The following is a 56,518-nucleotide window of genomic DNA, read 5'->3' on the forward strand; positions in this document are numbered from 1 at the left end:
GATGTAAGCAACTACACGCCGTCCCTCTCGTCGAGACGAGAAAAGACGGCAATGAAGTTGGATTTCTATAAGCGCTTAAGGCCAAACTTTTCCAGTATCTCAAGCAGTTCACCTCCAGCGCGCTCCCGATGTGCTCTCAAAAGTTCTCGCGCCGCGGCAGGATCGCGTTGACGAATGGCCTTTACCATCGCCCTGTGCTCCCGAGTCGACTTGATGGGCTTGCTTCGCAGGCGAAGCGTGACCATGCGCGCTCGATGAGCACGGTCCCACGTGTTAGATACGAGCTGCTTGATTAATCTGTTTCCACATAAGTCCAACAACTGAGCATGGAAGTCCTCGTCTGCCTTCGCCCATGCGTCCAGGTCATCTTTCTTAAGTGCATCGTCCATTGCATCCAATGCAATGTCTAGGACGTGCAGTTCCTCGTCGGATAATTCTTTAGAAGCTGCGAGTTCAGCCGCGGTCCCCTCAAGCGACGTAAGAACTTCATAAATCTCCTTCATGTCCGACGGAGAAATGGGAAGGACGCGCATACCATGACGCGGCACCACCGCAATGAGGCCCTCTTGCTGTAGGCGGAGCATCGCCTCACGTACGGGAGTACGGCTCATCCCAAACTCTGTAGCGATTTCTTGCTCAGTCATTTGGAATCCCGGAGACCACCGATTATCGAGAATATGCCCGCGAATCGCCTGATATGCTGCCTCCGGCAGTGTGACCGCCTCCTCGGGCGTTTGTGCCCCCCCTCCCGCCCGATTAGTGCTGCCGCCCACGCTCACTTTACCTGTCGGGGCCTTCTTAACAACATGGCGTTTGCCGTCATTTGCGAAATGCATAAGAGTTGAAAACAATGGATACGATAGCGAATAAGAAAGTATAGCAAATCTCGCCTCCGCCAGAGGCGGTCAGTAACTCCGGCACCGAAGTATCACGCCCGCCTCAAATTCAGTTTTACTTTCGTGCTACCCAGTCGGCGGGAAGCTTCACCACGAGGAGCCCCCCCACGACCCATAGCGCAGCAAGGACATACATCGCCGCATTAGTGCTTCCCGTGACGTCTCGCAGCACTCCGACCATGTAGGGAGCGACAAAACCGGCCGTAACGCCAAGCGAGTTAATCATAGCAATGCCGGCTGCCGCGGAAACCCCCTGAAAAACCGCAGTCGGCACGGTCCAGAAAAGCGGTAAAACTGCCCAGACAGACATGGTCGCCAGCGTCATGGCACAGAGCAGCAACATGGTGGAGTGCTGCCATTGAATACTCAGAAGAAAACCCACCATACCAACAATGCACAAGGCAAACATATGCCAGCGGCGCTCATTAGTCTTGTCGGAGTGCCGTCCAATGAGAAGCATTGCGGGAACGGTAGCCAGGTATGGGACAGCGCTGAGCAGCCCAACCATTAGCGGATCCTTAATTCCGGATTCAGTGATTAAGGTTGGCATCCAGAAGAACACTCCGTTCATAGCCATTACGATAGTAAAAAGAAGTGCGCTGAGGTGCCAGACATGTTTATTTCCAAACACTCGCCGAAGTGGAATGTGAACTTTCTCACCATCTTCTAACGAGAGTTGTGAACGCACAAAGCGCTTTTCGTCCTCTTGAAGCCACGAAGCATCCTCGATGCGGTCCTTAAGGACGCAGAGCACAACGATGCCGAGAACAATCGCAGGAATTGCTTCGATTACAAACATCCATTGCCAAGGGGAAAGCGGCGGAATGCCAACCATAGTCTTCAGTAACGCTCCGGACAGCGGGCCTCCAAGAATCGCTGAAAATGGAGCGGCAAGATAAAACATGGCAAGCACGCTGCCACGACGGCGAGTCGGATACCAGTTCATCAGGTAATAGATAATCCCTGGAAAGAAACCCGCTTCTGCCACGCCAAGCAAAAAACGTAGAACGTAGAACGAAGTTGGTGAACTGACAAATACCATGGCAGCCGAAGTCAGGCCCCAAGTCACCATGATTCGTGCAATCCACCGGCGCGCACCAACCCTGTGCAAAATAATATTACTTGGCACTTCAGCGAGGACATATCCAATGAAAAATATGCCGGCACCGAGGCCGTAAATAGTATCGCTTAGCTTTAAATCCGACATCATTTGCATCTTTGCGAAGCCGACGTTCACTCTATCTAGGTAGGCCATGGTGTAGCAGATGATTAAAAGTGGAATTAATCTCCATCCAATTTTCCGATAGACTGCGGCTTCCCAGGTGGCTCGGGCCTTTACTCCGCGTTCCGATACAGAATTCGCATTCAGTGATTCTGAGGCAGGCATCTCTCATTCCCTCCAAGTCGACTTTTTAAAAATCTTCGCATACGGTATTGCATACATTATCGACGGTCAATGAGGTTTTGTGCTGGGCAGTGTGTCGCGCACCATTTTCGCGGGTATACCCTTACATCGGAAGCATTTTTTGCATACTATTGCGTATTCGTTGTCGCATACTTAACATGGACGCGGGCGCCAACGGATGTTGGATGGACGCAGCGCCCCCGCGAAGCCGCGCACCTTGTTCGTGCACCAACCGCTGGACTCTTCTTCACTTTGCGGCCTTCAGGCGAAGAAGCAACGCGTGAGGCCCAGTAGACGGTGCCACTAAAGGTAATCATGAAATCCATTATCAATAACTTGCACCAAAGCCAAGCTGGCGGTGAGCCCTCTTATCAGACTCTTCGTGAATGCTTTTCGAGAATTGACCGCTCGCACCTCAATGCTTTCATCTCCTTGGACCAACAAGGCGCAATAGCAGCCGCCCGCTTTTGCGACGACCTTTCGAAGAGGGGGTCTTCCCTGGGAATACTGCACGGTGTGCCGGTCGCGGTAAAAGACATCATCGACGTAGTAGGCCTTTCCACAACAAATGGCTCTGAACGATTCGCTAATGCGCCGGCAGCTGCGCGCGACGCGGATGTCGTTCGCCGACTCCGGTGCGAAGGCGCCGTCATCGTTGGAAAAACCAATACTCACGAATTCGCGTATGGTCCAACGGGCGATAGGTCGTTCTTCGGTCCGGTAAAAAACCCTTTCAACACCGCGCATATCTCAGGTGGTTCGAGCAGCGGGTCTGCGGCAGCTGTCGCCTCGGGAATGTGTTTGGCAGCACTTGGGTCTGACACAGGCGCGTCGATCCGGCTACCCGCGGCGCTGTGCGGCATCGTTGGCCTTAAGCCGACTTACGGACTAGTCTCTTGTCAAGGAGTCTTCGCGGTGAGCCATACGCTTGACCATGTAGGCCCCATGACCCGGACCGTCTTCGATAGTGCCGTCATGCTTGAGGCAATGACCGGGCGCATTGGAGTCTACACATCAGAGCTACGTCGGGCCGCGACAGTCCGTCGCGTGGGATTGGTAAGAAGGTACTACGGCGACTACTTGACCGAACCAGTGGCAAAGGCGTGGCGGGAGGCAGAACTGAAGTTCAGGGAGTTCGGAATCGATATCGCGGAAGTCGATATCCCGGCGATACAGGCTATCTCGGAGGCTCAGCATACCGTCATCCTAGCGGAATCTTACGCCGCGCATAGTGAAGCTCTCCAAAGGGGAGAGCCCTATAGCGATGAAACACGTAACCGTCTGCTCGGGGGAGCGACTATTTCGGCAGACGAGTACATTCGTACTCTGCGATACCGTCAATTCGCAATCGATGCTTTCGACCGGGCGCTCGAATCTGTCGATGCAATTCTGGTCCCAACATGCGGCAGTGTCGCGCCGCTACTTGGCGAAAGATCCTTCACTATCGGTGGCGAAAATTTTCCGATGTTTAGATTTTTGACTCGCTTAACGGCACCCACTAACTTTACCGGGCACCCCTGCATCTCGGTCCCGTTCGGAAGTAACAACGGCTTGCCAATTGGCATGCAGCTCATTGCGAAGCACAATGATGAGGGGAGCTTGCTCGCGTTAGCCAGATTGCTAGAGAGTGCGCAGGAATAAGCCTCCGGCGCTACGCGCAGACCGGCCCCCGTATGGTAATGCCCTGCCGACGCCCCGTCGCGTGAACAAGTCGAGCCCCCCCTGCCAGATAATGCCAATGGCCTTGCGCCCAGACATACGTGATGTCTCCGCACCAGACCTGATCCTGGGAATTCACCGCGAACTTACGGTTGAGATGGTTCGGGATTTCGATCCGCTCCACCGTGGCCCGCTTGTAGGCATGGCTGCCGGGCTGCTTGCAGATCAGCCCCAGCTCTTCCATCAAGCGACTGGCCTTGAAGCGGCCAATCGCCGTGCCTTCCTCGCGAATCATGCCCATGATGCTACGCCTGCCCGCCGAACTGCGGCTCTCCACGAACAGATGATGCGCGCGACTGCGCAGCGCCATGCGTTCGGTATCAACACGCTGAGCACGCTCTCGGTGGGCATATAGGCAGGGCCGCGAGACGTCGAACACCGCACAGATCAACTCGACCGATTCGCTTCCGCAGATCTGGTCGATTACTGCGTACGTTCGATGCCTTCCGACATCAAGAGCGCGGTAACCTAATGGAATGGTCTGCCCCACCTCCTGCGCGATACTGTGCGCGGCCACTTCAAGGAGAGCGACCATGAGCGAGCACCACGTCCACGTCATCGGAATTGATCTCGGCAAGAACTGGTTTGGTAAGCGCGGGAACGCCTACTTGCGGATGATGGTGATCCAGGGGGCGCGCGCCTTGATGATCCACATGAAGCGCGATCAGCCTCGAATAGGTTTGTGGCTTCATGAACTTGAGCAGCGAAGTCATCCGCACGTCGCACTCATTGCGCTGGCCAACAAGATCGTCCGAATCTGCTGGAAGGTATTGACTAGCCGACTGCCATATCGACCATTCCCCGAAGCGCCGTTAGGCATCTGAGCACAAAGAAGTGCCGAAGTCCTGTTTTATGAGCCCTGATTAGCGGATGACACAGAACCGTTGACCGGCGCCCGGCTAAAAAGCAGTCATCCATGACTGAACGCTTTATTGGGCTTGGTGTGCGCGGATTCCATCATGGCCAGCAGTCACGCACTGCGCAAACAGGCCGGATACATTGACGCAAACGTTGTTCTGTTGAAGCGGTAACCCAGCGACTTGCAAATCTGGGGCAGACCATACTTTTTTAAAAATGGCCATCTCGCGCTCGAGGCGTTCAACGCGCGCCTCGAGTTCCTGGATACGTTGCTAATCCGGCGTGATTGCCTTGCCTTGCGGGGTGACGCCCTGGCGCTCCATTTGCAACTGCTGCACCCAACGGCGCAGCACCGTCTCGCCTACGCCGACCGAGCGGCTCGCTTCGATAAAGCTATAGCCCTGGTCGAGGACCAGACAGACTGCTTGCTACTCGAACTCGGGGGGAAAACGAACGACGTTGCCTCGGCATCAGACACCTCTCCATGACGAGCATTCTCGCCTAAATCAGTGCTCGGATCGATTAGACCATTACTACAAAAAGGCCTCTACCGAGGTAGAGGCCAGAGGGAGGCGCCATGGATTAAAGGAAGCCAATCGACAACCATGGAATCATTGCGACCAGCACAAGCCCCACGAAGAGGGCAATCATGTAACCCCATATGGGTCGAAGTCCTTCACTTGGCTCCACTCGCGCCACCGCACAGGCAGCGTAGTAGCCAACGCCGACTGGCGGCATGAACAAACCCATGCCCATCGACAGCACGACAATCATTGCATAGTGAACTTCATTGACACCGAGGCTTTTCGCGATTGGGAAAACGAGCGGGGCAAACAGGACAATCGCCGGAATACCTTCCAGTACGCTGCCAAGAATCACAAAGGCGACGATGGAAACCGCGATGAACATAGCCGGTCCGCCCGGAAGGCTGCTCATCAGTGCCGCCAGGTCTTGCGAGAAGCCCGACTGCGTCAGCGACCAAGCGACTGTAGTAGCCCCACCGATGATGAAAAGGATTGCACCGGACAGCGAAACAGTCTCTACCAGCATCTGGCCCAACCGCTTGATGTCGAAATGGCGGTACACAATCGCGCCAACAACCAGCGAATAGATGATGCCAATTGTCGAGACTTCAGTTGCAGTAGCCATCCCCTCTACCACGGCCGCTCGAATTACGAACGGGAGTGCAAGAGCCGGCAGTGCCACTATGAAAGCCTTTGCAATCTTAGCCTTTGGCGTTTTCTTGACCGAGGATAGGTCTTCGTTCTTGTAGCGCCACCACACGACAGTGCACAACGTGATACCGAGCACAACGCTTGGCAATAAACCACCGGTGAACAAGGCTGAAATTGAAACCCCCGTCACAGAACCAATCGTAATCAACACGATGCTGGGAGGAACTGTTTCGGTCTGCGCGCCTGTTGCAGCCAATAGCGCTACGAGGTCACCAGGCTTGGCACCGCGCTGCTGCATCTCCGGGAAGAGCGCCGGAGCAACCGCAGCCATATCCGCAGTCTTCGACCCCGAGATGCCGGAAACCAGATACATGGCCCCGACCAGCACGTACGACAAGCCTCCCCGGACATGTCCAAGCAGCGTTGCGAGAAAGCCCACCATAGCCCGCGCCATCCCATTCGACTCAATCTGTAACCCCAGGAAGACGAAGAGCGGCACCGCCAGCAAGATAAGGTGGCTCATCCCCTCATCGAGTCGGCCCGCGAGAACGATTGCCGGTGTCGACGTTGAGGTGAAGACATACGCAATGGCCGACAGTGCGAACACAAACGCGATTGGCACCCCGAGAGCTACACCTAGCCCAATCATCCCAACGAAGAAAATCAACAAATTCCAATTTCCCAAGTCAGTAAATATTGGCTTGGCCACCGTCAGCAACACGTAGACCGCTATCGCAACGACCGCAGCGATGAGGATGCTGCGAAACATCCTCTCCTTAAGAATCCTGAAGGCGGCAAAGACAATCATGAGGGCGACGCCAGTGGGCAGCGCCGCGGAACGCCACAGGTTGGAAATTTCCAACGCGGGCGTCGTCACAATGGCCTCTTCCATGGCGTAGTCAATCGCCGGGAGCAGAATCGCAACCATAAACGCTAAGGGTACAGCCAGTGCAATGGTTTCGAGTACTCGTCGATTGCGGGAGTTCGAGCGCCCGACCAATGCGGTCATACGCATGTGCTGTCCGCGCTGGAATGCGATAGACGCCCCTAGCATCGATAGCCAAATGAAGAGAATTGAGGCTAACTCGTCGGACCACGTAATCGGGGTGTCGAGAACGTAGCGCGCAATCACGCCGGTCGCGAGAATGCCGATTTCCCCAACGAGAATAATCGATGCCACGATTTCTACGCAGCGGAGCAGGACATGCTCACATGAATCGGCAAAGGTTCGACGTCCAATGGTCAGCGTCGATGATAAGGTTTCCATCACAAGCCTCACTTTTTGGCGGATTACGCCAGCTTGCCAACCGTTGCTTCCAGTAGCCCCCATGCCTCGTCGCCCATCCGCTTGCGCCAGTCAGAGTAGAAGCCGGATTGCTGCAACTTGGTTCGGAATGCGTTGGTATCCACGTCAGAGAATTGGATTCCCTTGGCCGTCAGATTGACCTTGAGTTCCTTGTTCAGTTTCTCCACGTCGGCGCGTTGCTGCAGCGCGCTGTCATTCATCACCTTTGTGATGATGTCGCGCGTCGCGGCCGGCATAGCCTCGAAGGAGCGTCGATTGGCGACCATCCAAAAGCCATCCCACATGTGGTTGGTGTTCGAGATGTACTTGCCCACCTCGTACATCTTCGCGAAGTAGATGCCAGCGAGAGGGTTCTCCAACCCGTCGGCGACCTTTGTCTGAAGCGCGGAATACGTCTCGCCCCAAGGAATGGAAACCGGCGAGGCGCCAATGTCCTTGAACATGGACGTCCACAGGGGACTCGGGGGAACGCGAATCTTGAAGGCTTTGATGTCGTCCGGCGTGCGAATTGCCTTGTTCGAAGAAAGGGTCTGGCGGAACCCGTTATCCCACATCTTGTCGAAGGCGATGAGGTTTGCCTTGGAGAAGGCATTGATGACGTGCTTGCCCAATGCACCGTCCATTGCAGCCCATACCTTGCTGTAATCGGAGAATGCGAATCCGATGCCATTGATGGACGCAACAGGGACAAGCGTCGCCAGGACGAGTCCGGTCTGGACGAATAGGTCGATGCCACCCGCGCGCACCTGCGCGAGCATATCCGCATCGGTTCCCAACTGACTTGATGGGAAGACTTGGATGTCTACCGCACCGTTGGTCTGCTCCTTGATTTTTGCGCTCGCTTCTCGCAAGCGAACGTTCAGAGGATGGTCGGCCGGCATGATATTCGCGCACTTCAGCTTGAACTTTGCCTGGCCGAAAACCAGGCCCGGGAACGCCATTGAGGCACCAGCTGCCGCTGCCCCAGTGAGCACAAGCCTGCGACGGGTGGAATTGACCATGTTGTCTCCTTAATTTGTTTAATATCGCATTACCGAACCGTGCCCCTCACTCGCCAAAGAACTCCATCAATTGCTGCGAGATGAATTCCGGCTGTTCCTCAGTAACCCAGTGACCACAGTCCGGAATCAAGCCGCCACGGACGTCCTCTGCAACGCGCTTCACGGATTCAATCGTGTCCATACCGCGGCCGAAGCTCTTACTTCCTCCCAGGGCGAGGACAGGCATCCCGAGCTTGCCGTTGGCTTCCAGCATTGCCTTGTTGTCTTCGTTATCTTGGGGCAATGCGCGATAGAAGGAGTACATCGCGCGCATGGCACCGGGCTTGGCGTAGGTGCGCAGGTATTCCCTCTTGTCTTCTTCGGAAATGCAGGTCGGGCGATGACCGTAGTTTTCAAACAGCCAGTTGAGAATCAGGTGTTCACGGCCTTGGAACAGCGCCTCAGGGAAGTCGGGGGTGCGGAAGAGCGCGTGGTGCCAACGCCGGCCGTTCTGTGAAAAGTCGTGGCCGTCGCCCGGAATCGCGACGTCGAGAATTACGAGCTTGCGCACCGCCTCCCGATGCTGAGCGGCCAGCGAGAATGCCGTCGGACCGCCCCAGTCGTGACCAACAAGGAAGAATTCCTTGATGTTCAGCTTCTGCAGTAGTTGCCAGACGTCGTTGGAGACCGTCTTCTTGTCGTAGCCGGAGCCGGGCCTGGAGGAATCGCCGAGGCCGCGCAGGTCCGGAGCAATCACGGAGTACTTCTTGGCGAGCTCCGGAATAATGAAACGCCATTCGTACGAAGTCTGCGGAATGCCATGCAGCAGCACCACGGGGAACCCCTCGCCCGCCGTGAGGTAGTGCAGAGTGACATCATCTAGGTCGGCGTACTGACTTGAAACTTGGGTCATTTCATTTCCTTTAAAGGCAGCGGGCTGGGCGTTGGCGTCTGACACAGCCGTGAAGTGTCACAGAACTGCAGAGTCATCCCATCGCCCCTTGCCCTGACCAGTGAAAGCAGGGAAGACATAAAGGCAACCGGAAAAGCAGCAGCGCGAACTTCTTGCAGCACACCGCTTACCCGGGATGACTTTAAAAATAAGAAATTGACTTCGCGCGTGGATATTTCGCTTCAAAAAAAGCTCAATTTCGCGCTAGAAATTTGAAAATGCATTTCGACGTTTTCATGTTGTCTCCAGAGCACGACGGCGGTGGACGTGCTTCTATTTATAGGGCGTTGCCTAGCCCGTTGATGGAATGTTGGCTCACGGAAATCATGCGGTCAAGAGAATAAAAATCGATTATGAGTGAGCTGGATTCACCATTTCGCCGACCAACGGGGAGACTTGATTCGTGACGGGGAGCGAACCGGAGGGAACGTACTGCTTCGTACGCTTCATGACCGTCTCGAGCCCCAACGCCCTTACGTTAGGCTAAATGCGAAGCATTTGTGCTCAAAAAAGTGCGAGTTGAAGGGGCGATTCAAGAGATATCGGCCGGCGGCCGTGTGCTCGGGACCGTACCTCGGTAAGGACAATCGTTTACCTGTAAGTACACATCAATTAGCGATTCACCTTGACGCATGCAGGGAACAGATTTAAAAGGGCTAATCGGTGATGTGAGTTCGTTCTTATTGTGCGCAAAATTCCCCCCTTGGCAACTCTCCAAGCCTTTGAAGCGGCGTCCCGCTTGGGCTCGTTCATCCGCGCCGCGGAAGAGCTACATTTGACGCCGTCCGCCGTGAGTCACCGTATTCGGGACCTGGAGCGGCTTCTCGGCATTCACCTGTTCCATCGCATTCACCGCTCTGTCATCCTCACCGATGCCGGCCGGAAGTTTGCAAGGAACATCGGAGACGCCTTTGGTCAAATCGAATCAGGCGTTCAAGAGATTTCCCAGGCCGGAAAGAGTGACCTTATTAATGTGCACGTTGTACCCAGCCTTGGCGCCCAGTGGTTGATGCCAAGAATCGCACGCTTCACGACGATGTACCCAGACGTAGACGTGCGGATTACCGCCTCGGGCGAAAAGGTTGACCTTGAGGACGGCATGGTGGACTTCGATATTCGCTATGGGGCGGGACTAGCACGAGCAGGGATAGAGACAGAGATGTTTCCGCCCGAACCTATCGTGGCTCTTTGCTCACCGAATCTGGTTGAAGAGAACCCGGGCCTTCGAAGCCCCACTGACCTCGCACATCAAATGCTTATCCATTCGGAGGTAAATCTTTACACGTGGCGAAACTGGGAAGCTGACCATCCAGGTGTGCAGCTGAACCTCGGACGAGGGCCCCGCTTCGATCGCTCGTTCATGTCGATTTTTGCCGCAATCGATAGCTTGGGCGTGTGCTTGGAAAGCATGCTGTTGGTCGAGCGGCAGCTTGCATCGGGCGTTCTAGTCCTTCCCTTCGGCAAAGACGGCCCTCGCATCGAATGCCATAGCCTTAACTATCTCTCCAGTCGCGGCCACCTCCCGAAAATGCGTCTGTTCCGGGAGTGGCTCATGCAAGCACTGGCGGAGAGTCCGAGTCTGAATAACGACTGAGGCTCGAAGCGTCGCCGGCCCTCGCTCAACGTCAGGTCAAGGAAGAGGCATCAGACCTGTCCCGACTCGCGAGGTCGCACGGTGACTGTGGTCTCGCCTCCCGACAGAATTACGCAGGGCAGCAAGAGGGGTTCACCTCGTTTGGAGACGGCACGTGCAAGCGCTGCATGCACCATCCCAACAACGCGCGACTCACCCTTAACTTCATCGGAGAGAACGTAAGCATTAACGCCGGCGGACTTCGCCGCCTCAGGGGCCGCCTCCAGCAAACGCTGTGGCGGCGCAATCAGATAGGTCTCGTTTCCTTCAAAACAAGGGACGCCGTGCTTCGGCGTCTCCAAAGAACCAGCCCTTAGTGGCCTCGTCGGTCGGAAGAGTAAACTGGTGCCACCAAACGCGGCAACGCCAACCTGCCGGTTGAAGGGAGTTTGGCTGCGAGCGCAGTGATTCCCGGTTACAGCAATCCGCCCGGCAACCGATAAAATGTCACGCATTCTTTACGCCCCTGCATGCTGCATCGCAAAACTGCCTTTACCAGTTGGCTGCCATGATTCCTCCGCTGACGTCTCTACTAGCTTTTGAAGCCATTGCACGCCGAAAGAGCTTTACCCTTGCCGCGACAGAACTGCATCTGACGCCGTCGGCAGTTAGTCATCAGGTTGCTCGGTTGGAAAAGCTGATTGGACTCAGGCTTTTCGAGCGCTCCACGCGAGGCGTAGAGCTGACGCCTGCAGGGCAAACCTATCTCTCACGCGTCGCCAGTGCGCTTGGCGCCATTAACTCCGCAACCGAAGACTTGCGACACGGTGTCGAGGACTCGCTCTACATTCACTCCAGCCCTAGCTTTGCCAGCCTTTGGCTGATGCCCAGAATCGCCAACTTTGCTCGTCGCCATCCAGAAATCTCGCTAGGACTATCCGCTTCTCCCGAGCACTCGGACTTCGAAATTGGGCAGGTTGATATCGACATCCGTTACGGTTTGCCTAACTGGCCTGATTTGGAGGTCGAGCCGGTGTTCTCAGAGCGGGTTGCCCCCCTGGCCAGCCCGGATTTCCTCTGCCGAAACCCGGTCCAGGCGCCCCAAGACCTGGTCCAGGCTCCCCTCATTCACTCTCGTATTAGTCTCGTACAGTGGCCCGAGTGGTTTGCGGACTACGCTCCGAACCTGCATGCCGAGAGGATTCCGCTTCGCTTCGACCGCTCAATGATGAGTATCGATGCGGCAGTCCAAGGCCTCGGAATTGCGCTTGAGAGCACAAAGCTAGCCGCCGCCCACATTAAGGCCGGTCGCCTTTGCCGCGTATTTGACGAGGAGCTTGGTCTCGACATCGTGCAGCACCATGTCGTCTATCCAGCTCGGCACGCTGCACGCCCGGAGGTGGTTTGCTTCCTCAAATGGTTGCGGGAGGAAAGCCGTCTCACCGGCGCGGAATGACTTTCCTCCGCCGCGGACTTCTTACATGACACATATTCAATAATCCCTGAATTTTCATCGCTTGCCTCACGTAGAGACTGTCGCGAAGAATTAAGTCCTCTTCCGACAAACTAAAACGGAGACAAAGCGGCCGAGTAAGTCCGCTCGGCGTGCATACAGCTATGACCGCACATGAACTTCAGCCACTGGCGCATGCCATTCGCTTTCTTTCCATCGACGCGATTGTCCGCGCAACTGAGGGGCACCAAGGCGTGCCCCTAGGCATGGCAGAGATTGCCACTGCTCTCTACGCCAAACAACTAAAATTCAACCCGCAAGACCCCACTTGGTGGGACCGCGACCGCGTCGTTCTCTCTAACGGCCACGGTTCGATGCTGCTGTACTCGCTGCTGTATCTGACCGGCTACGAACACATCACACTTGACCAGGTGAAGAGCTTCCGCGAACTCGGGTCCCACTGCGCCGGCCATCCCGAGTACGACCCCAAGCTTGGTATCGAGGTCACTACTGGACCTCTCGGCCAAGGTATCGCAAATGCCTTTGGTATGGCCGTCGCTGAAGCATTCCTTAATGCCCGCTTCGGTGATGACCTCGTCAACCACCGCACCTACGCATTCGTCGGCGACGGTTGCCTGCAAGAGGGCATCGGCCAAGAAATGATTTCGCTGGCAGGTCACCTGATGCTGTCGAAGCTCACGCTGCTGTGGGACGACAACCAAATTACAGACGACGGCAAGACTGAACTCTCCATTAGCGAGAACGTCGCGGAGCGGTTCCGAGTCGCCGGCTGGCAAGTCATTGAAGTCGACGGACATAACATCACTGAAGTTTCCGAAGCGCTTGAGTTGGCCCGAGCCGACCCGCGCCCCTCGATGATTGCGTGCCGTACGGTCATTGGCAAAGGCATTCCACGCGTGCAGGGCCAACGCGGCGGCCACAGTGCCCGCCTGTACGAAGAGGACGGCAAGGCCGCTCGCGAGCTGCTCAATTGGCCACATGGCCAGTTCGAAATCCCGGGCGACATCCTCTCAGTTTGGCGCGGCTTCGGCGTACGCAACCAGAACACCTATGACGACTGGAGGGCCCGGGTGGCGGCTCTTCCGGCGGAAACGCGGGCCGAGTTCGAACGCATTATGCGTGGCGAACTGCCTGCGGGTTGGGAACAAGTCCTGCATGACTTCAAGCGAAAGTGTTTCGATTCCGACGAGTTCCCTGGGGGCATCCAGATTTCCGGAGCAATCAATCAAGCCCTTGCCGAAGTAATGCCCGAGCGCATGGTTGGATGTGCAGACTTGGAAGCGCCGACAGGCCACAAGGGACTGCTGCAGGCATTCACCGCTACCAATCGTGGCGGCTCGTACGTCCATTGTGGCGTCCGCGAGCATCTGATGGGTGCCATGGCCAACGGCATGGCCGCACATGGTGGCGTTTTGCCTCTCAGCGTCACCTACCTCGCTTTCTCTGACTATGAGCGACCCGCAATGAGGATGGCCGCGCTCATGCGCCTCCCTGTGAAGTTCGTTTTCAGTCACGACTCAATCGGCATAGGTAAGAACGGCCCCACTCATCAGCCGGTGGAGATTCTCGCCTCGCTGCGAGCCATGCCAAACATGCTTGTTATGCGTCCCGCCGACGCGACCGAAGCAGTCGAGTGCTGGGAGACTGCGATGGCGCATCGCAATGGCCCGGTCAGCATGGTGTTTGCGCGCCAGAAGCTGCCGCGCGTGCGACAAGCCCACACTGAAGAAAATCTCAGCCAGAAAGGCGGCTACGTACTCTCCGAGGCGTCGAGCAGCAAGCGCCAGGTCACGCTTTTGGCAACTGGCTCCGAAGTAGCAATGGCGCTCGAAGCGCAGAAGCGACTTGAAGCGCTCGGCATCGCTACGGCAGTCGTTTCGCTTCCTTGCTGGGAACTTTTCGATGCTCAGGACGCCGCATACAAGGCTACTGTCCTTGGCAAGGACGGAGTGCGGATTGGTATCGAAGCCGCGGTGAGGTATGGCTGGGACCAATATCTGGGAACTGATGGTGGATTTGTCGGCATGAAGGGCTTTGGAGCGCCTGGCCCCGCTGACGCTCTCTATCGCCTTTTCAACATCACGCCTGACGCAGTGGTTCTTGAAGCCCAGCGTCTCCTTGAAACGGCTGGAACCAATTAATCATGAAAATCGTTTTTCTCGACAGCGCGACTCTTCCCCCGAAAACAATCCTACGAACGCCGAACTTCCCGCACACCCTTCAGGTGTTCAAATACACTGCGCCAGAGGACGTCCCCGCCCGCATCGCGGATGCCGACATCGTTGTCCTGAACAAGTCAAAGCTGACCGCAAGCGCCATCGCAGATGCGCCGCGACTGAAACTCGTTGCCGTGGCAGCAACCGGCTACGACAACGTGGACGTGCGTGCCTGTTCCGCGCGGGGCATCATTGTCAGCAACATTCGAAACTACGCGATTAACACGGTTCCCGAGCACACCTTCGCGCTGATTTTTGCTCTTCGTCGTAGCATCACGGCATATCAGGATGCAGTCCGCAAGGGACGGTGGCAGGAGTCGGGCCAGTTCTGCTTCTTCGATTACCGCATCCGCGACCTGGCCGGCTCGACGCTCGGCATCATTGGCGATGGCGTGCTTGGGCAGTCGGTCGCCACGATGGGCCGGGCATTGGGCATGAAGGTCCTCTTCTCGACGTACAAGGGTCGGAACGACATGGGACCGTTGTACACCCCATTCGAAGAGGTCCTCGCTAAGTCGGACATTGTCACGCTTCACTGTCCGCTGATGCCGTCGACTCGAGACCTGATTGGTGGCAACGAGTTTGCACTAATGTCGCGCAAGCCGCTCCTGATTAATACGGCTCGCGGCGGTCTCGTTGATGAGGCTGCTGTGGGCCCCGCGCTCGATGCCGGCCTTATCTCCGGCGCAGCGTTCGATGTGGTTAGTGTGGAGCCGCCCCCGCCGAATCATCCGTTTAATGCGTTGCTGGACCGCCCGGATTTCATCCTTACCCCGCACGTGGCTTGGGCAAGTGAGGAAGCGACCCAAGGTCTGGCTGACCAGCTAGTGGACAACATCGAATCGTTTGTCGCTGGCGAGCCCGTCAATCAAGTGGGCTAACTAACAAAGCACGCGTCCGTGAGCCAATTCCGCAAGCGGACGCGTGAACTCGCCGGTTCAACGAGCCACCACCACAATCCCGAAAGGAAATGGGCTACCCCGAATTAAACGCCTCTTGCGGTACGGGTCTGCTCGTAATACTAATAGCCCAGCATGTCATGCACACATTCGGCCCATCGCGCAAAAAATTCTCCTTCAGGTGCCTTTTTTGATCGGTGGTTTCGACGTGTCCCCGACTTCGGCCATGTCTACCCTTTATTCAGTTGGATGTGCATCGGCGATTCTTCGCTATCCTTTTCGTTTCGACAAATACTTCGCCGCCTCCTCAAGTTGATGCAATCAGAGGTAGCTACGGATTTCAGAGCTTATCGCCCTGGAAGCCTGGCGTTGTAGCATTAGCATCGGAGATTTTCATGAGCCTGCGCCGCGAGCGCCATACAAAGATTGTGGCAACTTTGGGGCCTGCTTCATCGGAAGCAGACAAGATTCTGCGACTGGTCCAAGCGGGCGCGGATACGTTCCGCCTGAACTTCAGTCATGGCACGCATGAAGACCATGCGGCACGCCTTCGTGTAATTCGTGAGGTAGAGTCCGACGTTGGCAGACCTTTGGGTGTGCTGCTGGATTTGCAGGGGCCTAAGCTTCGACTTGGCACGTTTCTCGACGGCCACGCGAAGCTCAATGCCGGACAAGAGTTTCGTCTTCAACTGGCGCGTGTGGTCGGCAACGGGCGAGTCGCTCAGTTACCGCACCCTGAAATTTTTGAGGCCTTGTCAACAGGCAATGTACTGCTCATCGATGACGGCCGCGTTCGCCTTCGAGTGACCTCGTGCGGCCCGGATTTTGCTGAGACGGTGGTTGAAACGGGCGGCAAAGTTTCCGACAGAAAAGGTGTGAATGTCCCTGACTGCGCCCTGCAACTGTCGGCGTTGACAGAAAAAGACCACCGCGACGTCAAGTTTGGGCTCCAACTCGGCGTCGACTGGGTGGCATTGTCTTTCGTCCAGAAAGCTAGCGATATTGAAGAACTCCGGGAAATTGTGGGCACAAGCGTCGGGATTATGGCAAAGATTGAAAAGCCTGCCGCTATTACCGATATCGATGCAATTATCGCTGCGACCGACGCGATAATGGTTGCTCGGGGCGATCTGGGCGTTGAAATGCCTCCAGAAGAGGTACCGGTAATTCAGAAGCGTCTGACCCGACTCTGTCGCGAAGCCGGCAAGCCCATCGTTGTAGCCACGCAAATGCTCGATTCGATGGTGAGCCACCCTGCGCCTACCCGTGCTGAAGCATCCGACGTCGCGACTGCTGTGTACGACGGTGTTGATGCTGTGATGTTGTCGGCGGAGTCGGCCAGCGGAGACTATCCCGTTGAGGCAGTCCAGATGATGTCTCGAATCATCCGGAACACCGAACGTGACCGGCTGCAACGAGACACCATGGGCGCCATTGCGGCAACCCGGCGCGCTGACGCCCCCGATGCGATCGGTGCGGCCATTCGCACGGCAGCAGACATCCTGCCGCTGTCGGTTTGCGTAACATACACGCTGTCTGGCGCTAGCGCCCTGCGCGTTGCCCACGAACGCCCCAACGTGCCCATCATCGGCATGACTCCCAAAGTCGAGACCGCGCGCCGGCTTGCGGTTGTGTGGGGTGTCCATGCTGTCCATGGCGACGACGTCAAGAGCGTAGAGGACATGGTTCTGCACGCCACTGGGGTCGTTCGTGCAGAAGGCTTCGAACCGGAATCTCGCCCGTTTGCAATTGTGGCCGGCATGCCGTTTGGTACTCCGGGTTCCACGAACTTTCTGCGATTCGTGCTTCCAACGCAAAGCTCCCCGAAGTAACGCTGCCGTCGGCAAACTATGACTCAGAAGCCTGGCCCGCGGACGGGCCACTGAGTGCAAATGATGGGCATGGCGCTCGCGTAGCAACCGTCTACGCGGCGTCAACCAGCCTCTTTCTCGTCAAGCAATGAGCGCAACCGTACACATCACGGAATATTTGGAGCACGCTTGTGCCAGTCCGTGGCCCCCTGAAACGAGTGTCCAATTCGAAGCAAAGTTGCTTCCGCATTTGGGCGTCCTACGAGTTGCATTCCGACCGGCATTCCATCCTTAGTGAAGCCAGCTGGAACCGACAAGGCGGGAAAGCCAAGATAACTTATGGGGCGAGTTAATCCGACCAATTTTCCCAGCATGTCGTCGATCTTGTCTCCGCCCCCGACGTCCGTTTCCGTAATGGTCGGCGTTGGAATCGGGAGCACTGGAATGTGGATCACGTCGACTTGCGAAAAGACTCGCTGCATGAACTCTTTCGCGGCCACTGCTCTGTAACGAACCGCATTGAGATATGTCGGGGCTGGGATCACGAATCCCCGCTCTAGTCGCGCCACGACTTGGTCTGTATACATCTCACCATGCGCTCTCAATTGAGCCGCATGAAGTGCCGCCCCCTCGGTTGCGAATACGATTGCGGCAGCCGCATCTATTGCCTTAACGTCGGGCAGTTCAATCGGTGTGACGACACAATTCAATTCCTGAAGCTCCCGCAGCGACTCATCCAGGATATGGCGGATGGCCGGATCAACTGCGTCCGAGTAATAATTGGTAGGCACGCCTACCCGCAAACCGCGAATCGAGTCATCAATGCCATGAAGGAAATCTGCGGCAGACGCCGCCGCGGTAGTAGGATCGTCCGCGTCTATGCCGGCGATTGCGTTCATCACCATCGCGCAGTCATAGGCAGTTCGCGCTAGAGGCCCCACCGTATCGAGCGTTGGAGACAGCCCCATCACGCCCGCACGGCTTACCCTGCCAAAGGAAGGCCGTAGCCCAGTGACGCCGCAAACGGACGCTGGCGTTCGAATCGACCCCCCCGTATCTGAGCCCAATGCCGCGAAGTTTGCTCTAGCAGCGACCGACGCAGCAGACCCACTCGAAGACCCACCGGAAATCCGTTCGGTGTTCCATGGATTGCGGCAATGTCCAAATGTTTTGTTATGCCCTGACCCACCGACGGCAAACTCCGCCATGTTCAGAACGCCGAACTGTATTGCTCCCGCAGCATCAAGCCGAGAGAGGACTGTTGCAGTGCGGTCTGCCAACGGCATCGGGATCGCAGATCCACATGACGAACGTACCCCCGCCCGGAAGAACATGTCCTTGTGGGCCATAGGAACGCCATGCAGCGGTCCCTTGATTCGGCCCGCGAAGCGGTCAGCATCGGCTACCCGAGCGGCAGCGCACGCCGCGGAGCGATCTATATGTAGGAAAGCGTTGAGCGTCGTGCCTACCGCTTCCGCTCGATCCAAAACCGCATCCATCAATTCGACACTTGATATCTCTCGGTCTGTCAGTGCCAAAGAAACTTCTCGCAGAGACATCTGCAATACGGACATTACGTGTCCCCCTTCGCGAGCAAAGCCTCAAACTTACCGGGCATCAAGCTAAACGGAAGCACAGCAAACTCTGCCTCCGCTGCTACGAGCATCGGAGCCACCGCGTTAGAGATAACTTCTGGCGGTAGTGACGGTGTCAGACCCGATATAGCAAAGGCCTCAAGGACAAATGGAGCACTCAGTGGTTTCATGAACTTTCGCAGATGCGCGACTACATAGCTACCCACGTCCGAGTAGGAGCGGCTAAAAAGCACACAGGCCGATGCTTGAGAGCGCTGAGGCATAAAGCTCGGCCTTTATGGCACCTAACTTGCGGCGACAAACGGTCGCCCCAACTCGTTGGAGCGGCGTCTCAAAATAGAGTTACTCGACCACTTTTTCGAGATAACTGTGAAATACTCCAACGTGGACCTCGTGGCTTCCGGAATCCTTGGGCCAAATGTCACTAGTCTTGAAGCAAACGTCGTAGCTACGCTGCTTGGGAGACTCCAATCCATGCGCTGCCGCGTCGGCAAACGGATACTCCGGTGAGACACCAACGATTGTTCCTTTCTTGCCGCGGATGTATGCCGGCAGGCGAATATGACCAGGTACGAAGTCTGCCTTTACCCGAACCACATCCCCAATATCGAGTTGCGGCAGCGGATCGGCCGCAATGCGGCCGCCTTTGCTGGGACGGGACAGACGAACCTCTTCTCCCACTGCCGCACATAGTTCTTCGTAGGTGAAGATACCTTTCTCGATACACAACGTGGCGACTGACGCAAAGGTTCGCTCGAAGTAGGACGCACCAATATAATGCCGGGGATCCATTCGTTCGATGCCGTGACGGAACTCGTCCATGTTGTACAGATGTCGCCCCACCAAGGCGCCGGTGATGGAACTCACCTTAATTTCCCACGCCTCATGAAATGGGTCGGCCTTACCCTCTTTGGTGACGCGACCAAATCCCTGGCGCCCACCCAAGTCGTGAAATCCGTCCATGTTTACACTCCTGTTATTTAGACACGTCGTTGAGACGGGGAAGCGGGGAGAACGGTGGTTCGAGGCGGGTTACACCGATTAGTGAGTCTTTAGTAATCAGGCTGGCCAGTTGCTCTTCCGTCCAGCCTTCCGTTTGCGGCGGACGCATCGGCAAAATCATGTAACGCGTGTCCGTAGTGGTATCCCACACTTTGATGTCAATGCTCTCAGGCAACGTTAGCCCCATTTCCGAGAGCACTTTGCGTGCCTCTCGCACAATTCGAGCACGATAGTCAAGGTCCTTGTACCAACCTGGAGCCATGCCGATGATCGTAAACGCGGTGCAAGAACACAACGTGCAACAGATGACGTTTTGCAACGATGCGGTGTTCTCCTTCACCACCAGGCTTCCATGATGCTCGGGCATCATGAAACCCAGCGATGCCGCTGCCGCCTTACCGTCGGCCATTAGGAATGCCTTGAATGCTGGGTCGGTCCACGCCTTGGCGCACAGCTTAGCCCCGTTTTTTGGCAGCCACTCTTCGGTCACCTTGTGTTCGTAATCAGCATGTGTCTGATCATCAAACAGACCTTTCTCCTTGAGCAGCGAACCCAACGCATCAACCTGGCGAGACATATCGATATTCATTTTCTTCCTCCTGAAGTGAGGGGGCGGTCAACGTTCTAAGCCGCTTAGCGGCTTTCTCGTTTACAGCCTAAGGGTGGAATCGGTACGCGAATCTACTGGGCCGTGGGCGTATTGACGTCCGCAGCACTCATTGCCATGCCAGTCCGAGGTCCGCTCGGGAGGAAAATCGTCCCGACAACGCCACAAATTGCGCTCAGACCAATCGGATACCAAAGTCCTGCAAGCACGTCGCCAACAGACAACGTGAGGTAAGTCGCGATAAATGGCAGCAGCCCACCAAAAATCCCAGCTCCAATGTGATAGGGGAACGAAATCGCGGTGTACCGAATCCGCGCCGGAAAGAGCTCAACCAGATATGCGGCAAGAGAGGCGTAGGTCATGGCCGCTATTACGGTCATGGCAATGAGGATGAGCAGGATTTTTGTGCGATTGATTCGCGCTGGATCTGCCTTCTCGGGGTAGCCCGCACTTTGCAGTGCAGCGCCATATGCCTTCGCGTCAAATCCCGAGATTGTCTGTCCGTTGACGGACATCGCAACCGGCAGCCCGTTGACGGGCGGAACATACGTGAAGTTCACGCCGTGCTGCACCAAATACTGCTTTGCCTTCACACACGCCTTTTTGTTGTCCGGATGACTACTCAAAAGCGCGGCGCCAAGACTGAACGAGCAGTCTCCGGAATTTGTTGAGGCGTGCAGCGTCACTGGCTTCGCGATCGTGGCCTCTACCAACGCAGGATTGCCCGCACTAATAAGGCTTTCGAACATCGGTCGGAACGTAAGTGCGGTAAGAAAGATCCCCGCAATCATGATCCATTTTCGCCCAATCCTGTCCGAGAGCCATCCGAGAAATACGTAAGTCGGGACACCAATCAAAAAGGCAATCGACAGTAGGTTGTACACCAGCGACTGGTCAACAGCCACGGCTTGCTGCAGAAAAATAACGACGTAAAACTGCCCCGTATAGAACGATGCGACGGTCCCCGCATTAATGCTGAAAAGAGCAATCAAAATGAGCTTCAAATTCGACCATTGCGACAGTGCTTCGCGCAACGGATTCTTCGACAAGCGCCCTTGCGACTTCATCCGAGAGAAAACCGGCGACTCATGAAGACGCGCACGGATGTACACAGAGATACTCAACAGAACGATCGAAGCGAGAAACGGCACACGCCAGCCCCATGCCTTGAAGTCATCGGGGCCTATAGCAGTCCTGCAAAGTACGATCACAACCGTACAAGCAAGAAGTCCGAGCATGCAGGTGGACTGAAGCCAACTGGTCAATAGGCCTCGGCGTTTGGGCGAACAGTGTTCCGAGATATACACCACTGCCCCACCGTACTCGCCCCCTACAGCAAGTCCCTGAATAACACGCAACACCAGAAGCAAAATCCAGGAAAGATTACCAGCAGTCGAATAGCTAGGCAGGCAACCGAGCAAGACCGTACTGGCCCCCATCATGACAACCGTGACGAGAAACATGTACTTGCGACCGAAACGGTCACCGAGATATCCAAAGATTGCTCCGCCAAGGGGCCGGATGACAAAGCCGACCGCGAGCGCGGCAAGTGCCCCCAGCAGCGAGACCATCGGATTATCAGGCGGGAATACGATCGCGCTCATGAAGACGGCGAGCGACCCATAAATAAAGAAGTCGTACCACTCGAACAGGGTGCCTAGCGTCGAGGCGAGCACAATTTGCCGCTCCTCAGTGCGGCTCAGCTCTTGATTCTCTGTCAGAGGAGGAATGTGTACCGGGGATGTGTTCATGATGGGGGGAATTGTCCTGGTTGAACGCCGTCATTTGTTTGATAATGTTATATAAGTATCGCAATGTCAAACCAGAATGACTAGCTAGGGACAATCTCTATGTTGGCGATGCAGCCGAAATTAGGTAACGGCAATCGATGAACGATCAAACAGAAAGCCGCAAATTCGCTTTATGCGAAAGGATTAATGCGAACGACTGACTGCTTGATCAAAAATTTCGCCCATAGGTGGGCGTCCGACCTACTGGATGGAGTCCTCGCCTAGCCTCATGTCGGTCAATGCTTCGCAGAAGCGCGCGATTTCCGTGTGATCGCGGCCATGCCCCAGAGTCTTTGCTGCCCCGCTCCATAACTCCCGGCACAGTGCGGAGAACGGTGCGACGACTCCACCTTCATTCGCCACGCCCAGCGCGATGCCAATGTCCTTCACCATCAGATCAAGGCCGAAATTGCTGTTAAATGCGCGCGAGAGAACGAACTGTCGAAACTTTTTCTGCGTGCTGTTGTTCACCCCTGTCGACGCGTTGATCACGTCGACCATCTTGCCCGCGTCTAGCCCAAATTTCTGACCGATGAGCAGCGCTTCGATACCAATTAGAAAACCGCCGGCAGAGACGAGGTTATTGAGCGCCTTCATCGCTTGGCCAGCACCAATGGAGCCCACCTCTGTGATGGCAGTCCCCATTGCTTGAAGCAACGGTCTCGCACGCGCGATGTCTTCAGGAGCCCCGCCGGTCATGATGGCAAGCTCACCGGTCTTTGCCTTCGAAACACCACCGGAAACTGGCGCGTCGATCATGCAAATACCATTGGCGCGCAAAGACGACGCAGCGTCTTTGGTAACGCTCGGCATGCCTGAAGTCATATCGATTACCAAGGCCCCTACCGAAAGCAAGGATCGGACTGACTCGAGCGCTTCGACCACATGCTTGCTCGTCGGCAGCATCGTTATCACTGCGTCCGCACCCGCCACCCCGTGCTCAAGCGTCTCGGCAGCCACCCCGCCAACGTCGCTGGAAAATTTGTTGGCTCGATCCGGAGTGACGTCGTATACGGCCAAATGAAAACCCGCCTCGACAAGGCGCGCCGCCATGGGCCAGCCCATATTCCCGATACCAACGAAAGCAACCTTGTTGAACCCGTCGGCGTTCACGACAACACCCCCTCTTTTAGGAGGACTTCATGCGCCGCCTTGAATGCCTTCAGACCACAAGGGATCCCCGAGTACGCGGTGGCGTGCAGAAGTGCTGCTTTGATCTCATCGACGGTTACACCGTTGTTGAGCGCACCTTTCACGTGCAGCTTCAGTTCATCGGAATGGCTCGTGACGGTAAGCATTGCGAGGTTCATCAAGCTACGTGTCTTGCGATCCAACGTCTCGTCACCCCAGGCCCAGCCCCAAGCCCATGCCGTCGTGGCCCGCTGGAAGGACATCATGAACGGATCAGCCTTCTGCATCGAGGCATCGACATATTCGGCCCCCAGGACTTCGCGTCGGATAGGCATGCCCTTTTCGAACAGCGCATTATCTTCAGACATATTCAAAATCTCCCTAATAGTGGTTCGTTTGGGTAAGCAACCGAACAGCCCGCCTGCCGACGCTCATCAAAAATCAATGAGACAACGCGTCGAACGGCGGAAGCGACTGCCCCCCGATAGAGCCAAATTTCGCCTGACAGTCCGATTGTCAGACAATATGACATTCAATAAATTGTCTGTCAATCCGACATTTGTACGACTGTGATGTAAAATGCGGCGTCCACCAACATCCCTCCCCTTATGAGCAACTCACTAAAAGTCGTCCCGCAATCTGTGCGACGCCAGGTAGAAGATGGACTTAGGGCTGCAATCGTCTCAGGAAGATTCCCCCCTGGTGAGCACTTGCCCGATCGAGTTCTGTGTGAGGTGTTTGGTACCAGCCGTAGCGTTGTCCGCGAGGCGGTTAGGCGCCTTGAGGCCGAGGGGTTGGTGACGGTGCACGCCAATCGAGGTCCGTTCGTAGCGGTGCTCTCGATCGAAGAAGCCGCCGAGATTTATGAGGTCCGTGCAGCGCTCGAGGCTCTGGCTGGAGAAGGGTTTGCCGTTCGCGCGAATGACGCGGAACGCGCAGAACTGCATGGGGTGTTCGACGAATTGCGACGTTTCGGTTCGGAGGTCACCCAAGAGGGTCTACTCGATATAAAGCGACGCTTCTACGAAATCATGACCAAGGGATGCCGTAACACGCTGGTTGCGCGAATGCTAGATCAATTGCTGACGCGCAACGCCCAGTTGCGGGCCACATCACTCTCCAGCAGCAACCGTTTGCCGGCCACAATCGCAGAATTAGCCCAAATTGTGGATGCCATCGACCGGCGCGATCCAGTGGCGGCGGCGGCGGCATGCCGCTCGCATGTTCAGGCTGCTGCTGACATCGCGATTGGCATTCTCCAAGCGAGGGATAGCCAAGCCGAAGCGATCCCAAACGGACAGACTTAGCATCGAAGATACCTATCAGGCTCGGGTTGTTGGCGCCTAAGTGTCGAGTGTTTTCTGACTCACAGTCCATCGTTGCACACGACAGCGCTCGACTTTCTTGTGACGGAAATCCACCGTACACCGCATGGCAACTGTCTGAGGGGCCTCGCAGACGGAATCGTCTACGCATCTACGAAAACGTCGCGGCTTTGCAATCGAAGTTCGACGCAACAGCGCTCCTGGGTGGAAGCTCCATATATTGCGTGACGAGTTCATTCCGCCAAGCGGGCTCAGTGAACGATCTGCGTAACGTAAGGCGACGTGTGACCTCCAAATATCGCTTCGCTCAAACGAGTACCGGCCGTTAGCAACGATCTTGCCAATCGACGCCAATACTTCTCGTTCGGCATCGTCAAGCCTTTGCAGAATTGTCTCCGCGAGTGGGATGCCAGCGCAAAAACGACCACAAACAGGCCAACGGAAGTCGCCTCCAGACAGACCCGCATGGAGCGCTCAACAGGGAAAGATCACCGTCTATTTCATATCATCCTAGCGTGAGAGCGCCACCAGATTGCGAGGCTCGCCTGCAACGAAAGACGAGATGTTCTCACTCAATTGCTTCATCAATCCCTCGATGGCTTGTTCACTTGCCCATGCAATGTGCGGCGTCAGAATGAAGTTACTGTAATCTCGTAACTCTTGGAACGGATGCGTTGGCGATGGCGGCTCTTCCGTCGCAACGTCAAACGCAGCCCCGGTCAAAACTCCAGACTTGATTGCTTCCACTAACGCCAATTCGTTAACCAAACCACCGCGTGCCGTGTTGATCAGGAGTGGCTTTTGCTCCATTCTTGCAAACTCTGGGGCTCCAATCATGTTGCAGGTTGCCGGCAGCAACGGGCAGTGAAGCGAAATGATGTCACTGCGCGACAGCATCTCATCAAAGGGCGTAAAACCATCACGAAGACGAGTGGCTCCCTTCCGCTCGGAACGCAAAACACACATTCCCAAGGCGCGCGCGATCGCCGCAACCGCTTGTCCTAAAACACCGTCACCAATGATTCCGATGGTCGAACCGTGCAGATCTCGGATGGGGTGATCAAAGAAGCAGAAACGCCCAACCTCTTGCCATCGTCCAGCTCTGACAGCATCACGATAGGACAGCAGACTGCGACGCAGAGCGAAGATCAGTGCAAACGTATGCTCCGGCACCGTGCATGCGGCATAGTTGCGAATGTTCGAAACCTGCACGCCATGGTGAAAGCACGCCTGGAGATCAAGTACATCTGTGCCGGTCGCAGCGACTGCTATTAATTTCAGACGCGTCGCCGCGGCGATGGCCGTGGTATCGAGGCGAACCTTGTTCGTGATTACGATATCGGCATGTTCGACCCTAGCAGCCACCTCACTCGGCGACGTGTGCCCGTGTACGACGAGGTCATGCGGGAATGCCAGTTGCAACAGATTGATGCGTCCCGCAATACTGTCGCTATCGAGAAAGACCACCCTCAGTGGGCGAACTTTTTCCATGATGAATAAAATTTCAACAAAGCAAACAGGATCCGCTGACGTGCGGACAATGGCGTGCAATCAGGTGGGCTCACAACGCAAAGCCAAGGCTTGCGCAACATGCGCTGGCAGCGGGTGCAAATCGAGTCGCCTTCCTGCCTTAAGCACTTGACCAGGTGTGTCCCGCATCACGACGGCCCGCAGCATACCTGCGGCGTCTAGCAATGCATGCTGGTCAACCCCCGTGTTCGCGCCGTTGAGCTCAAGCATATGCACCAAGTCCTCTGTGCACACATTGCCCGTCGCCCCAGGCGCATACGGACATCCACCAAGCCCACCAAGCGAAGCGTCAAATCGGCGGATGCCTACCTCCATGGCAGCGATTGAATTCGCCAGAGCCATCCCGCGGGTATTGTGAAAGTGAGCCGTCAGCTCAAGCGAGGGGAACCGATGACGCATATCACCGAGTAAATGCGATACTTGCGCGGGATACGCCATCCCGGTCGTGTCGCAAATGGTGAGGCCCTGGACCCCCAAGTCAGCAAACCGTTCAGCCCATTTGCACACTTCTGCAGAGGAGACGTCGCCCTCCATCGGACAACCGAAGGCCGTCGACAGCGACACGTTGATGGCAACAGACGTCTGCTGGACCAAGCGAATGACATCGGCGAGCTGAGAAAAAGATGCGTCTCGCCCCATGCGCAAATTTGCCAAGTTGTGTGACTCACTTGTCGACATCACAAGATTGACTTCATTCGGCTGACACGATAACGCCCGCTCCGCGCCTCGAATGTTTGGAACAAGCACTGTGTAGACAACATCAGGGCTTCTCTCGATCTGCTGCATCACTGCTTCGGCATCTCTCAGCGCGGGAATCGCTTTCGGCGAAGTAAAGGACGTCACTTCGATTTTGGCAACGCCGCACCGACCGAGCCGGTTGACCAATGAGATCTTCTCATCCGTGGGAATGAAGGTCGCCTCGTTCTGAAAGCCGTCGCGGGTCACGACTTCCTGGATGTAGACTCGATCTTTCGGATACTCCATGGTTTTCTCCATTTCATCAGGAACGCGAATATGTGTTCCGTGCGGCGTCGGGTTCCCTTCAGATTCCGGCGCGCCATTTAGGCGATGACGCGTTTGCCTCGCAAGCGTTTGATGTCCTCGCTCGTCAGCCCCATTCGTCGCATTGCAGACTCGGTATGCTCTCCAAGCACCGGTGCCCGAAAACGGATACGCCCCGGATTCGCCGAAAGTTTTGGAACAACTCCGGGCACGTCTACTTCGAGTCCATCCGCATCACGTACGCGTTCGATGATGCCCCGCGCACGATAGTGCGGATCCTCCGCAATATCCTGTGCGTTATAAATCCGGCCTGCCGGCACGCCTGCGTCTTTCAAGCGAGTCAGTGCTTCATCAGGCATAAGCCGAGCCGTCCAAGCACCAATTGCGGCATCGAGCTCTTGGGCACGCGCTACTCGGCCATCGTTACCGGCAAGGTCCGGAGCATCTCCGAGATCAAGTCGGTCAATCAACTGCATAAGGCGCCTGAAAATTGAGTCACCATTACCTGCGATCAGGATGTACTCCCCATTGGCGCACGGGTATGCGTTCGACGGTGCGATTCCCGGCAACGCCCCACCCGCTGGTGCACGTGATACGCCGAATGCCGAATATTCGGGCAACAAGCTCTCGGTCATATTGAAGACGGACTCATAAAGGGCTACGTCGATCATTTGCCCTTCGCCCCCCTTAGCGTCCCGCTGGTAAAGAGCGAGGAGCACGCCCAACGCGCCATGCAAGCCAGCCAAAGTGTCCCCCAAGGACACGCCTGCACGCACAGGAGGACGCCCTAATTCGCCCGTGATGTGCCGCAACCCCCCCATAGCCTCACCTACCGCGCCGAAGCCTGGCTCGTCCCGTTTAGGCCCGCTTTGGCCATAGCCAGACACCCGAAGCATAATCAGCCGCGGATTCAATCGATGAAGCGCGTCCCAACCCAACCCCCACTTTTCCAGAGTCCCGGGTCTGAAATTTTCAATTACAACATCCGCGTCGACAGCCAATTGGTGGACCAGTGCTTGTCCGTCCACGCTGCGCAGGTCAATGCACACAGACTGCTTGTTTCGCGATTGGGCTTGCCACCATACGGATGTGCCATTGCGTAGCATCCTCCACTTTCGCAGCGGATCGCCCGCCTCTGGGGACTCCACCTTGATGACTTCCGCCCCGAAATCGGCAAGCGTTTTGGATGCAAATGGGCCCGCAATCAGTTGCCCAAGCTCTAACACTCGAATTCCGTCTAAGATCTGTTCACTCATCTGCAACCCCTTCACACACGTCGAGGGAAACCCACACCCCATTCACTAACGCGATCCAATTGCCCTACAAGCCTGCAGGACCCTTGGAACAAGCATAATCAAGGCGGGACTCTCGAGGAATTGCGAAAATGGGATGATGGCTTCGCGGATCACGCAAGCGGCGAGCCGGAAATTTGGTGTTTAGCGATTGAGGGCGGCGAGAGGAGGGCTCATTGGACAGCAACGTCCCTACTATTTCGGGGAAGACGAAGGCTACGACAACGTCGGTTCGCCGTCGGCATGTACAATCAATCGCTCCCAGAGCAACTTTCCGGCCGACGAAAGTTCCTTGGTCTCAGAACAGGCAACCATCATCCGCCGATAGGCCCAGGGATCAGTAAGACGCAAAGCCTTCAGTCTGTATGCATCCAACAGAGGCTCGCAGGTAGCGCGAGGTAGCACGCCAACACCAAGCCTGGCGCCAACCATTCGGCAAAGAGCACCGAAGCTGCGCACCTGAACACGCAACTGCAGAGAGCCTCCCGCCTCCTGTGCTTTGGATGAAATCAACTCTAGCAGAGAGCTACCTCGGTTGAGTCCAACAACGGGGTATTGAATGCATTCAAAAAAAGAAGCCTCGTCTTTGCGTGCCAAAACGTGATCATCCGGGCAAATCACAACCAACTCGTCCGTGTGAAATGGCACTACGATCAAACCATGCGTAGGTGTACCGTCAGCCAGCACGCCTATGTCGGCCGTACCTTCTATCAAAGCACGTACGATATCGCCACTAAGCTGCTCCTCGACGTCGACCTTGATTTCTGGATGCTGCCCCATAAAGGACGCCAGCACCTCCGGCAAGCTTTCAATCAAGGCGGACATATTTGCCCAAAAGCGAACATGCCCCCGATATCCGCGCGAGTAGTCCGACAGCTCAGCCCCGAACACCTCAAACCCGTGACATAGGCGGACAGCATGCTGCATCGCGACGTGGCCAGCGGCAGTCAACTGGACACCCTGCGTAGTTCGCTCCAGCAGCGCAACCCCTACAGTTGCCTCGAAATCCGCAAGTCGCCTGCTCGCGGCCGACAACGCAAGATGGCATTGCGAGGCCCCTTTGGTAATGCTTCCCGACTTGGCCACCGAGCAAAACAATCTCAGCGTTACGAAATCGACACGCGCGGGGTTGATGATCGATCGTTCCATCTGCGAAATGCCATTAATCCGGGTTGCCGTGCTGCGCTCGGTCGAAGTACGCCAGCACCTCGTCCTTTGCGACAACGTCGCCATACTTGCTGTCGATATCGAACAGATTAGCTTCGTGCGGCCCCGGATGGCGATCACCCACGCATTCGCGCGGCACGATGACACGGAAGCCGTGTTGAACACCATCGACCGCACTGGCTCGAATGCATCCACTCGTTGAACAGCCGGTGAGGATAACGGTGTCGATTCCCGCTGACATCAAGGTCGGTGCGAGCGTCGTGCCAAAAAAGGCGCTTGCATATTGCTTCGTGACGACGAGTTCGTCGGGGCGCGGCTCGACGCCATCGCAAAAATCAGAGTAGTTCTTCTGGATCATGCATTTGACTACAGGTGACTTCTTTAGCCAGGTTCCACCGTCGATGAAGTTGGCCCGATGGTGAACCACGGCAGTATGAATGACGAGAATTCCATTGCGACGCGCAGATTCGAGAAGCCTCACTGTTTCTTCGACTGCAGGGGGCACACCATCAGCAAAGAGTGGGGACTCTGGCTCAGTGTAAGCCTTTGCAAAATCGATGATTACGAGCGCAGCCCGCTCTCCAAAACCAATGCGATTTCCCCAAACACCACGGTAATTGTCTAGCGCTGAGGCCTGCTTCTCTTTCATGAAATTGCAACTCCTGTCTTCAAGTATGGCAACGCTTCCCTGGCAGATTGCGCGTGGAGCGGCTCGCATGCGACACCTCGCACCGTATGACACTCTCAGCCCGCCCCGGCTCCGCATCACAACCCGCGATCGTCGGGGCCGCCCACCATTCATTTGATATTAGTATAACAATATCGCAATATCAAAAATAAATACGTTTCGTCACACCTCGACTGCCCGATCGCGCGCTCATTCAAATCCAGCACCTAGAGGCAAATTGTGACAGCTCTCGTTTCCTGCAAATCGTCACTCCAAGCCAACTCCTGCACCAAAATCGACGACGATCTCGCGATAAGTGTTCCGACGGCACGCAGTCTCTTATGCATGACGCTGGCGAAAATCTCGCGAAAATTTCGACTAGCTTCGGTCATAACCAATCCGTAAACGTAGATCTTAGGGTCGTTGCATGTCCGGTCCGGCGGTTCCTGATGCGCACCGAAGCCGCGTCATGGCCACTCGCCTGCTGAACTACTTGCGGAACAACCAAGGTTCGAGCAGACGACGCTTCGCCTCGTATGAGGCAATGGCGTCCCCCTTAGCAAGCGTCAACCCAATATCATCCAAGCCCAACAGGAGTCTGCGCTTTCGTTCGGCGTCGATCTCAAACTTGATGGGCCCGCCATCGGCACCTTCGATGACCTGTGTTTCAAGATCGACCTTGAGCCATAGCCCCGCCTCAAGCTTCGCTTGCGCAAAAAGGTTGTCGATAACAGTGGGATCCAGTCGGATAGGCAGGAGACCGTTCTTGAAGCAATTTCCGTAAAAAATATCGGCGAAGCTGGGGGCAAGAATGACTCGTATTCCGTAATCGCTGAGCGCCCAAACCGCATGCTCTCGACTTGAGCCACAACCGAAATTGTCTCGAACGAGCAGAATTTGTGCCGATGCATAGACGGCTTGATTGAGCGGGAAGTCTGGGTTTTTTGGACGTTGCGAATGATCCATGCCCGGCTCACCTTTGTCCAAATATCGCCACTGGTCGAACAAGTTATCGCCGAACCCGGTGCGGGAAATCGACTTCATAAATTGCTTTGCCAAGAGCGCATCCGTATCGATATTTGCTCGGTCTATCGGTACCACGACGGACTCGATTGCGCGAAAGGCGTTCATAGCCAACCCTCCTTCGTAATATCGACAAAGTGCCCAGCGATGGCTGCCGCAGCGGCCATCGCTGGACTCATCAAATGACTGCGCCCACCGGCCCCTTGGCGACCCTCAAAGTTCCGATTGGAAGTCGATGCACAACGCTCCTCCGGCTGAAGCCGATCCTCGTTCATGCCAAGGCACATAGAGCAACCAGGATCACGCCACTCGAATCCCGCTTGCGTGAAGATCGTGTCCAGCCCTTCTGCCTCAGCTTGGGCCTTAACCAATCCCGAGCCAGGCACAACGAGCGCTTGCAAAATGCTGGCAGCAATGTGATGCCCCCTCACAACTTCGGCAGCGGCCCGCAGATCTTCAATACGGGCGTTCGTGCACGAGCCGATAAAGACTTTGTCGGGGCGAATGCCCTCAAGTGGCGTGCCTGGAGCGAGACCCATATACCTGAGCGCGCTTTCCATATCAGCTCGCTTGACCGGGTTCGGCTCGGCTGCCGGATCTGGAACGACCCCACCAATGGATGTCACCATTTCCGGCGACGTACCCCATGTGACCATCGGACTCAATCGCGATGCGTCTATCGCGATGACCTTGTCGAACGCAGCTCCATCGTCACTCTTGAGCGTCGCCCAATATTTGACGGCTTGCACCCAATCGTCGCCTCGTGGCGCAAAGGGTCGGTCAACGAGGTAGTCAATCGTCTTCGCATCGACGGCCACCAGACCGACGCGCGCACCCGCCTCGATTGCCATATTGCAAAGCGTCATCCGGCCCTCGACGGAAAGGTCGCGTATGGCACTCCCGCCAAATTCGATCGCATACCCCGTCGCCCCCGCAGTGCCTAATTGGCCGATGATTGCCAAAATCAGGTCTTTCGCTGTGACACCGTTGGGTAGTCGTCCGTCCACCCGCACCAGCATTGACCGCATCGGAGCAATTGATAAGCATTGGGTCGCGAGCACATGTTCGACTTCCGACGTCCCCACGCCAAACGCAAGTGCCGCAAAGGCTCCATGTGTACTTGTATGCGAGTCCCCAGCAACGACGGTCATCCCTGGCAGGGTCATTCCTTGCTCGGGTCCGATCACATGAATAATGCCTTGTCGCTTGTCCGCCAAACCGAATTCGAGAATATCGAACTCGCGGCAATTGGTAGCCAACTGCTCGACTTGCAAGCGAGCCAGAGGATCGATAATGCCCGCCTCGCGGTTCGTTGTCGGAATGTTGTGATCAGGCGTAGCCAAAACGGTTTCGCTGCGCCAGGGACGTCTGCCCGCGGCCCGAAGACCTTCAAACGCCTGAGGGCTGGTTACCTCGTAGACAAGATGTCGATCAACATATAGCAGCGTAGAACCATTGTCGGCCCGCTCGACAACGTGCCGGTCCCAGAGTTTTTGCAGCAACGTGCGAGGCTGCTGCGAAATGGATACGTCGGAAATCATATTCAATCTCGCCAAACGAGCAAGTGTTCAACCGCAGCCAGCCCCACCAACACTGATGAACCTGGCTGGGAATCCGAACCCTTAAAGGGCAAACATTGACTCCATCTCGCGGCGCACGCGATATGCAGGCAGCGTCTCATCGATCTGAACGTCATCCCAGGTAAGAGACTGATCCTTTGCGACTGGTCTGACTACTCGCAAATTGTGCGCCAAACCCAGCGGAAGACTACCGAGCCTCATCGATTTCTTGGCTGGGAACAGCTTGCCAAAGACGGTGTAGCCACCCTCTCCATCGAGCATTTCACCGGCGTTTAGATCGCGCTTCGCGGTTGCGATGACATCTGCGTTGAAGTACCGGGGCACACCGGTGGCTTCACCACGCAACCCAATCGACGCGACTGAAATGCCGAGCTCCAATCCAATCAGATGCCATTTCCGATACAACACCATGTTGGTGCCGGACGGGTCGGTCACGACTTGATACTCCTTGAAACATCGCTGGATGTAGTCGTTTGGCGCCTCGACGCAAACCCAAACCCCCTTGCGAATGTCGTAGCCCACCGGGCTCCCGTCAGGCTTCAACGAAGAAATCACCTCCACCACGCCTTTCCTCGAGAGATGCCCACCATCGCTCTTAAGACGCATCAAGCTTGGGATGTCGTCGACCGTTCCCGGCGGGAAGGTCAATCCGTCATCCGGTGCCTCCAGGCCGGTGGCGTTTGCAATTGCAGTACTCTCGATTGCCGGCTTCGAGCCGTCGAGAAACGCATTGAACATCTTCGGATTCATACCTCCCAAGCGCGCTTGCTCCGCACTGACACCCCAGTGATCCCAAACGGTGTCAGGTGTCGATTCTCGGAATTTCGGTAGCCATTTGTGCCCTCGCCCGGCGGCGACCACCGGGAAGCCACTTGCTCGTGCCCAATCGACCAACTCACATGCAAGAGCAGGTTGGTCTCCGTAAGCAAGCGAGTAAATCACACCGGCTTGGGCCGCCTTGCGCGCAAGCAAAGGACCGCAGAATGCGTCCGCCTCCACCGTCACGTTGACAATATGCTTACCATTCTCAAACGCCGCCAGACAATGCTCCACTGCCGCAATCGGGTTGCCGGTGCATTCGACAACGATCTCGATCTCAGGGTGTTCCACGAGAGCGCGCCAATCGTCACTGACATACGTCGTCATATGCTGAACTGCGTCATCCAGCGAGCTCGCGCCAAATCGCTCATTCGGCCAGCCTACCCGCTCCAAGTTGGCGCGTGCGTTGGTCGGAGACAAATCCGCGATACCAACGAGGTGCACACCTGGCGTGCGAGGGATTTGTGCGAGGTACATCGAACCGAACTTTCCTGCGCCAATCAAGCCTATGCGTAACGGACGACCTTCTTCGGCTAGTTCAGACAGCTTTGAAAACAAATTCATTTTTGACTCCGGTAGTCTGTCGATCAGACATTTGAGTTATTCGGCGCGCGGACGAGGAAATCGAGGTCACAGCCATCCGGCGCCTGCAAAACCGAGCGGTTATACAAGCGTGCGTAGCCGCGCTCCGGGCTGGGGCGAGGTGCCCAATTCGACAGGCGACGCGCAATTTCAGCCTCGTCCACAAGCAGTTCGATTCGTTTTTCCGATACAGAAAGCCGAATGCGGTCCCCGTTTCTCACAATCGCCAACGGCCCGCCTGCAGCAGCTTCAGGGGCGATGTGCAACACAATCGTTCCATAAGCGGTACCGCTCATCCGAGCATCGGAGATACGCACCATATCTTTGACCCCTGCGCGAGCAAGCTTGCTGGGAATTGGCAGGTACCCTGCCTCGGGCATGCCCGCACCCAACGGACCAGCATTCTTCAGCACAAGTATGTCGTCAGCGTTGACGTCGAGTGCTGGATCGTCGATGCGAGCGGCGAGGTCCTCCAGCCCCTCGAACACAACCGCGCGCCCCTCGACTTCAAACAAGGAGGGCGTCGCAGCAGCTCGTTTAAAGATGGCTCCGCCAGGCGCGAGATTTCCGCTCAAAGATATAAGCCCACCAATCTTGCTCACCGGTGTATCGAAGGAGCGAATGACTTTTCGGTCGACCCACCCTGCAGGGCCATCGAGTCGCTCACGAAGCGTCGTTCCCTCGACCGTCAGACAATCAAGATGCAGCAGGTGGCGCAGCTCACGCAACACGGCACCTACACCACCTGCGGCATGGAAGTCCTCCATGTAACCCTCCCCCACAGGTTTCAGGTCGACTAGCACCGGGGTTTCATCGGAAATCTCATTGAGCCGCTCCGGCGGGATCCGAATACCTAACCGGCCAGCAATTGCAGTCAGGTGAACAATCGCGTTCGTGGAGCCACCTAGCGACATCAAGAGCCGGAACGCATTCTCCACGGACTCTTGGGTAATGATCTGGTTTGGAGTGATGGGACTTCGAGCCAATCGAACCGCCGTTTTACCAGTCTCCTCGGCTGCGACAAGACGTTGAGAGTCTACGGCGGGAATAGCTGCGGTACCTGGCAAAGCTATTCCAAGTGCCTCAGTGATACAGGCCATCGTGCTTGCCGTCCCCATCACCGCACATGTGCCCGCCGTCGTCGCCAAGCGGCCTTCGACCTGTTGAATCTCCTCACCATCGATTTCGCCCGCGCGAAACTTGCCCCAAAACCGCCGACAATCGGTACATGCGCCTAGACGCTCGCCCTTGTGACGTCCAGTCATCATTGGGCCGGTCACCAACTGAATAACCGGGCGCCCTGCGGATGCCGCGCCCATGAGTTGGGCGGGAACTGTCTTATCGCATCCACCGATAACCACCACCGCATCCATGGGTTGAGCGCGAATCATCTCCTCGACGTCCATGGACATCAGGTTCCGAAATACCATGCTTGTTGGGTTCAGAAAGACCTCGCCCAATGAAATCGTCGGAAACTCTCGCGGCAGACCGCCAGCGGCAAGAACGCCACGCGCTACGGCCTCCGCTAATTGCGGCATATAGCGATGGCAATTGTTGAATTGGCTGGGAGAAGTGGCGATGCCGATGATCGGGCGTTCAAGCAACTCAGTAGAAACGCCCATGGATCGAGCCATCGAACGCCGCAGATATCGCGCAAAATCTCGGTCACCGTAATTTGTCAGGCCACGGTCAAGCCCTTGTCCTTCAGTCGTCATTTTCTCTCCCGAACTCACTTCACTTCTGACCTGAATTCCACACCCAAGGCACGCTCAAATGGCAAGATCATTGCCCCTTTATCCAGGGCTCCGTGTCCCGCAAGGAGTGCTTGTTGGTAGGTCGCGGTCGAGGCTGCCAGTACCGGCATCGGAATACATTGGCGAGCACCCAATTCAGCGGCGCTGACGAGGTCCTTGTATGCGTGCGTCAGCGGATAACCGGTCGAAAACTGCCTCTGCAGAACTCGCGGCACGAAGAACTCCGAGGCGTAACTGCGACCGGTGCCACTGTTCACTACGGAAGCGATCTTGTCCGCGTCAAGCCCCATCTTGACGGCCATGGGCAGCACCTCTGCCAAAGCTGCGCAATTGATGTCGAAAAGAAGCTGATTTACGAGCTTGGTTAGCTGCCCGCTGCCACGGGGCCCCATGAAGAGAATGTTGTTCCCCACACAGCGCAGGAATGGTTCAGCCCATTCAAAGGTGGAGAACTCCCCCCCACACATGACGGTCAACGTGCCATCGACTGCTCGTGACTCCATACCTGATACGGGAGCATCGAGAAATCTAATGCCGCGAGCCTCGAGTGCCGCACCGATCTCCATCGTTGATCCGTGTTCGATGGTGCTATGGTCGACAACGACGGTTCCCTTCGATAATTTGTCTGCAAGCCCATTTACGCCGAACAAGACATCCTTCACCACGTCTCCGTTTGGCAGACAAAGAAATATCGCTTGTGAATCGGAGAGGTGCGACAGACTTTCTGCGGTGCGAACACCGGCTCGGATGAACTCGCCGTAGCACGACTGATCTGCCGAGTACACAGCGAGATCAATACCGTCGCTCCTCAACATATTCATCGCCATGGGCTTGCCCATCTGTCCCAGCCCGACAAATCCAATTTTCATGACAGTAATATTCCCGATTTCTGGTGTGAATTAAGGTTACGACCATCACCTCGCCACCGGAATTGCCATGTAGGCATGTGGCCTTCGCAAGTCGCGTAGCGGAAGGAACCAAGGTACGAGTTCATCAGATCGGCCTTGGTTTAGTCGGCCCTGTTAAGCAATCGCGTGCTCGACCTCAGGGCTCTGTAGTTCGCCCCGTTCAAGGATGACCGTCTCGTCCGGAAGATCTTTCAATAGAGACCGATTTGACTCCGTTACCACAACGCATGAATTGGGAGCAAAGTCTCTAACGCGGCGGAGTGACTCCGCATATTGGTTGGCCAGGACTGGCGCGAGGCCTTGAAACGGTTCATCAAGAAGGACCATCTTTGTGCCAACCATCAATGCCCGACCTAGGGCTGCCATCTTTCCTTGCCCTCCGGATAGCGCGGAACCTGAGCGGCGGAGCAGGTCAGCTAGCTGTGGCACGACAACAAGCGTCTGTTCAAGTCGCGCATCAACATCGCTTCGCCCCATGCCGAGGATTTGGCACGGTAATCGCAAGTTCTCCTCGACAGTGAGCGTAGGGAACATCACGCGATCCTCCGGTGCGTATCCAATGCCTTCTCGGGCCCGGCGATAGTCGGGCTGAGAGACCAGGTTAACGTCGTTGAGCTGAATAGCGCCCTCTGTCAGCGGTAGAAGTCCCATGATGGCTCTAAGCAACGTGGTCTTCCCTGCGCCGTTTCGTCCCACAACGGCGACAAGGTTGCCAGCCTTGAATTCCGTCCTGATGCCGCGGAGCACAGCGATTCCTGCAATCTTGACCGTCACATTATCGATTTTGAGCATCTCACTCTCCCAACACAGCGGTGCGAATGACGGGATCATTCAGAACCTCGACTGGCGTTCCGTCGGCCGCAATTCTTCCTGAGATCCAAGCCGCGACTCGAGTCGCGTACTGCTCGACAATGTCGACGTCGTGCTCAACAAAAATTGCCGTTATGTCCGCGGCATCAAGTGCTGTCATGATGGTTTTCATCAAACCATGTTTCTCATCTGTAGACACACCGCTTGTTGGTTCATCGAGAATCAGCAAACGTGGATGCAAAATCAGTGCCATCGCGATGTCCAGTAGTTTGCGATGTCCTTCCGGTAGCGACTCACAAGGCTCATCGCCCCGCTCCCGCATCCCTACGAGCTCGAGAACATGCTCGACATCCCCGTCTGGCACCGCGTTCGCCAACGACCGCCAAACCCCTATCGCTCCTCGCTTGCCAGCGGCTGCGATTCGTACGCAGTCACGCACAGAGTGTTCAAGAAACAACTGAGGCAGTTGAAACGAGCGAGCCATGCCGAGTCGCGCAATCTTGCGCGGCGCCATGCCAGTAATGTCCTGCCCACAAAAACGAACGGTTCCGCCCTGAGGACGCAATAGCCCGGTGCAGATATTGATGAACGTCGTCTTCCCTGCGCCGTTTTGACCAATCACGGCTAGACGCTCCCCTGCGCTCAATTCGAAGTTGATATTGTCGGCAACCACCACAGCGCCAAAGGAAAGTTTCAGGTCGGCGGTTTGCAGTAGCGTCTCGTTCATTGCCGTACTCCATTCCTGCGCGAAGCGTCAAAGCGCATCAGTAGTCCCGAGATCCCCATTGGGGCGAAGAACACCATGAAAATGAGTACGCCCCCCAGCACCATTTGCCAGGTGTCAGTCAGATAGGCCGCAGCGAACAGTTTGACAAATTCGAAGATCGTCGCGCCAAGGAATGCGCCAACCGGATGAACAACTCCCCCGAGAATCGCCACGAACACAAGCTCTCCTGAACGCACCCAATAGCCCATCTCCGGCGTCACAAGCCCTTGAGTCACCGCGAAGATTGCGCCCGACAAACTACACAAGGCCGCGGAAAAAACATAGCCAGTGAGGAACGTTCGATACGTGGAGATGCCCACGTACTCAAGGCGCGTCTCGTTTGTTTTAATAGCAGATAACGACTTTCCTGCAGCAGATTCAACATAACGGGACACGAAATAGCTCGCAACTAATGCGCAGATCATTGTGAAGATCAGCAAAGCCGTCTCCAGACCATCCCGTTCGAGCGCCATCCCAAGGAACGTCGCTTTGGGCAACTGAAGTCCGTCCGTCCCCCCCGTGACGTCGAACAACTTGCCCAAAACAGCGAACAAGACCATGGAAAGAGCGAGATTCAACATCCCGAAGAAGATTTCTCTATATCGAGCAACGAATAGCCCGATGAGTAAGCCGCAGAACGTGCCAAATGCGGTGCCGCAGACAATCAGCACAGCGCTATCGAGCCCAGCCCACCACCGCGAAATGAAGGCGACCGCGTACCCTGCCAAGCACGAGAACATTGCGTGACCGAACGACACTTGCCCAGCACGAATCAATATCGATACCCCAAGCGCGGCGATGCCCAAACTTGCGGCGAAAATCACAGGGGTCTTCAACCAGGTCATCGACATCGGCACGATGAGCGCGGCTGCAAACAGTACAAAGGCAACGATGGTCATAGTCGGCGCACGTCGACGTCGCGATGCTTGACGCGACATGTCGACCGTTGCAAGCACCGTCGAATTTTTCGACTTCGGCATCAAACTCTCCTAGCTTTCGCGACTGAAAATAGGCCTTGCGGGCGAAGCATGAGGACCAGCGCCATGATTAGATAAGGAACCAGGACCTCAAGCTCCGGGGCGAGATAGACAGAAAACGACCTAGCAAGTCCGATGAGAATCGCCGCGACAAAAGCGCCCTCGATCTGCCCCAAACCCGCGGTTGCAACGACGGCAAACGACAGGACGATCATTTCCGAGCCGATGCCAGAAACCCAGGAGGTTGTTTGAACCGACATTGCGCCGCCGAGAGCGCCAAGCGCCGCGCCCGCTACAAATGCAAGCAGGCAAATGCGCTTGACGTTGATCCCAATCGCGGCAGCTGTTTCGCGGTGGTGCGCAACGGCTACTACCTGCTTGCCCAGTAGGCTGTGTCGCAAAAAATATCGGACAAGCAGGAACACGCCGACCGCAACCAAGGGCAAAACGAATAGTTGGTATCGGGTATACGTAATACCGAAGACTTCGACAGCCCCAAGTGCATCCACGATCGCCGACACCGCGTACGGCTGGGTTCCCCAGATCATCTTCTGAAGATCTTCAAGCACCATGAACGCAGCAAAAGTCACCAACAATTGGAGTACGGGCTCCTTTCTATAAATCGGACGCATCAAAAACGTCTCCATCGCGCCGCCGAAAAATGCTCCAACAGCGAGCGCCACTACCGGCAGAAGAAGCAATGATGCATATCCCGAGATTCCAATCGATGCGGCCCATATGCCAACCGTCGCCGCAGCGTATCCTCCGATGGCGAACATGCTGCCGTGTGCCACGTTGATGACATTCATGACGCCAAAAACCAACGTTAGCCCCAGCGCCACCAAGAACAGCAGCGCTGCAAATGACAATCCGTCAAGAATTGCCAAGACGATCATGGATTCATTCATGGCGATTACTACTCGAAGGACGGGAAGGTCTTGATACGGGAATCGTGCAGCATTTCAGGCTTCACCGTCTTCAACCACTCCATCGCAGGCTTACCGACCGGATTGTTGATCATGGCGCCGGGGTAAATTTCGATCTTGTCGATAATCGGGAACGGGTAGCCTTTGACCTTGCGGGTAACGCCGTACAGCTCATCCTCGAGACCCTGGCCATCCTCTCGAATCGTCACCGTGCTGGCCATGCTTTGGAAGGTGAACTTGTGCAACGCATCAGCCACCTGATCCGAGGTCGGCCATTTTCCGCCGTTCGCCTTCATGGCTTTTTCGTAAGCTGCCTTGGTGGCGTCAAGCGCCTGAATCATGTGAAAGACGGGATAAATCGGATACGCCCCCATCTTTTGACGATATTTCAGGATGAACGCCTTAAGCTTTGGATCGTTCTTGAACTCGGGATTGAGGAAATAGTGATCGCCGCGGGCGCCGACAATGACGCCGTCCGGCAACAAGGCGCCGACACGCTCAAGAGAGCTTTCCGCGAGCGGAAGTACAAACTGCGAGTTCTTCATCAAGCCGCGCTGTGATGCCTGGCGAACGAAGGTGTCAAGGTCACCGCCCCACGCTGCAGAGAACACGACGTCGGGGCGCAGTGCTTGGAGCCGACTGATTTCAGTCGAATAATCCGTCGCGCCGAACCTAGGGAAGAGCTCTGCCACAACTTTCACATCAGGCTTCAGTGTCTTAAGCACCGTCAGGAAGACGTCCCATGCCTCGCGCCCTTGCGCGTAGTCCTGATTGACAACAGCAACTGTCTTGAAATTCGGGTTGTGTCGCAGCAGGTACACGACGGCGCCCGTGAAGTCTTGAATCGTGTTCGATTGAGGCCGCACCGTGTAACGGTAGCGCCGTTCCTCGAGGATCTTTTGTGCACCGCAATCCCACATCAAGTCGACGACCTTCAGATCCTCGGCAACTGGGGCCAACGCGTTGCAATTCCCGCTGGAATTTGCTGCGATCATGACCTTCGCATTTTCCTCCTGCACCACTCGGCGATATTCGGTGAGGAACTTATCGGTGCCAACGCCTTCGTCAATGTATGTGGGAACAATCTTGGCACCGCTAATACCTCCTGCCGCGTTCAGCTCCTCGATGTACATGTCGGCGGCGATTTTTGAAGGAACGCCAAACACCGAAGGCGGGCCCGAGAGGAACGTGGAAATGCCGACCTTTATTTCAGTCGGCTTACCTGACTGTGCATGTGCGGTACACATGACGGTCGACAATGCGATAGCGGCGAGGCAGGCTACACGGGAGCGTGGCATCTTTCTCTTCCTTGGTGGCGCGCGTGCGAATGCGCATATGATCGAGCGATATGGCGTGCCGTTCGTAGAGTCAAGCCCCACGTCGTGAATGCACACCTTCCTGTGCCAATTGCTTTCGATATTTCTTCTCGGCACTGCAATAACGATTGCAATATTCAGCTTATGTGTCGCCCCTGCCCTTGCACAATTGCCATGTCGGCACAGCTCCTTCGCAGAATGCGCATCCTAGGGAATACGATTATTCGTCCGCCGCGATTGCGCGCCCCAGAAAGCAAATGTAGGTCCCACTTTTGGTGACGGCAGTACCATTGCTGGGTTGCGCGGGTAGTCAACAAGCTAATCGTCGTGGCCTTAAGGGTGGTCAGAGAAGCGGGGCGGGATTGGTTGGCGATAGAATGGCAACGTCAGAACGTAACTTATCCGCGTTGCATTGCCCTAATTAGATCGAGACCATGGACGCAAAAATCAGGAAGGCTGTGCGCAAACAGGCTACGGAAGATGGCGCCGCCGATGCAGGGAAGAGCCCCCGGCGAGGTATTCAGTCAATCGAAATCGGCTTCGCTATCCTTGAGGTACTTCGAATGGCAGCGGGGCCGATCCCGTTGCGCACTATCGCAGCCCGTTGCGACATGCCTGTCGCAAACGTGCACAACTATCTCGTAAGCTTTCAAAACGTTGGTGTGGTAGTGCAGGAGCCTGACACTGGTTTCTACGGACTCGGGCAGTATGCGATCAAGCTGGGGACCGCCGCACTGCAGCAGTTTGACGTCCACAAGGTCGCGCGACCGGCAATGGCTGAGCTGGGGGCGCTAACCGGCTTATCCGTATTTCTAGGCGTATGGGGTAACAAAGGGCCTACCATCGTCTACCGTGTCGAATGTGCTCAACGCCCATCGCTCTGGGAACTCCGCGTGGGCAGTGTATTGCCCCTACTCACGTCAGCGTTGGGACGTAATTTCCTTGCGCACCTTCCGCAGCATGTCACTGCAGCTATGGTGAAAGAAGAGCTTGCTCAGCAAAAGCGAAGCACTGATTTGCACGGTACCGACGCGCCCAAGACCTTGACCCAAGTCTATGCATTAGCAGCCCACACCCGTGAAAACGGCTTCAGCTTTTGCCATGGATTCCTTCCGGGCGTCACGACAATGTCGGCTCCGGTCTTCGATCAGTTCGGCAACATCATCGCCGCAGTGACCATCATGGGCCCAATGACCGAACTCGTTGACGATCCGAATTCGGAAGCCGCGCAACTTCTTAAGAAGTGCAGTATCGCTGTTTCCAACGCCGCTGGATGGGCCGAGTCTTCCCGCACAAACGCCTGATAGAAAATCGTCTGTCTGGTTAGTCACGGACGGGCTTTGCAGATGAACCGCGTTAACGGTACTCTGCCTCGAGTCTCAAGCGGTTCTCAGCCTGAGTAGTCAGGCGCGGCGGAAGAGTCCAACTAGGACATTTCGCCGCCCATCCGTCACAGTGTCCAGCGGCGCAACTGGGGGGCAACCACCAAGTCTAGCGGCCGTGAAACTGGCTCGGCCTGCGTTCTGAGAACGCCAGCAGCCCTTCTTCAAAATCAGCACTCTCGCACGCCTGCTTTCGCATCTCAGCAATTCTCTCCATCGCACTGACAGAAATCGGTGTCGCGTCCTCCAAGACCCGTAGTTGCTCCTTCACAGCACGAATTGCAAGAGGTGCCTTGGTCGCGAGATGTCGGGCTTGCCCGAGCGTGGCGTGATCTAACTGCCCAATCTCGACGACTTCGTTGACGACCCCATACTGCGCAGCTCGCTCGATGTCGAGCGGCTTGGCGCAGAAGAACATCTCCTTAAGCACGTGGATCGGAAGATTATTGAAAAATCGCAGTAATCCGCTCGTTGAGTAAGGAAGACCTATGTTAGATGGCGTTATCGCGAATTGGGCATTGCGATCAGCAAACACGAGGTCGCAGCTCATCACTAGGTCCACGGCGCCCCCCCAAACCGAGCCAGACACTGCGGCGATCACAACGTTTGGATACCCTCGGATGGTGCGCAATGCCTCCTCGATTGGCTTTCCGTAAGCCAAAGGGTCGCGATCCTCGTTGAGCTCTTTCAAATCATGCCCCGAACTCCAGACACGGTCTCCCGACGAATTCCCAATAATGACGACCGGAGCCACTTGGCGCTTTCTGAGAAGCGTCATGTGCTGAATCAACTCTCCAAGGAGTTCAGCGTCGAGGGCGTGCCGAGATGATGCATTGGAGAAATCTAGGCGGACGACTCTCTCTTCAATCTCGCTCAAGACGACCTTTTCATTCGTCTGGTGATTAACTTCGATATTCATTTCATTTCCTCAGATGTCGCCTTAGGCTTTGCGCTCGAACTGAAAAATCACCTTCGTGCTCAGCAACTGCTCGATCCGTGAGCTATCAAACCCCGCCTCGCGCAAAACCTCAAACGTATGCTCACCCAACAAAGGCGGATGACGGCTAGCCGCAATGGCCGCGTTACTTGTTACGGCCACGTCGGCATGCGCCAACGGCGTCGGAATCTGCCGCACGGCTCCCAGAATCGGGTGTGCAATAGTCTCCACCAGATCGCACTCAATCACCTGCGGGTCAGCAAATACCTCTGGCAATGAGTTAATCGGGCCTGCAGGCAATCCCGCTGCAACACACTGGGCCGTCCACTCTTGCTTTCCTTTTGTTCTGAGCACACTTTCAAGTTCGGCCTTCAAGGCATCGCGGTTGGAAACGCGCGCGTCGTTGGTCGTGAACCTTGCATCGGCCAGCAAGTCCTCTCGGCCCAGAAGATTGCACAACCGTATCCACATCTCGTTTGTGATCGGCGCCAAGTTGAGCGGTCCGTCTGCGGTCTGGAATACACCGTAAGGCGCAATCACTGCATGGGCATTTCCGGTACGCTTCGGTACATCGCCCAAACTCAAATATCGCTGGCCATGCACACTCAGCATGGCGACGAGGCTATCGAGTAGCGACGTCGTGACGTGCTTGCCTTTCCCCGTATTAGCACGCTCAAAGAGCGCTCCAGTAATAGCCGTGGACAACCACATGCCGGAGCTCAAGTCCCCAATTGCGGTTCCGGTGCGGGTTGGGTCCCCCTCGGGAAAGCCGGTGAGGCTCATCAGTCCAGAGTAACCTTGGGCGATCTGATCAAACCCTGGCCACGAACTCAACGGTCCTCGCATACCATAAGCTGTGATACTTCCCATGATGATTGACGGCTTCTGCGCCCCTAGCTCGGCGAACCCAAGCCCCATTTGCTCCATCGTTCCTGGCCTGAAGTTCTCTAGCACCACGTCGGCCTGAAGGATCAGAGCTCTAAGAACGTCCAGTCCCTCCTGCTTGCGGAAGTCAACGCAAATGCCTCTTTTGTTACGGTTACACGAAAGGTAGTAGGTACTGATCTCCCCGTCGAAGGGTCCCCACCCACGACTCATGTCTCCTCCGGGCCCAGCTTCAACCTTCACTACATCCGCCCCCATGTCAGCGAGGATCATCGAGCAGAATGGCCCTGACAATGCTCGAGTCAAATCGATAACCTTGACACCTTTCAACGAATTCATTACGACTCCAGTATCTGAATGGCGCTCACTCCGTTCGCTGCGTCATTCCAAAAAATCGCCTTGGAAGATTGTGAGGCGTGACCTCGCACTAAAAATTTCTTTAGTATTACTAAATTAGTGAATTTCAACGAACAATGTCTATGTTCAATCAAATTTTTTCGACGCTGGTACTAAGCGCACTCGCCAATTTTCTCTTTTTGGAACACTCCGAAACGTAGTCGACTGACCAGGCACCGGTTGATCGAGATTCCTGGAGCTGACGGTCCATATCAGCCTTAGACTTTAACAAGCGCCAACAAGCTATGCCCTCGTGACGTTGGAGAGCTATCCCATGTAACAGGCGCCTCCGTCCACATCAATGACGGTGCCGTTAACGTATGCAGAACGCGAGGACGACAGAAACACCACGAGGGAAGCGATTTCCTCTGCTTTCGCGGCGCGGCCGAACGGCATGTCCGACAACATCTCCTTCCAACGCTCTGGGTCTCCAAAGCGCTCGGCCGCTCGGGATCGATATAGGTTGACCAACCTATCCGTTTCAGTCGGACCGGGATTGACGCCGACGACTCGAACCCCATTTCGCGATGCGTGCGCACCTGTCGCCTTCGTAAATGCGATGAGGGCGGCGTTTGCGGTGGAGCCCGAGATATAGTCGTAGCGAGGTGCGGCTCCAGCAATCCCAATCACGTTGATGATTACCCCCGATCCGCGTGCCAGCATCGAGGGCAAGGCCGCTCGAGTCACGTTGAGGTAGCCGAAAAGTTTGAGCTCCCATGCGGACCGCCAGACTTCATCCGAAACTTTGTCCAGACCACCACCTGGGATGGCTCCGGCATTGTTGACGACCACATCGACCTCGCCGAGCTTCTCCAGTAATTTTTGCGGAAGCGTTCGCGATGAGAGATCGACGCTCAATCCGTTGATCATGGCACCGGGCTGTTGCAACCTGCTTACAGCCGATTTCACTCTGGCCTCATCTGACGCGACTAGCGTGACGTCGCACCCCTCTTCGAGAAACAGTCGACAGCAGTCGAAACCAATCCCCCGCGATCCGCCTGTGACGAGGACTTTCTTGCCCTGTAGATTCAGATCCATTTGATGTCTCCTTATTCCGCTGACTGTCGGTTCAATCAGTCCCGAACGCGCCGCATTTCGACGAGCTGTGGCAGCTTAGTCGGGGAGAAAATCTGGCCGGTACAATCGCCAGTCGGTTTGCATTTCGTACCGATGTGCGAAGTTCAAGACCGTTGCCTCATCGAAGTGGCGCCCCGCAATCTGGATAGAAAGAGGGAGCCCCGAAGACGTGAAGCCCATACGGGCTGCCAGCGCCGGATGCCCTGTTGAGCAGAATGCCGTGAGGTAACCAACACCGGAGAGCAGGTCTTCAGCAATTGGCGGCTGGAGTCGGCCGGCAGGTTCACAGGTCGGCAACATAACCACGTCGACGCGCTCCAAAACGGAGGTCACAGCCTTGTTCAACTCTCTGCGTAGGCGGTGTGCGCGAACATAAGCCTCACTGGAAACAAGCGCTCCACCCATGACTCGAACGCGGAAGACTTCGCCCAATTTTTCGGGCATTTGGCGAATAAGTTCGGAGTGCGCTGCGAACAATTCCACCGCAGCAATCAGCTTCTTCGAGTCCTCGAACAGATGAAGTCGCGGGAGCTCGATTGGGACGACCTTCGCGCCAAGCGCCTGGAATACCTTCATGGCGTCGTCGAACGCCGCGCGTAACTCCATAGACGCCGGAACCTCGTCGTCGAACCAGTGATATGGGACCCCAATCATTGCACCTGAGATATCTCGATTCAATCCGGAGATGTAATCACCGACCGGCGCGATTGAAGAATGCGGATCAGCCGGGTCGTGCCCCGCTATCGATTGCAGGACTTCCGCAACGTCTGCCGCACTCCACGCGATTGGGCCGATATGGTCATGAGAGAAGGAATTGCTCATAACCCCTCGGCGGCTGACTCGGCCAAAGGTTGGCTTTAACCCAGTCACCCCACAGTGGGCGGAAGGGCCACGAATGGAACCTCCGGTATCCGATCCAATACTTGCGAGACAGAAGCCTGCGGCGACTCCGGCAGCCGAGCCAGACGAGGAACCTGACGGGTCATGCGATAACCGCCATGGGTTCCTACACGGAGCGCCGAGAATGTCCCAGGACGGTCCGCCATGCGCGAATTCCCATGTCACGGCCTTACCTAACATCACCGCGTCCGAATTTTTGAGCCGCGTCGCCACGGCCGCATCCGCCTCGGGAACCCGCGACTCTAACGATCGCGATTGCCCCGTAGTCCGAACACCCGCTGTATCGATAATGTCCTTAAGCGTGTAGGGGATACCCGCGAGTGCGCCGCACGGCTCACCCGCTGCCATCGCCTGGTCGATGCGCTCTGCCGAAGCCATTGCCGCGTCCGGCGTTTGCGTCGTGAATGAGTTGACACCCTCTTCATGCTGGTCAATTCGAGACTGGCATTGGTGCAGCAGTCCCACCGCCGACAGCGAGCCATCGCGGATGCTCTGCTTTGCTTCAACGAGTGTCGGAATATCTGAACGTCTCAACATTGCTACCACCAAGATCAACGGGTCGAATCAAAAGTAAATGCGGGTGTTTCTGATATCTCAAGATTGACTAATCGATGAGAGATATCCTGCATCCGTCGATAACCCCGAAGGATTTCAGTGTCGTACGGTTGTTGCGTCGGCAAACCGAGGTTCACGGCGCGAGCAATGACTGACTCGTCTGACTCGTCAGGAAACGCATATTTTCTTTCCACGATTTCTCTTCCATCTACTTGGGTAAGTACCGTTATCGGAGCAGCGTTGCCTCTCGAATTTCAGTGATTGGTTACCGCTAGCTGCGAAAGCTGATCTCCGCTGGCTTCCTCGTAGCGTCGAAGGACATCGAATTTTGCTTCCGATGACGGCTCTCGGGAAAAGACTGACACCAAAACACTGCAAAGGAATGCAAGCGGAACAGAGACAAGTGCGGGAGTGCTCAACGGGAAGAACCACCATTGCTCACGCAATATCGCAAGTTCATTATGAAGCAACGAGATTTGAACGGTCGGCGACACAATAATCAACAAAACCGACGAGATCGCTCCCACCGCCATTCCCCAAACTGCGCCACGAGTCGTCAGCTTGCGCCAGAGGAGACTAAGCACAAGAATTGGGAAATTGGTCGCACCCGCGATCGCTTGGGATAAGCCAATAAGAAAAGCCACGTTCGTGTTTTCGAACGCCATAGCCAACATCGCAGCGATTCCGGTGATTACGACGGAACTCACGCGGGCAACCCGAATCGATGGCTCCGCCCCTTCTTCCTTCGAGAAAAGATTCCCCCAAACATCGTGGGCCAGCGTGGTAGCCGAGGTAAGCGTAATCCCGGAAACAACAGCAAGAATCGTCGCGAAAGATATGCCGCAAATAAAGCCGAACAGTGTTCCGCCACCAAGCTTCTCGGCAAGCAGCGGAATCGCCATATTGCCACCACCGCCGGCATGAAGAATGGTGTCTCGTCCGAGCAAAGCCAGTGCGCCGAATCCCAACACAAAAACCATCAGGTGGAAGCCGCCGACAATCGCCGTCGCGTACATGGCAGATTTCCGCGCCGATCCAACGTCAGGCACTGTAAGAAAGCGTGTGAGGATCTGCGGGAGTCCCATGGCGCCGCAAACCAGGCCAATCGACAGTGAAATCGAATCCCAGCGCGAAATGCCCGAGAGCGACGGCGGTGCGAGGTAGCTAGCACCGCGCGCGTCCGCCACCAGTCGAAATACGTTCGCAGGATTGAAGCTGAAATGACGAAGCAACAGGAACGTCAGCATCGCAACCCCGAAGCATTGAAGGGCTGCTTTGATGATCTGCACCCAAGTCGTTGCGAGCATGCCACCGAACAGCACATATGCGAGCGTAATGACAGCAACGGCCATAACCGCTAACCAGTAAGGGATTCCGAACAACAACCTGATCAGGACCCCGCCTGCAACCAATTGCCCAATCAGGTAGAACAACGTGATGGGAATGTTCGAGGTCGCCGTCGCGATTCTCATCGGACGTTGTCGCAAACGATATGCGAGCACATCTGCAAGCGTAAAACTACCGAGTCGACGAATTGGCCCGGCGAATAAGAATAGGATTATGGGCCAGCTAATGGCTGCGGAGATCGAATAGATGTATCCACCGAATCCACCGATGGCCAACAGTCCAGTCATGCCAAGAAGTGCGCTGGCACTAAGATACTCGCCGGACATGGCGAATCCATTTTGCCAAGCCGAGATTCCTCCCGATGCGAGCAAGAATGCCTTTGAAGAGCGGCTTCGCTTAGTGGCCCAAACTGTGATCAGCACAGTTGCAATCAAAAATAGGACAAAGAAAATGGCGGAGACTACCCGATTACTATCCATCACATGCTCCTACGCATGGCCACGATTGGCCTGAAAGCTCACAACAGCGGCGAGCACAATGCCCAAAACGATAATGGCCGGCCCGACGATGAGAGATGCGGGCAAACCGTTCAGCGCCTGTTGCGTGAGGACGTCCGGGAAGAACGCCAAAAACAGTGCAAACACTCCATAAACGCAGAGCATGATTGCGGCGAATTTTCGATCCCGCCTGATGGCGATCTGAGAGGGGCTTTTCACAATAAAAACTCCGCTGGTCAAGACATGGTCTGTCGATACCTTGGATAGATACAGAGCAGTCATAATGCTCGCATCGATCTCAAACAATGATCAGCGATCATGGTGAAAGGCCAAAATAACGCCGTCAATGCATGAGATAATGAAGAAATTCCGTCACACTGATCGCTTTTTATAATCACATGCAGCCACTTGACCTACAATTGCTTCGTACGTTCATCACAATCGTTGACTGTCACGGGTTCCGGCGCGCAGCGGATCAATTGCATGTGACGCAGTCCACCATCAGTCAGCAGCTCAAGCGACTGGAAGAGATCACGGGAACCCCCCTTCTGCTGCGCGACCGGAAAACACTCAGCTTGACGCCTGAAGGCGAGGCACTCATGTACGACGCCCGACGGCTTCTCGATTTCGAGCGAATTGTCAGGCAACGGCTTAGCGGACAGAGCCGGACGGGGGTATTTCGAATCGGTGTGCTAACAGAACTCACGACAACCCGCCTCCCGCCAATCATCAAGCGGTTTTCTGCCCAGTTTCCCCGCGTGCAATTGTCGATTTCGGTTGGTATTTCCGCTCAGTTGTCGGCGATGCTTGCAGACGGACAACTCGACGCGGCCATCATCAAGCGAATCGCGACGGAAAGCGGCGGCCAACGCGCGTTGTGGAGCGAGCCAACGGTTTGGGTCGCATCTAGCGATTTCCATAGTCCCGAGGCAGAGCCGCTGCCGCTGGTTCTGCTGGGCGAAGGCTCGAATACCCGTCGCATCGCGCTCGCTGCTCTGGACGAAGCCAAAATTCCTTGGCGTGTTGTCGCAACAAGCGAGCATCTTGAAGGAGCTCTGACTGCAGTACGGGCAGGAATCGCCATTACTGCGGCCTCCTTCAACGCCGTACAAGGGGACGTGCGCGTCGTCGGCGCGCGAGAGGGGTATCCCGAGCTTCCTCGCTGTGAGTTTCATTTCATCAAGCAAAGAGATTCGGAACTCGTAGGTGCTTTCGAGAACCTTTTGACCACGATGTTCGGCGCAGACGCCTGAATTGGCGAGAAAGGCGCGCCCGAGGGCCGGGACGCGCCTTCATGGTTACGAAGAATGTCGCTTTAGAACTGGTCCTCGCTCAGCGCGAGTACGCCTTCGGCGCCGTTCGCGCTCACGATCGCAATTTCAAGCGCTGGCGCCTGTGAAAGCAGATGCTCGGCAAAGAACTGTCCCGTCGCAATCTTTGCACCATAGAACGATGGGTCTTCTTTCTGCTTCTGAGCCGCGGCGATCATCGCTCGCGCCATTTGCCAGCCACCCAAAACGTAGCCCGCAAGCTTCAAGTAAAGCACACTGCCGGCGAAAACCGCATTTGGATCGGTTTGCGATCTATCCAAGACATACTCGATGACCGCAGCCAACGATTTACGCCCTTGTGCGAGATGCCTCCGCATTGATGAGAAGGCACCGCCCTCCCGAGAGCGCAGCGCGTCTAAGGTTGCATCAATCCCGACAAGCAATTGCCTCGCAACTGCACCTCGATCGCGCACGGTCTTTCGCCCCACCAGATCGTTCGCCTGTATCGCCGTAGTGCCCTCGTATATCGTCAGGATTCGGGCGTCTCGGAAGAACTGCGCGGCCCCCGTCTCCTCGATGTACCCCATGCCGCCGTGTACCTGAATGCCCAGATTGGTCACCTCGATCGCAAGCTCAGTGCTCCATCCCTTCACAATCGGAACCAGGTATTCGTAGACCGTCTGATGTGCGATGCGTACGTTGCCGTCACGATGGCGATGCGCGAGATCGCAATGTGCCGCAGCGACATAAGCGAGAGCTCGCGAGGCCTCCGTCATTGCCCGCATTGTTGCAAGCATACGGCGTACATCAGGATGATGAATAATGCTGACCGGGTGTTTAGATGAGCTATCTACAGGACGGCTTTGCACACGTTCCTTCGCGTACTCGACCGCCTTCTGATAAGCCCTATCTGACACGCCGACACCCTGCATGCCCACGGCAAATCTGGCTGCGTTCATCATAATGAACATATATTCGAGGCCGTGGTTTTCCTTTCCTACTAGGTGCCCAATTGCGCCGCCATGATCTCCAAACTGCAGTACTGCAGTCGGGCTCGCCTTAATACCGAGCTTATGTTCGATGGATATGCAGTGCACGTCGTTGCGCTCGCCAGTTGCACCGTCTTTGTCCACAAGGAACTTGGGAACCAAGAAAAGCGAAATGCCCTTGACCCCGTCCGGCGAACCTGGCGTGCGCGCCAAGACAAGATGGACGATATTCTCGGCCATGTCGTGCTCGCCCCAGGTGATGAAGATCTTTGTGCCGAAAAGCTTATATGTGCCGTCTTGCTGCGGCTCGGCGCGCGTGCAAATCTGCGAGAGATCCGAACCTGCTTGGGGTTCAGTGAGATTCATCGTGCCGGTCCACACACCGGAAATTAGCTTCGGCACATACACTTGCTTTTGAGCTTCAGTTCCCGCGGTGAGGAGCGCCTCGATCGCTCCATCGGTAAGCAAAGGACAGAGGGCGAACGGCAGGTTGGCCGCATTCAGCATCTCAACACAGGGCGTCGCGATAAGCTTCGGCAATCCCTGTCCGCTATACTCCGGCGGGTGCTGAACACCCTGCCAGCCACCTTGCCCGAATAGCCGGAATGCATCGCCGAAGCCCGGCGTAGCAGTTACGACACCATCTTTCCAGACGCTGGGATTTTGATCACCCACAACGTTCAGCGGTGCAAGAACTTCACCGCAAAATTTGGCGGACTCATCCAACACAGCCTGTGCCGTTTCTGTGCCCGCGTCTTCGAAGCCCGGTAGTACCGAAATATCTTCGAGACCGGCCAGTTCCTTCATCACGAACAGCATTTCGTTGATAGGTGCTGCGTATTTCATCTTCTTTACGTCTCCATCCGGAAGATTTGATGAATCAGGCGTTTTCACCCAGCGATTGTCACTAGCCGACGATCCATCGTTTTTGTACATACGGCTCAGACATCATCTCTTTGATTAAAGACGAAGCCGCGTCCTAAGTCCGCAGGCAAGCCCCCCCCCCCCCGTGCGCCCAGGCGACTCACGTCTAAACAGCCGACACCTGTCGACAGGCGCCGCCCATGGTTAGAGAGGTTGCATGAATACATGAAGGACGGGCGCACGAAGCCGGTCGATTGGGCAGCCCGTCATCGCAAAAACGGCCTGTGCTGATCCTTACTTTGATGTGCTTATATTGAGGAAAGCGGCTGGAGGATTCGGGTGTGTCTAGAGGAGATGAAACACATCCCCCCATCGCACCATTTCAGGACTCGACTTGCTCGAGATAATCTTGGCAGAGACTCATCACCAGAGTCGCGCCAGGTTCAGCATCAGCCCAGAGTTCAGTCGCCAAAAATTCGACGTGAAAGGTCGGAACATAGCCTGACGGAATGCCATTACCCACGGCATCGGGATAGTGAATATCGATATCTCGCTCAATCACGACACCGCATTTTCCGCGCGCGTAAGCAGGCATGCGCACGTGGCCTGAAACAAAGATATTCCGCGTCTTTACCCTGTCGCCAACCTTCAAAAGGAACTCTGGTGGCGGAGGAGGCTCTCGCCCCGGCCCAACTGGCAGACTAAGAGGCCAGCGGCCACCTGCGCGCTCTTCGAGCTCTCGATGATCAAGGACGCCTGTCTCTACATAGAGCGAAGCAAGCCCCGTCAGTGAGCGCTCAAAATAGCTCTCCGCCAAGTACTGAAGGGGCACGATGCGCTCAATTGCATGCCGGTACTGATCGACGTTGAACTTCTTCAGCTTTGCGGCGCCGATATATAGAAGAACCTTGGGAATGATCTCCCAGGTCGCATGTTCGTGCGGATCTTTGGAGACGGGACCAAAGCCCTGCATTCCGCCGAGATCATGAATGCCGTCCATCACCTGCTCCTGATTGCGCGTTGAATTGTATGACCGTTCGTCTTGGTTAGAGCGGGGGAGCAATCGGGTTCGCGACCCCAATCATGCAGTCCTGCGTCACGATTTCTGATAATTGCTTTTCGCCCCAATCATCCGTTCCCTCCGGTCGGACCGGTATCACGAAATAGCGGGAGTCTGCCGTGGTATCCCACATGCGGATCTGCACAGACGATGGGAGTTCTAGTCCTAGCTCTCGAAGAACCTGCCTCGACTCGCGCACTGCTCGCGCACGATATTCAGGGACCTTGTACCAATCAGGTGGAAAACCGAGTACCGCCCATGCAGTACAGGAACACTGAGTGCACACGACAACGTTTTGCAGCGTCGGAGTATTGAAGAGCGCTTTAATCCGCGTCTGCTGTGGTGGACCAACGTATCCCAGCTCTGCCAGCGTTGCCGTTGCATCACTATCCAGGCGCGCGCGAAAGTCATGATCCAGCCAAGCCCTCGCGACAACTTTTGCCCCGTTGTCGGCAGACCACCTCTGCGCTGCGTGGGCCGCGTATTGAGCTATGTCCTGGTCCGAAATCAGCCCCTTGTCTTTCAGCGCGCCCACAATTGCCTCTGCCCGCTTCTCCGGTGCTGCTAGTGGACGAGAGTACGACGTCTCTATGCTCATATTTATCCTCGGTACCGTTTGCATTTGAGGCAACTTATAGAGCGTGTTTGCCTCACTAACAATCGATTGACTTCACCCACCTCACATCCATCAAAATTTATGATGTGATAATAAATATCGATCAGACTCGATCATGAGAAGAAAAAAATGATGGGTCAATCCTCGAATATTGAATTTTTCCCATCACGATGATTTACTTATCGAATCACCCCTCCCACCAGTTACTATCTTCCTGCCTCGATAATCGAGGTTTTGGCCAGCCAGGTTCGGCATGATTCTCGCCCCCAGTCGCTCTTATGATCCGGGGGGTGTTGTCACCGGACCTGGTGGGTGGCTAGTGATCGCTGATAGGGGTTGCCTCGTTTGGTAATGCCGAGCAAGTGTTGCTTGCCTCCGGTAGAAAACTCTTCGGGAACGAGCCCGAGCCATGCAGCAAAATGACGGCCAGATTTGAACTGCACGTCAGAGCCAGCAAACGCTGTAATGGCTGTCGCGCTCAGGTGGGCAATGCCTGGTACAGACGTCGGTCGCGTGGCGACATCGTCGGCTGCAGCGATCGCCTCGATCTGTCGACGCAATCGCAGCAAGCGAGCCTCAATAGATCGATATCCTTGCCACTGCTCCTGCAAGAGTTCGCGCATCGAAGTCGTCAAAACATTGGCATCGTCAGACAGAATGTTCGGCATGTCGCGCACGAAATGCGCTGGGCCTGCGCCGATAGTCAGGCCGTATTCCAGCAGGAAGGCACGAGACTGATTGATGACGGCAGTCTTCGCGCAAACCAAACGCTGCCGAACTCGGTGAAGTGCTTGCAGATCGAGTTGCGCTTCGGTCTTGGGTTGCGTAAAACGCATCGTAGGGCGGGAAATTGCCTCGGCTATCGCTTCCGCATCGACGATATCCGTCTTGTTGGACTTGACGAACGGTTTGACGAACTGCGCAGGCACAATTCGAACCGGATGCCCTTCAACCAACTACTGCCAGTGCAAGCCTCGATGCCGATGATCGTCGGCGATGCACGGGCGAGGAATTCGAGTAGCCGCTCACGGTTGAATCGCCCCTTGAAGACCGGCTTGCCCTTATCGTCGAGACCGACGACTGTGGAAAATGGACTTCCCAATATCGATGCCAATTCGGGCGACTGTAGCCTGAGTAAGTTGACTCATGACACACCTCAGTAGGTGAGGGTCGGTGTCGGCTTCGATTATGTGACTGTGCAAGAGGAGCGGGCCATCCTATTAGTGGTGAAGCCATCTCGCCGACGCGAGATGGCAAAGTGTGCTTTTCAGGAGCGAGGACTAACGATACGTGCGACCTGTGCCGGGTTTGGCATAAGAGAATCATGCTATCGATACGAGGCGAAGCTGAACACGGAGAGCGAAGAGATTGCCGACTGTCTGTTGCGCGACACGGGCTGCAATCGCAACTGGGTTTTCTGCTGTGCTACCTCTATCTGCGTAACGTTAAGTGGTTCGGCTGGAACCACAAGCGCATTTACCGTATATACCGCGAGTTGGAGTTGAACCTACGTATCAAGCCGAGGAAGCGCTTGGTGCGCGAAACGCCGCAGCCGCTGTCGGTACCGCCCACCATCGACGAAGTGTGGTCGATGGACTTCATGCATGACCTGCTCGTTGACGGGCGCAGCATCCAGACGCTGAATGTGATTGATGACTTCAACCGCGAGGCGCTGGGCATCGAGGAGGATTTCTCGTTGCCGCGCGAGCGGGTGATTCGCACGCTGGAGCAGCACATGGAATGGCGCGGCAAGCCGAAGGTGATTCGTTGTGACTACGGCCCGGAATATCTGAGTGCGGCCATTGTGACGTGGACGCAGAAGCTAGGCATAAAGAGGTGGCTGCGCGAATTCGGACAGTCGGATAAGTGGAGCGACCGGGGCCTGAGCCGGCGATAATGCTGGCAAAGG

The 56,518-nt window shown here is 55.9% G+C and carries 46 protein-coding genes and 4 pseudogenes; 11 read left to right on the top strand and 39 right to left on the bottom strand.

Going from position 1 to position 56,518, the window contains the following annotated elements:
• Positions 1 to 65: 65 nt before the first annotated feature.
• Both PCE31107_RS13540 and PCE31107_RS13545 read right to left on the bottom strand, forming a co-directional pair.
• Positions 66 to 779: a GntR family transcriptional regulator gene (locus tag PCE31107_RS13540; protein WP_343032348.1), complete on the bottom strand. Its 714-nt coding sequence runs from the start codon at positions 777 to 779 to the stop codon at positions 66 to 68.
• Between the two features lie 172 nt (positions 780 to 951).
• On the bottom strand, positions 952 to 2,283 hold the full coding sequence (locus PCE31107_RS13545) for an MFS transporter (protein ID WP_150609025.1): 1,332 nt from the start codon (positions 2,281 to 2,283) through the stop codon (positions 952 to 954).
• Between the two features lie 333 nt (positions 2,284 to 2,616).
• On the opposite strand from PCE31107_RS13545, the gene PCE31107_RS13550 reads away from it, so the two are divergent.
• Positions 2,617 to 3,942, top strand: coding sequence for an amidase (locus PCE31107_RS13550; protein ID WP_150609027.1), 1,326 nt, complete (start codon positions 2,617 to 2,619; stop codon positions 3,940 to 3,942).
• Positions 3,943 to 3,978: 36 nt separating this feature from the next.
• Here the strand turns inward: PCE31107_RS13550 and PCE31107_RS13555 are convergent.
• Positions 3,979 to 4,489 (bottom strand): annotated as a pseudogene (locus PCE31107_RS13555) (transposase family protein); the annotation flags it as partial.
• A gap of 64 nt (positions 4,490 to 4,553) precedes the next feature.
• Here PCE31107_RS13555 and PCE31107_RS13560 point away from each other — a divergent pair.
• Positions 4,554 to 4,844: a hypothetical protein gene (locus PCE31107_RS13560; RefSeq protein WP_150609031.1), complete on the top strand. Its 291-nt coding sequence runs from the start codon at positions 4,554 to 4,556 to the stop codon at positions 4,842 to 4,844.
• Between the two features lie 222 nt (positions 4,845 to 5,066).
• Here PCE31107_RS13560 and PCE31107_RS23675 read toward each other — a convergent pair.
• The 4 genes and pseudogenes from PCE31107_RS23675 to PCE31107_RS13580 all read right to left on the bottom strand — a co-directional run.
• Positions 5,067 to 5,349, bottom strand: a pseudogene (locus PCE31107_RS23675) (transposase); the annotation flags it as partial.
• A 111-nt stretch (positions 5,350 to 5,460) separates the two neighbouring features.
• Positions 5,461 to 7,320, bottom strand: a complete 1,860-nt coding sequence (locus tag PCE31107_RS13570; RefSeq protein ID WP_150609033.1) for a TRAP transporter large permease — start codon at positions 7,318 to 7,320, stop codon at positions 5,461 to 5,463.
• A 23-nt stretch (positions 7,321 to 7,343) separates the two neighbouring features.
• The gene (locus PCE31107_RS13575) at positions 7,344 to 8,360 is read right to left on the bottom strand and encodes a TRAP transporter substrate-binding protein (protein ID WP_150609035.1); all 1,017 of its coding nucleotides are present in this window, start codon (positions 8,358 to 8,360) and stop codon (positions 7,344 to 7,346) included.
• A gap of 46 nt (positions 8,361 to 8,406) precedes the next feature.
• Complete coding sequence (locus PCE31107_RS13580; RefSeq protein WP_150609037.1) at positions 8,407 to 9,252, bottom strand: alpha/beta fold hydrolase; 846 nt, start codon at positions 9,250 to 9,252, stop codon at positions 8,407 to 8,409.
• 742 nt (positions 9,253 to 9,994) lie between these two features.
• Here PCE31107_RS13580 and PCE31107_RS13585 point away from each other — a divergent pair.
• Positions 9,995 to 10,885 carry a LysR substrate-binding domain-containing protein gene (locus tag PCE31107_RS13585; protein ID WP_246181826.1) on the top strand — a complete coding sequence of 297 codons (891 nt, stop codon included), beginning with the start codon at positions 9,995 to 9,997 and terminating at the stop codon, positions 10,883 to 10,885.
• Between the two features lie 59 nt (positions 10,886 to 10,944).
• On the opposite strand, the pseudogene PCE31107_RS23680 reads toward PCE31107_RS13585, so the two are convergent.
• A pseudogene (locus tag PCE31107_RS23680) lies at positions 10,945 to 11,241 on the bottom strand (glycerate kinase); the annotation flags it as partial.
• 191 nt (positions 11,242 to 11,432) lie between these two features.
• Between PCE31107_RS23680 and PCE31107_RS13590 the strand changes: the two are divergent.
• The 4 genes from PCE31107_RS13590 (at position 11,433) to pyk (ending at position 17,285) form a co-directional block, all read left to right on the top strand.
• The gene (locus PCE31107_RS13590) at positions 11,433 to 12,320 is read left to right on the top strand and encodes a LysR substrate-binding domain-containing protein (RefSeq protein WP_150609041.1); all 888 of its coding nucleotides are present in this window, start codon (positions 11,433 to 11,435) and stop codon (positions 12,318 to 12,320) included.
• A 161-nt stretch (positions 12,321 to 12,481) separates the two neighbouring features.
• On the top strand, positions 12,482 to 14,479 hold the full coding sequence (gene tkt / locus PCE31107_RS13595) for a transketolase (RefSeq protein WP_150609043.1): 1,998 nt from the start codon (positions 12,482 to 12,484) through the stop codon (positions 14,477 to 14,479).
• A gap of 2 nt (positions 14,480 to 14,481) precedes the next feature.
• Complete coding sequence (locus tag PCE31107_RS13600) at positions 14,482 to 15,435, top strand: D-2-hydroxyacid dehydrogenase (protein ID WP_150609045.1); 954 nt, start codon at positions 14,482 to 14,484, stop codon at positions 15,433 to 15,435.
• Positions 15,436 to 15,854: 419 nt separating this feature from the next.
• On the top strand, positions 15,855 to 17,285 hold the full coding sequence (gene pyk, locus PCE31107_RS13605) for a pyruvate kinase (RefSeq protein WP_174966660.1): 1,431 nt from the start codon (positions 15,855 to 15,857) through the stop codon (positions 17,283 to 17,285).
• 146 nt (positions 17,286 to 17,431) lie between these two features.
• On the opposite strand, the gene PCE31107_RS13610 is transcribed toward pyk, so the two are convergent.
• The 6 genes from PCE31107_RS13610 to PCE31107_RS13635 form a co-directional block, all read right to left on the bottom strand.
• Positions 17,432 to 18,838, bottom strand: coding sequence for an amidase (locus tag PCE31107_RS13610; protein ID WP_150609048.1), 1,407 nt, complete (start codon positions 18,836 to 18,838; stop codon positions 17,432 to 17,434).
• 363 nt (positions 18,839 to 19,201) lie between these two features.
• Positions 19,202 to 19,822 carry a nitrile hydratase subunit beta gene (gene nthB, locus PCE31107_RS13615; protein ID WP_150609050.1) on the bottom strand — a complete coding sequence of 207 codons (621 nt, stop codon included), beginning with the start codon at positions 19,820 to 19,822 and terminating at the stop codon, positions 19,202 to 19,204.
• Between the two features lie 13 nt (positions 19,823 to 19,835).
• Positions 19,836 to 20,450 carry a nitrile hydratase subunit alpha gene (locus tag PCE31107_RS13620; RefSeq protein WP_150609052.1) on the bottom strand — a complete coding sequence of 205 codons (615 nt, stop codon included), beginning with the start codon at positions 20,448 to 20,450 and terminating at the stop codon, positions 19,836 to 19,838.
• Positions 20,451 to 20,542: 92 nt separating this feature from the next.
• The gene (locus tag PCE31107_RS13625; RefSeq protein WP_150609054.1) at positions 20,543 to 22,219 is read right to left on the bottom strand and encodes an MFS transporter; all 1,677 of its coding nucleotides are present in this window, start codon (positions 22,217 to 22,219) and stop codon (positions 20,543 to 20,545) included.
• Between the two features lie 240 nt (positions 22,220 to 22,459).
• Positions 22,460 to 23,371, bottom strand: coding sequence for an NAD(P)-dependent oxidoreductase (locus PCE31107_RS13630; RefSeq protein ID WP_246181827.1), 912 nt, complete (start codon positions 23,369 to 23,371; stop codon positions 22,460 to 22,462).
• Positions 23,368 to 23,757, bottom strand: a complete 390-nt coding sequence (locus tag PCE31107_RS13635; RefSeq protein WP_150609056.1) for a carboxymuconolactone decarboxylase family protein — start codon at positions 23,755 to 23,757, stop codon at positions 23,368 to 23,370. Before PCE31107_RS13635 ends, PCE31107_RS13630 begins: the two co-directional genes overlap by 4 nt.
• 240 nt (positions 23,758 to 23,997) lie before the next feature.
• Here PCE31107_RS13635 and PCE31107_RS13640 point away from each other — a divergent pair, with 240 nt between their 5' ends.
• The gene (locus tag PCE31107_RS13640; protein WP_150609058.1) at positions 23,998 to 24,696 is read left to right on the top strand and encodes a GntR family transcriptional regulator; all 699 of its coding nucleotides are present in this window, start codon (positions 23,998 to 24,000) and stop codon (positions 24,694 to 24,696) included.
• 528 nt (positions 24,697 to 25,224) lie between these two features.
• Here PCE31107_RS13640 and PCE31107_RS13645 read toward each other — a convergent pair.
• The 15 genes from PCE31107_RS13645 to PCE31107_RS13715 form a co-directional block, all read right to left on the bottom strand.
• Positions 25,225 to 26,205 carry a D-2-hydroxyacid dehydrogenase gene (locus PCE31107_RS13645; RefSeq protein WP_174966661.1) on the bottom strand — a complete coding sequence of 327 codons (981 nt, stop codon included), beginning with the start codon at positions 26,203 to 26,205 and terminating at the stop codon, positions 25,225 to 25,227.
• A 60-nt stretch (positions 26,206 to 26,265) separates the two neighbouring features.
• A complete protein-coding gene (locus tag PCE31107_RS13650; protein ID WP_150609060.1) occupies positions 26,266 to 27,228 on the bottom strand; it encodes a hydroxymethylglutaryl-CoA lyase in 963 nt (320 codons plus the stop codon).
• A 77-nt stretch (positions 27,229 to 27,305) separates the two neighbouring features.
• Complete coding sequence (locus PCE31107_RS13655; protein WP_150609062.1) at positions 27,306 to 28,502, bottom strand: CaiB/BaiF CoA transferase family protein; 1,197 nt, start codon at positions 28,500 to 28,502, stop codon at positions 27,306 to 27,308.
• A gap of 252 nt (positions 28,503 to 28,754) precedes the next feature.
• A complete protein-coding gene (locus PCE31107_RS13660; protein WP_150609064.1) occupies positions 28,755 to 29,687 on the bottom strand; it encodes a LysR family transcriptional regulator in 933 nt (310 codons plus the stop codon).
• A 13-nt stretch (positions 29,688 to 29,700) separates the two neighbouring features.
• Positions 29,701 to 30,354 carry an N-carbamoylsarcosine amidohydrolase gene (locus PCE31107_RS13665; RefSeq protein WP_150609066.1) on the bottom strand — a complete coding sequence of 218 codons (654 nt, stop codon included), beginning with the start codon at positions 30,352 to 30,354 and terminating at the stop codon, positions 29,701 to 29,703.
• A 507-nt stretch (positions 30,355 to 30,861) separates the two neighbouring features.
• Positions 30,862 to 31,503 carry a 3-isopropylmalate dehydratase small subunit gene (gene leuD, locus PCE31107_RS13670; protein ID WP_150609068.1) on the bottom strand — a complete coding sequence of 214 codons (642 nt, stop codon included), beginning with the start codon at positions 31,501 to 31,503 and terminating at the stop codon, positions 30,862 to 30,864.
• Positions 31,500 to 32,936, bottom strand: coding sequence for a 3-isopropylmalate dehydratase large subunit (leuC, locus tag PCE31107_RS13675; RefSeq protein ID WP_150609070.1), 1,437 nt, complete (start codon positions 32,934 to 32,936; stop codon positions 31,500 to 31,502). The genes leuD and leuC overlap by 4 nt, the downstream gene beginning before the upstream one ends.
• An 81-nt stretch (positions 32,937 to 33,017) precedes the next feature.
• Entirely contained in the window at positions 33,018 to 34,358 is a 1,341-nt protein-coding gene (locus tag PCE31107_RS13680) for an NAD(P)H-dependent oxidoreductase (protein ID WP_150609072.1), read from the bottom strand.
• Between the two features lie 23 nt (positions 34,359 to 34,381).
• The gene (locus PCE31107_RS13685) at positions 34,382 to 36,091 is read right to left on the bottom strand and encodes an IlvD/Edd family dehydratase (protein WP_150609074.1); all 1,710 of its coding nucleotides are present in this window, start codon (positions 36,089 to 36,091) and stop codon (positions 34,382 to 34,384) included.
• 14 nt (positions 36,092 to 36,105) lie between these two features.
• Complete coding sequence (locus PCE31107_RS13690) at positions 36,106 to 36,999, bottom strand: NAD(P)-dependent oxidoreductase (protein WP_150609075.1); 894 nt, start codon at positions 36,997 to 36,999, stop codon at positions 36,106 to 36,108.
• 153 nt (positions 37,000 to 37,152) lie between these two features.
• Positions 37,153 to 37,830 (bottom strand): ABC transporter ATP-binding protein, encoded by a 678-nt coding sequence (locus PCE31107_RS13695; protein WP_150609077.1) that lies wholly within the window; start codon positions 37,828 to 37,830, stop codon positions 37,153 to 37,155.
• Position 37,831: 1 nt separating this feature from the next.
• A complete protein-coding gene (locus tag PCE31107_RS13700) occupies positions 37,832 to 38,575 on the bottom strand; it encodes an ABC transporter ATP-binding protein (RefSeq protein ID WP_150609079.1) in 744 nt (247 codons plus the stop codon).
• Positions 38,572 to 39,594 carry a branched-chain amino acid ABC transporter permease gene (locus tag PCE31107_RS13705; RefSeq protein WP_246181829.1) on the bottom strand — a complete coding sequence of 341 codons (1,023 nt, stop codon included), beginning with the start codon at positions 39,592 to 39,594 and terminating at the stop codon, positions 38,572 to 38,574. The genes PCE31107_RS13700 and PCE31107_RS13705 overlap by 4 nt, the downstream gene beginning before the upstream one ends.
• Positions 39,594 to 40,499: a branched-chain amino acid ABC transporter permease gene (locus PCE31107_RS13710; protein ID WP_150609080.1), complete on the bottom strand. Its 906-nt coding sequence runs from the start codon at positions 40,497 to 40,499 to the stop codon at positions 39,594 to 39,596. Before PCE31107_RS13710 ends, PCE31107_RS13705 begins: the two co-directional genes overlap by 1 nt.
• Before the next feature lie 8 nt (positions 40,500 to 40,507).
• On the bottom strand, positions 40,508 to 41,815 hold the full coding sequence (locus tag PCE31107_RS13715) for an ABC transporter substrate-binding protein (protein ID WP_150609081.1): 1,308 nt from the start codon (positions 41,813 to 41,815) through the stop codon (positions 40,508 to 40,510).
• A 452-nt stretch (positions 41,816 to 42,267) separates the two neighbouring features.
• Here PCE31107_RS13715 and PCE31107_RS13720 point away from each other — a divergent pair, with 452 nt between their 5' ends.
• Positions 42,268 to 43,137, top strand: coding sequence for an IclR family transcriptional regulator (locus tag PCE31107_RS13720; protein WP_150609082.1), 870 nt, complete (start codon positions 42,268 to 42,270; stop codon positions 43,135 to 43,137).
• 187 nt (positions 43,138 to 43,324) lie between these two features.
• Here PCE31107_RS13720 and scpB read toward each other — a convergent pair whose 3' ends face one another.
• The 6 genes from scpB to PCE31107_RS13755 all read right to left on the bottom strand — a co-directional run bounded on the left by scpB (position 43,325) and on the right by PCE31107_RS13755 (position 50,091).
• Positions 43,325 to 44,134, bottom strand: coding sequence for a methylmalonyl-CoA decarboxylase (gene scpB, locus PCE31107_RS13725; RefSeq protein ID WP_150609084.1), 810 nt, complete (start codon positions 44,132 to 44,134; stop codon positions 43,325 to 43,327).
• A gap of 21 nt (positions 44,135 to 44,155) precedes the next feature.
• Entirely contained in the window at positions 44,156 to 45,376 is a 1,221-nt protein-coding gene (locus PCE31107_RS13730) for a CaiB/BaiF CoA transferase family protein (protein ID WP_150609086.1), read from the bottom strand.
• Between the two features lie 324 nt (positions 45,377 to 45,700).
• Positions 45,701 to 46,471, bottom strand: coding sequence for a short-chain dehydrogenase/reductase (locus tag PCE31107_RS13740; RefSeq protein WP_150609088.1), 771 nt, complete (start codon positions 46,469 to 46,471; stop codon positions 45,701 to 45,703).
• 75 nt (positions 46,472 to 46,546) lie between these two features.
• Positions 46,547 to 47,947 (bottom strand): amidase, encoded by a 1,401-nt coding sequence (locus PCE31107_RS13745; protein WP_150609090.1) that lies wholly within the window; start codon positions 47,945 to 47,947, stop codon positions 46,547 to 46,549.
• A gap of 272 nt (positions 47,948 to 48,219) precedes the next feature.
• Positions 48,220 to 49,791 carry a solute symporter family protein gene (locus PCE31107_RS13750; RefSeq protein WP_150609092.1) on the bottom strand — a complete coding sequence of 524 codons (1,572 nt, stop codon included), beginning with the start codon at positions 49,789 to 49,791 and terminating at the stop codon, positions 48,220 to 48,222.
• Between the two features lie 9 nt (positions 49,792 to 49,800).
• On the bottom strand, positions 49,801 to 50,091 hold the full coding sequence (locus PCE31107_RS13755) for a DUF485 domain-containing protein (RefSeq protein ID WP_150609093.1): 291 nt from the start codon (positions 50,089 to 50,091) through the stop codon (positions 49,801 to 49,803).
• 116 nt (positions 50,092 to 50,207) lie between these two features.
• Here PCE31107_RS13755 and PCE31107_RS13760 point away from each other — a divergent pair, with 116 nt between their 5' ends.
• Complete coding sequence (locus PCE31107_RS13760) at positions 50,208 to 51,062, top strand: LysR substrate-binding domain-containing protein (protein ID WP_150609095.1); 855 nt, start codon at positions 50,208 to 50,210, stop codon at positions 51,060 to 51,062.
• Between the two features lie 62 nt (positions 51,063 to 51,124).
• Here PCE31107_RS13760 and PCE31107_RS13765 read toward each other — a convergent pair whose 3' ends face one another.
• The 4 genes from PCE31107_RS13765 to PCE31107_RS13780 all read right to left on the bottom strand — a co-directional run bounded on the left by PCE31107_RS13765 (position 51,125) and on the right by PCE31107_RS13780 (position 55,565).
• A complete protein-coding gene (locus tag PCE31107_RS13765) occupies positions 51,125 to 52,915 on the bottom strand; it encodes an acyl-CoA dehydrogenase (protein ID WP_150609097.1) in 1,791 nt (596 codons plus the stop codon).
• A gap of 400 nt (positions 52,916 to 53,315) precedes the next feature.
• Positions 53,316 to 53,933 carry an SH3-like domain-containing protein gene (locus tag PCE31107_RS13770; RefSeq protein ID WP_150609099.1) on the bottom strand — a complete coding sequence of 206 codons (618 nt, stop codon included), beginning with the start codon at positions 53,931 to 53,933 and terminating at the stop codon, positions 53,316 to 53,318.
• Between the two features lie 46 nt (positions 53,934 to 53,979).
• Positions 53,980 to 54,591, bottom strand: a complete 612-nt coding sequence (locus PCE31107_RS13775) for a nitrile hydratase subunit alpha (RefSeq protein WP_150609102.1) — start codon at positions 54,589 to 54,591, stop codon at positions 53,980 to 53,982.
• 314 nt (positions 54,592 to 54,905) lie between these two features.
• A complete protein-coding gene (locus PCE31107_RS13780; protein WP_150609104.1) occupies positions 54,906 to 55,565 on the bottom strand; it encodes an IS110 family RNA-guided transposase in 660 nt (219 codons plus the stop codon).
• A 267-nt stretch (positions 55,566 to 55,832) separates the two neighbouring features.
• Between PCE31107_RS13780 and PCE31107_RS13785 the strand changes: the two are divergent.
• A pseudogene (locus PCE31107_RS13785) lies at positions 55,833 to 56,440 on the top strand (DDE-type integrase/transposase/recombinase); the annotation flags it as partial.
• Positions 56,441 to 56,518: the final 78 nt, after the last annotated feature.

The sequence above is a fragment of the Pandoraea cepalis genome (genome assembly GCF_902459625.1).
GTDB lineage: Bacteria > Pseudomonadota > Gammaproteobacteria > Burkholderiales > Burkholderiaceae > Pandoraea > Pandoraea cepalis.

What these genes read in the sequence shown, in the direction of transcription:
- PCE31107_RS13545 (WP_150609025.1), bottom strand. Translation starts at nt 2,283, where the DNA reads ATGCCTGCCTCAGAATCACTGAATGCGAATTCTGTATCGGAACGCGGA.
- PCE31107_RS13550 (WP_150609027.1), top strand. Translation starts at nt 2,617, where the DNA reads ATGAAATCCATTATCAATAACTTGCACCAAAGCCAAGCTGGCGGTGAG.
- PCE31107_RS13560 (WP_150609031.1), top strand. Translation starts at nt 4,554, where the DNA reads ATGAGCGAGCACCACGTCCACGTCATCGGAATTGATCTCGGCAAGAAC.
- PCE31107_RS13570 (WP_150609033.1), bottom strand. Translation starts at nt 7,320, where the DNA reads ATGGAAACCTTATCATCGACGCTGACCATTGGACGTCGAACCTTTGCC.
- PCE31107_RS13575 (WP_150609035.1), bottom strand. Translation starts at nt 8,360, where the DNA reads ATGGTCAATTCCACCCGTCGCAGGCTTGTGCTCACTGGGGCAGCGGCA.
- PCE31107_RS13580 (WP_150609037.1), bottom strand. Translation starts at nt 9,252, where the DNA reads ATGACCCAAGTTTCAAGTCAGTACGCCGACCTAGATGATGTCACTCTG.
- PCE31107_RS13590 (WP_150609041.1), top strand. Translation starts at nt 11,433, where the DNA reads ATGATTCCTCCGCTGACGTCTCTACTAGCTTTTGAAGCCATTGCACGC.
- tkt (WP_150609043.1), top strand. Translation starts at nt 12,482, where the DNA reads ATGACCGCACATGAACTTCAGCCACTGGCGCATGCCATTCGCTTTCTT.
- PCE31107_RS13600 (WP_150609045.1), top strand. Translation starts at nt 14,482, where the DNA reads ATGAAAATCGTTTTTCTCGACAGCGCGACTCTTCCCCCGAAAACAATC.
- PCE31107_RS13610 (WP_150609048.1), bottom strand. Translation starts at nt 18,838, where the DNA reads ATGTCCGTATTGCAGATGTCTCTGCGAGAAGTTTCTTTGGCACTGACA.
- nthB (WP_150609050.1), bottom strand. Translation starts at nt 19,822, where the DNA reads ATGGACGGATTTCACGACTTGGGTGGGCGCCAGGGATTTGGTCGCGTC.
- PCE31107_RS13620 (WP_150609052.1), bottom strand. Translation starts at nt 20,450, where the DNA reads ATGAATATCGATATGTCTCGCCAGGTTGATGCGTTGGGTTCGCTGCTC.
- PCE31107_RS13625 (WP_150609054.1), bottom strand. Translation starts at nt 22,219, where the DNA reads ATGAACACATCCCCGGTACACATTCCTCCTCTGACAGAGAATCAAGAG.
- PCE31107_RS13635 (WP_150609056.1), bottom strand. Translation starts at nt 23,757, where the DNA reads ATGTCTGAAGATAATGCGCTGTTCGAAAAGGGCATGCCTATCCGACGC.
- PCE31107_RS13640 (WP_150609058.1), top strand. Translation starts at nt 23,998, where the DNA reads ATGAGCAACTCACTAAAAGTCGTCCCGCAATCTGTGCGACGCCAGGTA.
- PCE31107_RS13645 (WP_174966661.1), bottom strand. Translation starts at nt 26,205, where the DNA reads ATGGAAAAAGTTCGCCCACTGAGGGTGGTCTTTCTCGATAGCGACAGT.
- PCE31107_RS13650 (WP_150609060.1), bottom strand. Translation starts at nt 27,228, where the DNA reads ATGGAGTATCCGAAAGATCGAGTCTACATCCAGGAAGTCGTGACCCGC.
- PCE31107_RS13655 (WP_150609062.1), bottom strand. Translation starts at nt 28,502, where the DNA reads ATGAGTGAACAGATCTTAGACGGAATTCGAGTGTTAGAGCTTGGGCAA.
- PCE31107_RS13660 (WP_150609064.1), bottom strand. Translation starts at nt 29,687, where the DNA reads ATGGAACGATCGATCATCAACCCCGCGCGTGTCGATTTCGTAACGCTG.
- PCE31107_RS13665 (WP_150609066.1), bottom strand. Translation starts at nt 30,354, where the DNA reads ATGAAAGAGAAGCAGGCCTCAGCGCTAGACAATTACCGTGGTGTTTGG.
- leuD (WP_150609068.1), bottom strand. Translation starts at nt 31,503, where the DNA reads ATGAACGCCTTTCGCGCAATCGAGTCCGTCGTGGTACCGATAGACCGA.
- leuC (WP_150609070.1), bottom strand. Translation starts at nt 32,936, where the DNA reads ATGATTTCCGACGTATCCATTTCGCAGCAGCCTCGCACGTTGCTGCAA.
- PCE31107_RS13680 (WP_150609072.1), bottom strand. Translation starts at nt 34,358, where the DNA reads ATGAATTTGTTTTCAAAGCTGTCTGAACTAGCCGAAGAAGGTCGTCCG.
- PCE31107_RS13685 (WP_150609074.1), bottom strand. Translation starts at nt 36,091, where the DNA reads ATGACGACTGAAGGACAAGGGCTTGACCGTGGCCTGACAAATTACGGT.
- PCE31107_RS13690 (WP_150609075.1), bottom strand. Translation starts at nt 36,999, where the DNA reads ATGAAAATTGGATTTGTCGGGCTGGGACAGATGGGCAAGCCCATGGCG.
- PCE31107_RS13695 (WP_150609077.1), bottom strand. Translation starts at nt 37,830, where the DNA reads ATGCTCAAAATCGATAATGTGACGGTCAAGATTGCAGGAATCGCTGTG.
- PCE31107_RS13700 (WP_150609079.1), bottom strand. Translation starts at nt 38,575, where the DNA reads ATGAACGAGACGCTACTGCAAACCGCCGACCTGAAACTTTCCTTTGGC.
- PCE31107_RS13705 (WP_246181829.1), bottom strand. Translation starts at nt 39,594, where the DNA reads ATGCCGAAGTCGAAAAATTCGACGGTGCTTGCAACGGTCGACATGTCG.
- PCE31107_RS13710 (WP_150609080.1), bottom strand. Translation starts at nt 40,499, where the DNA reads ATGAATGAATCCATGATCGTCTTGGCAATTCTTGACGGATTGTCATTT.
- PCE31107_RS13715 (WP_150609081.1), bottom strand. Translation starts at nt 41,815, where the DNA reads ATGCCACGCTCCCGTGTAGCCTGCCTCGCCGCTATCGCATTGTCGACC.
- PCE31107_RS13720 (WP_150609082.1), top strand. Translation starts at nt 42,268, where the DNA reads ATGGACGCAAAAATCAGGAAGGCTGTGCGCAAACAGGCTACGGAAGAT.
- scpB (WP_150609084.1), bottom strand. Translation starts at nt 44,134, where the DNA reads ATGAATATCGAAGTTAATCACCAGACGAATGAAAAGGTCGTCTTGAGC.
- PCE31107_RS13730 (WP_150609086.1), bottom strand. Translation starts at nt 45,376, where the DNA reads ATGAATTCGTTGAAAGGTGTCAAGGTTATCGATTTGACTCGAGCATTG.
- PCE31107_RS13740 (WP_150609088.1), bottom strand. Translation starts at nt 46,471, where the DNA reads ATGGATCTGAATCTACAGGGCAAGAAAGTCCTCGTCACAGGCGGATCG.
- PCE31107_RS13745 (WP_150609090.1), bottom strand. Translation starts at nt 47,947, where the DNA reads ATGTTGAGACGTTCAGATATTCCGACACTCGTTGAAGCAAAGCAGAGC.
- PCE31107_RS13750 (WP_150609092.1), bottom strand. Translation starts at nt 49,791, where the DNA reads ATGGATAGTAATCGGGTAGTCTCCGCCATTTTCTTTGTCCTATTTTTG.
- PCE31107_RS13755 (WP_150609093.1), bottom strand. Translation starts at nt 50,091, where the DNA reads ATGACTGCTCTGTATCTATCCAAGGTATCGACAGACCATGTCTTGACC.
- PCE31107_RS13760 (WP_150609095.1), top strand. Translation starts at nt 50,208, where the DNA reads ATGCAGCCACTTGACCTACAATTGCTTCGTACGTTCATCACAATCGTT.
- PCE31107_RS13765 (WP_150609097.1), bottom strand. Translation starts at nt 52,915, where the DNA reads ATGAAATACGCAGCACCTATCAACGAAATGCTGTTCGTGATGAAGGAA.
- PCE31107_RS13770 (WP_150609099.1), bottom strand. Translation starts at nt 53,933, where the DNA reads ATGGACGGCATTCATGATCTCGGCGGAATGCAGGGCTTTGGTCCCGTC.
- PCE31107_RS13775 (WP_150609102.1), bottom strand. Translation starts at nt 54,591, where the DNA reads ATGAGCATAGAGACGTCGTACTCTCGTCCACTAGCAGCACCGGAGAAG.